45 protein-coding genes and 1 tRNA gene (2 of these 46 only partly in view) are annotated in these 57270 nt (G+C 70.1%); 22 read left to right on the top strand and 24 right to left on the bottom strand.

Going from position 1 to position 57270, the window contains the following annotated elements:
- On the top strand, window positions 1–373 hold the 3' portion of the coding sequence (locus ACQPZZ_RS38995) for a hypothetical protein (protein WP_432927446.1). The gene continues 77 nt to the left of window position 1, outside the view; only the last 373 of its 450 coding nucleotides appear in the window; its start codon lies beyond the left edge, outside the window; it ends in the stop codon at window positions 371–373.
- A 23-nt stretch (window positions 374–396) separates the two neighbouring features.
- On the opposite strand, the gene ACQPZZ_RS38990 is transcribed toward ACQPZZ_RS38995, so the two are convergent.
- The 3 genes from ACQPZZ_RS38990 to ACQPZZ_RS38980 are packed head-to-tail and all read right to left on the bottom strand — an operon-like array spanning window position 397 to window position 3538.
- Window positions 397–1293, bottom strand: coding sequence for a carbohydrate ABC transporter permease (locus ACQPZZ_RS38990; protein ID WP_432927444.1), 897 nt, complete (start codon window positions 1291–1293; stop codon window positions 397–399).
- Window positions 1294–1295: 2 nt separating this feature from the next.
- On the bottom strand, window positions 1296–2216 hold the full coding sequence (locus tag ACQPZZ_RS38985; RefSeq protein WP_363645542.1) for a carbohydrate ABC transporter permease: 921 nt from the start codon (window positions 2214–2216) through the stop codon (window positions 1296–1298).
- A gap of 2 nt (window positions 2217–2218) precedes the next feature.
- The gene (locus tag ACQPZZ_RS38980; protein WP_432927442.1) at window positions 2219–3538 is read right to left on the bottom strand and encodes an extracellular solute-binding protein; all 1320 of its coding nucleotides are present in this window, start codon (window positions 3536–3538) and stop codon (window positions 2219–2221) included.
- A 384-nt stretch (window positions 3539–3922) separates the two neighbouring features.
- On the opposite strand from ACQPZZ_RS38980, the gene ACQPZZ_RS38975 reads away from it, so the two are divergent.
- From ACQPZZ_RS38975 to ACQPZZ_RS38965, 3 genes are all read left to right on the top strand, one after another.
- On the top strand, window positions 3923–6358 hold the full coding sequence (locus ACQPZZ_RS38975; RefSeq protein WP_432927440.1) for a glycoside hydrolase family 3 N-terminal domain-containing protein: 2436 nt from the start codon (window positions 3923–3925) through the stop codon (window positions 6356–6358).
- Entirely contained in the window at window positions 6342–7367 is a 1026-nt protein-coding gene (locus ACQPZZ_RS38970) for a LacI family DNA-binding transcriptional regulator (RefSeq protein ID WP_363645536.1), read from the top strand. The genes ACQPZZ_RS38975 and ACQPZZ_RS38970 overlap by 17 nt, the downstream gene beginning before the upstream one ends.
- Window positions 7368–7481: 114 nt before the next feature.
- Window positions 7482–8462, top strand: coding sequence for an AraC family transcriptional regulator (locus ACQPZZ_RS38965; RefSeq protein WP_432927437.1), 981 nt, complete (start codon window positions 7482–7484; stop codon window positions 8460–8462).
- 14 nt (window positions 8463–8476) lie between these two features.
- On the opposite strand, the gene ACQPZZ_RS38960 is transcribed toward ACQPZZ_RS38965, so the two are convergent.
- From ACQPZZ_RS38960 to ACQPZZ_RS38950, 3 genes are all read right to left on the bottom strand, one after another.
- Window positions 8477–8917: an ATP-binding protein gene (locus tag ACQPZZ_RS38960; protein ID WP_432927435.1), complete on the bottom strand. Its 441-nt coding sequence runs from the start codon at window positions 8915–8917 to the stop codon at window positions 8477–8479.
- A gap of 159 nt (window positions 8918–9076) precedes the next feature.
- A complete protein-coding gene (locus ACQPZZ_RS38955) occupies window positions 9077–10330 on the bottom strand; it encodes a sensor histidine kinase (RefSeq protein WP_432927433.1) in 1254 nt (417 codons plus the stop codon).
- Complete coding sequence (locus ACQPZZ_RS38950; RefSeq protein ID WP_363645528.1) at window positions 10327–11001, bottom strand: response regulator transcription factor; 675 nt, start codon at window positions 10999–11001, stop codon at window positions 10327–10329. The genes ACQPZZ_RS38955 and ACQPZZ_RS38950 overlap by 4 nt, the downstream gene beginning before the upstream one ends.
- Window positions 11002–11131: 130 nt before the next feature.
- Here ACQPZZ_RS38950 and ACQPZZ_RS38945 point away from each other — a divergent pair, with 130 nt between their 5' ends.
- Window positions 11132–11512 (top strand): hypothetical protein, encoded by a 381-nt coding sequence (locus ACQPZZ_RS38945; protein WP_432927431.1) that lies wholly within the window; start codon window positions 11132–11134, stop codon window positions 11510–11512.
- Between the two features lie 412 nt (window positions 11513–11924).
- Here the strand turns inward: ACQPZZ_RS38945 and ACQPZZ_RS38940 are convergent, their stop codons facing one another.
- From ACQPZZ_RS38940 to ACQPZZ_RS38930, 3 genes are all read right to left on the bottom strand, one after another.
- Window positions 11925–12314: a MerR family transcriptional regulator gene (locus ACQPZZ_RS38940; protein WP_432927429.1), complete on the bottom strand. Its 390-nt coding sequence runs from the start codon at window positions 12312–12314 to the stop codon at window positions 11925–11927.
- Window positions 12315–12634: 320 nt separating this feature from the next.
- Window positions 12635–12862 (bottom strand): hypothetical protein, encoded by a 228-nt coding sequence (locus ACQPZZ_RS38935; RefSeq protein ID WP_363645522.1) that lies wholly within the window; start codon window positions 12860–12862, stop codon window positions 12635–12637.
- Between the two features lie 278 nt (window positions 12863–13140).
- Entirely contained in the window at window positions 13141–13617 is a 477-nt protein-coding gene (locus ACQPZZ_RS38930) for a MarR family winged helix-turn-helix transcriptional regulator (RefSeq protein ID WP_432927427.1), read from the bottom strand.
- A gap of 55 nt (window positions 13618–13672) precedes the next feature.
- Here ACQPZZ_RS38930 and ACQPZZ_RS38925 point away from each other — a divergent pair, with 55 nt between their 5' ends.
- A complete protein-coding gene (locus tag ACQPZZ_RS38925; RefSeq protein ID WP_363645518.1) occupies window positions 13673–14035 on the top strand; it encodes a VOC family protein in 363 nt (120 codons plus the stop codon).
- 179 nt (window positions 14036–14214) lie between these two features.
- On the opposite strand, the gene ACQPZZ_RS38920 is transcribed toward ACQPZZ_RS38925, so the two are convergent.
- From ACQPZZ_RS38920 to ACQPZZ_RS38895, 6 genes are all read right to left on the bottom strand, one after another.
- Window positions 14215–14811 (bottom strand): hypothetical protein, encoded by a 597-nt coding sequence (locus ACQPZZ_RS38920; protein WP_432927424.1) that lies wholly within the window; start codon window positions 14809–14811, stop codon window positions 14215–14217.
- Between the two features lie 164 nt (window positions 14812–14975).
- On the bottom strand, window positions 14976–16529 hold the full coding sequence (locus ACQPZZ_RS38915; protein ID WP_432927422.1) for a hypothetical protein: 1554 nt from the start codon (window positions 16527–16529) through the stop codon (window positions 14976–14978).
- The gene (locus tag ACQPZZ_RS38910) at window positions 16526–18043 is read right to left on the bottom strand and encodes a DUF4407 domain-containing protein (protein WP_432927420.1); all 1518 of its coding nucleotides are present in this window, start codon (window positions 18041–18043) and stop codon (window positions 16526–16528) included. Before ACQPZZ_RS38910 ends, ACQPZZ_RS38915 begins: the two co-directional genes overlap by 4 nt.
- A gap of 8 nt (window positions 18044–18051) precedes the next feature.
- A complete protein-coding gene (locus ACQPZZ_RS38905) occupies window positions 18052–19554 on the bottom strand; it encodes a hypothetical protein (RefSeq protein ID WP_432927418.1) in 1503 nt (500 codons plus the stop codon).
- On the bottom strand, window positions 19551–20450 hold the full coding sequence (locus ACQPZZ_RS38900) for a protein phosphatase 2C domain-containing protein (protein WP_432927416.1): 900 nt from the start codon (window positions 20448–20450) through the stop codon (window positions 19551–19553). The genes ACQPZZ_RS38905 and ACQPZZ_RS38900 overlap by 4 nt, the downstream gene beginning before the upstream one ends.
- 36 nt (window positions 20451–20486) lie before the next feature.
- Window positions 20487–21230: a vWA domain-containing protein gene (locus tag ACQPZZ_RS38895; RefSeq protein ID WP_432927414.1), complete on the bottom strand. Its 744-nt coding sequence runs from the start codon at window positions 21228–21230 to the stop codon at window positions 20487–20489.
- Between the two features lie 944 nt (window positions 21231–22174).
- Here ACQPZZ_RS38895 and ACQPZZ_RS38890 point away from each other — a divergent pair.
- Window positions 22175–24655 (top strand): SpoIIE family protein phosphatase, encoded by a 2481-nt coding sequence (locus ACQPZZ_RS38890; RefSeq protein ID WP_432927412.1) that lies wholly within the window; start codon window positions 22175–22177, stop codon window positions 24653–24655.
- 173 nt (window positions 24656–24828) lie between these two features.
- Here ACQPZZ_RS38890 and ACQPZZ_RS38885 read toward each other — a convergent pair whose 3' ends face one another.
- Both ACQPZZ_RS38885 and ACQPZZ_RS38880 read right to left on the bottom strand, forming a co-directional pair.
- Window positions 24829–26139, bottom strand: coding sequence for a hypothetical protein (locus ACQPZZ_RS38885; protein WP_432927410.1), 1311 nt, complete (start codon window positions 26137–26139; stop codon window positions 24829–24831).
- Between the two features lie 416 nt (window positions 26140–26555).
- Window positions 26556–27494 carry a TolB family protein gene (locus ACQPZZ_RS38880; protein ID WP_432927408.1) on the bottom strand — a complete coding sequence of 313 codons (939 nt, stop codon included), beginning with the start codon at window positions 27492–27494 and terminating at the stop codon, window positions 26556–26558.
- A 183-nt stretch (window positions 27495–27677) separates the two neighbouring features.
- On the opposite strand from ACQPZZ_RS38880, the gene ACQPZZ_RS38875 reads away from it, so the two are divergent.
- Window positions 27678–28826 (top strand): hypothetical protein, encoded by a 1149-nt coding sequence (locus ACQPZZ_RS38875; RefSeq protein ID WP_432927406.1) that lies wholly within the window; start codon window positions 27678–27680, stop codon window positions 28824–28826.
- Between the two features lie 144 nt (window positions 28827–28970).
- A complete protein-coding gene (locus ACQPZZ_RS38870) occupies window positions 28971–29327 on the top strand; it encodes a DUF2637 domain-containing protein (RefSeq protein ID WP_432927404.1) in 357 nt (118 codons plus the stop codon).
- A gap of 27 nt (window positions 29328–29354) precedes the next feature.
- Here ACQPZZ_RS38870 and ACQPZZ_RS38865 read toward each other — a convergent pair whose 3' ends face one another.
- Window positions 29355–30341, bottom strand: a complete 987-nt coding sequence (locus ACQPZZ_RS38865) for an NAD-dependent epimerase/dehydratase family protein (RefSeq protein ID WP_432927402.1) — start codon at window positions 30339–30341, stop codon at window positions 29355–29357.
- A 171-nt stretch (window positions 30342–30512) separates the two neighbouring features.
- Between ACQPZZ_RS38865 and ACQPZZ_RS38860 the strand changes: the two genes are divergently transcribed.
- Window positions 30513–30965 carry a MarR family winged helix-turn-helix transcriptional regulator gene (locus tag ACQPZZ_RS38860; protein WP_432927400.1) on the top strand — a complete coding sequence of 151 codons (453 nt, stop codon included), beginning with the start codon at window positions 30513–30515 and terminating at the stop codon, window positions 30963–30965.
- A gap of 512 nt (window positions 30966–31477) precedes the next feature.
- Here the strand turns inward: ACQPZZ_RS38860 and ACQPZZ_RS38855 are convergent.
- A tRNA-Leu gene (locus tag ACQPZZ_RS38855) sits at window positions 31478–31563 on the bottom strand.
- 211 nt (window positions 31564–31774) lie between these two features.
- Here ACQPZZ_RS38855 and ACQPZZ_RS38850 point away from each other — a divergent pair.
- From ACQPZZ_RS38850 to ACQPZZ_RS38840, 3 genes are all read left to right on the top strand, one after another.
- On the top strand, window positions 31775–33070 hold the full coding sequence (locus ACQPZZ_RS38850; protein ID WP_432927398.1) for a M20/M25/M40 family metallo-hydrolase: 1296 nt from the start codon (window positions 31775–31777) through the stop codon (window positions 33068–33070).
- Between the two features lie 109 nt (window positions 33071–33179).
- The gene (locus ACQPZZ_RS38845) at window positions 33180–33806 is read left to right on the top strand and encodes a hypothetical protein (RefSeq protein WP_432927396.1); all 627 of its coding nucleotides are present in this window, start codon (window positions 33180–33182) and stop codon (window positions 33804–33806) included.
- Window positions 33807–34011: 205 nt separating this feature from the next.
- Window positions 34012–36126 carry a chaplin family protein gene (locus ACQPZZ_RS38840; RefSeq protein ID WP_432927394.1) on the top strand — a complete coding sequence of 705 codons (2115 nt, stop codon included), beginning with the start codon at window positions 34012–34014 and terminating at the stop codon, window positions 36124–36126.
- A 361-nt stretch (window positions 36127–36487) separates the two neighbouring features.
- Here the strand turns inward: ACQPZZ_RS38840 and ACQPZZ_RS38835 are convergent, their stop codons facing one another.
- Complete coding sequence (locus tag ACQPZZ_RS38835; protein ID WP_211592314.1) at window positions 36488–36679, bottom strand: DUF5703 family protein; 192 nt, start codon at window positions 36677–36679, stop codon at window positions 36488–36490.
- Window positions 36680–36913: 234 nt separating this feature from the next.
- On the opposite strand from ACQPZZ_RS38835, the gene topA reads away from it, so the two are divergent.
- A complete protein-coding gene (gene topA, locus ACQPZZ_RS38830) occupies window positions 36914–39622 on the top strand; it encodes a type I DNA topoisomerase (RefSeq protein WP_432927391.1) in 2709 nt (902 codons plus the stop codon).
- Window positions 39623–39659: 37 nt separating this feature from the next.
- Here the strand turns inward: topA and ACQPZZ_RS38825 are convergent, their stop codons facing one another.
- Window positions 39660–40811 (bottom strand): cellulose binding domain-containing protein, encoded by a 1152-nt coding sequence (locus ACQPZZ_RS38825; protein WP_432927389.1) that lies wholly within the window; start codon window positions 40809–40811, stop codon window positions 39660–39662.
- Between the two features lie 259 nt (window positions 40812–41070).
- Here ACQPZZ_RS38825 and ACQPZZ_RS38820 point away from each other — a divergent pair, with 259 nt between their 5' ends.
- The 6 genes from ACQPZZ_RS38820 to ACQPZZ_RS38795 all read left to right on the top strand — a co-directional run bounded on the left by ACQPZZ_RS38820 (window position 41071) and on the right by ACQPZZ_RS38795 (window position 48990).
- Window positions 41071–42393: a metallophosphoesterase gene (locus ACQPZZ_RS38820; protein WP_432927387.1), complete on the top strand. Its 1323-nt coding sequence runs from the start codon at window positions 41071–41073 to the stop codon at window positions 42391–42393.
- 177 nt (window positions 42394–42570) lie between these two features.
- On the top strand, window positions 42571–44634 hold the full coding sequence (gene tmk / locus ACQPZZ_RS38815; RefSeq protein WP_432927385.1) for a dTMP kinase: 2064 nt from the start codon (window positions 42571–42573) through the stop codon (window positions 44632–44634).
- A gap of 6 nt (window positions 44635–44640) precedes the next feature.
- On the top strand, window positions 44641–45813 hold the full coding sequence (locus tag ACQPZZ_RS38810; protein WP_432927383.1) for a DNA polymerase III subunit delta': 1173 nt from the start codon (window positions 44641–44643) through the stop codon (window positions 45811–45813).
- Window positions 45814–45898: 85 nt separating this feature from the next.
- Window positions 45899–46411, top strand: coding sequence for a SigE family RNA polymerase sigma factor (locus ACQPZZ_RS38805; RefSeq protein WP_432927381.1), 513 nt, complete (start codon window positions 45899–45901; stop codon window positions 46409–46411).
- On the top strand, window positions 46408–47991 hold the full coding sequence (locus ACQPZZ_RS38800) for a hypothetical protein (protein ID WP_432927379.1): 1584 nt from the start codon (window positions 46408–46410) through the stop codon (window positions 47989–47991). The genes ACQPZZ_RS38805 and ACQPZZ_RS38800 overlap by 4 nt, the downstream gene beginning before the upstream one ends.
- Window positions 47992–48138: 147 nt before the next feature.
- Window positions 48139–48990 (top strand): PSP1 domain-containing protein, encoded by an 852-nt coding sequence (locus ACQPZZ_RS38795; RefSeq protein ID WP_363645618.1) that lies wholly within the window; start codon window positions 48139–48141, stop codon window positions 48988–48990.
- A gap of 46 nt (window positions 48991–49036) precedes the next feature.
- Here the strand turns inward: ACQPZZ_RS38795 and ACQPZZ_RS38790 are convergent, their stop codons facing one another.
- The gene (locus ACQPZZ_RS38790) at window positions 49037–50104 is read right to left on the bottom strand and encodes a hypothetical protein (RefSeq protein ID WP_432927377.1); all 1068 of its coding nucleotides are present in this window, start codon (window positions 50102–50104) and stop codon (window positions 49037–49039) included.
- A 111-nt stretch (window positions 50105–50215) separates the two neighbouring features.
- Here ACQPZZ_RS38790 and ACQPZZ_RS38785 point away from each other — a divergent pair, with 111 nt between their 5' ends.
- Window positions 50216–52384, top strand: a complete 2169-nt coding sequence (locus ACQPZZ_RS38785; protein WP_432927375.1) for a helicase-associated domain-containing protein — start codon at window positions 50216–50218, stop codon at window positions 52382–52384.
- A 178-nt stretch (window positions 52385–52562) separates the two neighbouring features.
- Here ACQPZZ_RS38785 and ACQPZZ_RS38780 read toward each other — a convergent pair whose 3' ends face one another.
- The gene (locus ACQPZZ_RS38780; RefSeq protein WP_432927373.1) at window positions 52563–54293 is read right to left on the bottom strand and encodes a family 43 glycosylhydrolase; all 1731 of its coding nucleotides are present in this window, start codon (window positions 54291–54293) and stop codon (window positions 52563–52565) included.
- A 594-nt stretch (window positions 54294–54887) separates the two neighbouring features.
- On the opposite strand from ACQPZZ_RS38780, the gene ACQPZZ_RS38775 reads away from it, so the two are divergent.
- On the top strand, window positions 54888–55832 hold the full coding sequence (locus tag ACQPZZ_RS38775; protein ID WP_432927371.1) for a Gfo/Idh/MocA family protein: 945 nt from the start codon (window positions 54888–54890) through the stop codon (window positions 55830–55832).
- A 14-nt stretch (window positions 55833–55846) separates the two neighbouring features.
- Here the strand turns inward: ACQPZZ_RS38775 and ACQPZZ_RS38770 are convergent, their stop codons facing one another.
- Window positions 55847–57270, bottom strand: the 3' portion of a protein-coding gene (locus ACQPZZ_RS38770) for an alpha/beta hydrolase (RefSeq protein ID WP_432927369.1). Its footprint extends 106 nt past the window's final position; the window shows 1424 of its 1530 coding nt (coding positions 107–1530); its start codon lies off the right edge, out of view — the gene reads right to left on this strand; the stop codon is at window positions 55847–55849.

The raw sequence follows: 57270 nt of genomic DNA, 5'->3' as shown, positions 1-57270 counted from the left end.
GCAGTGGTGCTTCGAGCACGCCTCATCCGACACTCTCGGCGGAGTGGCGAGCGCGGTGCGCCCGACGGAACTTCCTTGCCGGCAGCACCGCCGGGGGCACGGGCTCGATGTCGTCGTCACGGAGTCCACCTCGTTCGCCGCCGACCGGATCACCGCGATCGGCGAGGCCAAGAGCACCGAGGCGCCTGTCGACGTCCCTCAGTTGGAGCGCCTGGAACACCTGCGCGAACTGCTGCCCGGCGGCAAGATCGGCGCTTTGCCCAAGCTGCTCCTGTTCGCCCGATCCGGGTTCTCGCCCGCCCTTGTCCGCCTCAACGAAAGACGGCCCGATGTCGAGCTCGTCGACATGGGCCGTCTGTACGGCGCAGCGTGAGGCCGTTCCTTCTTGGTTCCGGCCTACTTGCCGAATCCGGCGGTCAGGCCGCTGAGCAGCTGACGGCGGCCGACCGCGTAAAGGATCAGCATCGGCAGGATGGTCAGCACGACGGAGGCCAGCACGGCGGGCACGTTCACGCCGTACGGCCCGCCCTGGAACGCCGCGAGCGCCAGCGGCAGGGTGCGCTTGTCGGGGCTCTGGGTGAGGATCAGCGGCAGCAGGAAGCCGTTCCAGACCTGCAGCGCGTTGTAGATCGACACCGTGACCACGGCCGGTCGCGTGAGCGGGAAGGCAAGACCCCACAGGGTCTTCCACTCGGTCGCGCCGTCGAGCCGCATCGACTCGAACAGCTCCTTCGGCACGTCCCTGATGAAGTTGGACAGCACCAGCACCGACAGCGGGATCGCGAAGGCGACCGACGGCACGACCAGTCCCGTCAGCGAGTCGTAGAGGTGCAGCTTGATGATCAGCAGGTAGACCGGGATGACCGTCGCCTGCAGCGGGATGGCCAGGCCCATGAGGAACAGCGAGTTCACTCCGCGCAGGAAGCGGTTGGCGCCGGCGCTCCGGACGATCGCGTACGCCGCCATGAACGAGAACAGCACCGACGGGATCACCGTGCCGATGGCGACGAGGATGCTGTTCAGGAAGTACAGCGGGAAGTCCATCTCGATCACGAGCCGGTAGTTGTCCAGCGTCGGATCGGTGGGCGGCGCCAGCGGGTTGGTGGCGTAGTAGTTGGACTGCGTCTTGAGGCTGGTGATCACGATCCAGTAGATCGGGACGATCACCACGGCCAGCCACAGCCAGCCCACCAGCCCGCCCAGCCAGTTGGGGCGCTGCCGGCTCTTCGCCGGCCGGCGTCCGTGCGCCCCGGACGCGGCGGTGCGCGCCCTCGAGGTGTGGGTCGCGGTCACGGTCAGGCCCCTTCCAACTGACTGGCGTTGGGGTCGCGGCCGCCCAGCCGGCGCAGCAGCAGCGCCAGGACGAGGCCCACGAGAACGAGGATGACACCGATCACGCAGGCCGCTCCCATGAGGTTGGCCTGGAAGCCGCGCTTGTACATGTCCAGCGCGAGCGCGCGGGTGGCGTCACCGGGACCGCCCTCGGTCAGCACGAAGATCAGGTCGAAGAAGGTCAGGGAGCCGACGACCATCAGAGTGGATGACGTGATGATGGTGTACTTGAGCTGGGGCAGCGTGATGCTGAAGAACATCCGGACCCGTCCCGCGCCGTCCAGCTCCGCGGCCTCGTAGAGCGACCGCGGGATCTGCCGCACACCGCCCTGGTAGAGCAGCGAGTGGAACGGGATGTACTGCCACGACACCACGAAGATCACGACGCCGAAGGCGAGGCCGGGCTCGCCGAGCCAGTCCTGGACGAGGAAGTCGAGGCCCAGCCCCGCGCCGAGCCCGAAGTTCGGGTCGAGCAGCGCCTTGAAGGTGATCGCGATGGCCGCCGAGCTGAGCAGCAGCGGGATGAAGTACAGCACCGCGAGCAGTTCCCGGTAGCGCTGGCGGCCCGCCAGGAACACGCCGATCAGGATGCTGGCCGGGGTCTGGAAGGCCCAGGAGAGCAGCATGATGAGGAACGTGATCCACAGCGCGTGGGGCAGGCCGGGGTCGGTGAGCACGGCCCGCCAGCTGTCGAGCCCGGTCAGCTGGATCTCGCCCAGCGTGTCCCAGGACGTGAAGCTGAGCAGCAGGACCCCGATCAGCGGGATCAGTGCGAAGGCCGTGAAGGCTATCAGGGCGGGCAGGGCCAGCCACGGCAGGACGCCGCCGCCGCGCGCCCTGGGCGCGACGGCGGACGACGTCCTTCGAGCGGAGATAGCAGACATGCTTACTTACCGATGACCGCGTTCATGTTCGTCGCGAACTCCTGCGGCGAGATCGACAGCTGGAACAGCTTGGCGATGTTGTCCAGCAGCTTCTCGGCCGCGGTGGGGCTGAGCGCCTGGTCCCACGACTGGGCGAACACCTTGGCGTTGCTGGCGACGCCGTAGACGAAGTTCAGGAACTCGGCGTCCTTGGAGCCGGCGAACAGCTTGTCGGAGCCCTTGACGATCGGCACACCACCGGTGCCGACCCACTGCTTCTGCTCCTCGTCGTCGAGCACACCGGTCGCGAAGAACTTCTTGGCGATCTCCTTCTGCTCGGGCGTCGCCTTGGAGGAGATCGACAGGTACTGGCCGGGGTTGCCGACCGTGTTGCTCGGGTCGCCCTTGCCGCCGTCGACCCCCGGGAAGTTCATCCAGCCGAGGTTGCCGCTGGAGACGATGTCGCCGCCCTGCTCCTGCTGGATGCCGTACGACCAGCTGCCGTGCAGCATCATCGCGGCCTTGCCGGTGTACAGCAGCGCCTGGTCGGCGTTGGAGTCGGCGGTGACCGATGAGAAGCCCCTGATGAAGGCGTTGGCCTTGATGAGCTCCTGCATCTTGGTCAGGGCCTCGATGGAGGCGGGGTTGTTCCAGGCGTCCTTCTCGCCGTCGAAGACGGCCTGGAACACCTCGGGGCCGCCGATGCGGTCGAAGAGGAACTCCAGCCACATCATGTTCGTCCAGCGCGACTGACCGGCCAGCGAGAAGGGCGCGATCCCCGCCGCGTTGAACTTCTTCACCAGGTCGAGGATGTCGCCGTACGACTGCGGCGGCTGCGCGCCGACCTTCTCGAAGACCTTCTTGTTGTAGAACAGCACGATCGGCTGGACGGTCTCGCACGGCATCGCGTAGATCTTGCCGTCGATCGTCGCGGCGCCGAAGGCGCCGGGGAACAGCCGGTCCTTCACGGCGGCGTTCTCGCCGAACCACGAGGTGAGGTCCTCGACCTGGCCGGCCTGCACGTAGCTGCGCAGACCGCCGCCGCCCCAGCCCCAGATGATGGTGGGTGCCTGGTTCGCGCCGATCGCCGTCTTGATCTTCGTCTTGTACGCGTCGTTCTGGATCGTGGTGATCGCGATCTGGCCGTTGGGGTTGGCCTTGTTGAACCGGTCGACGGCCGCGGTGCGGGGCGCCTCACCGGGAGGACCCTGGAGGAACCAGTAGGTGGCCTTGCCCCCGCCGCCGCCGTTACCCCCGGCGGCGCCGCCGCCGGAGCCTCCGCCCGACGGGGCCGGGCCGTCCGTGCCGCAGGCCGCTAAGGCCGCGCCGAGAGGAAGTCCCATGGAAAGACTGAGGAATGTGCGGCGGGATGATTTGCTGGACTCCACGCTGATCTCCGTACGTCGAACGCCGAGGCAGGCTGCGGCTTATTGATGACATTCGGACGCGGCGGGGGCGACGTGGATCGGCACCCCGGTGCCACTGTCCACTCCTTCTTTAGGTCAGCTCGCTCGAAACATTTCGACACAAGCCGCGTGGCACGCCAATCTAGATTTGCGGTACCCGACTGTCAAGAGCGCTCTCACGGTCTCCCCAGCCCAGCGTGAGGCGTGTGTAAAGTACCGACGAGCAGGCCTCTACCTGGTGATCTTGGTTTACTGGACGATCGACGCCCGAATCGCCGGCGGATGCCGAAATGTTTCGAAACTTTTTTGTGAGGAGAACAGATGACGGCCCCAGATCGGACGCACGCGGCGGACGGGACGTTCCGGGTGTGGCAGGACCCGGCACTCCCCGTGGCCGATCGGGTCGAGGCACTCCTCGCCGAGATGACCCTTGAGGAGAAGGTCGGCCAGCTCGGCAGCCGGTGGATCGGGAACGACATGCAGCCCGAGCAGGAGGTGGAGCCCGACGGCGCGCACAATGTCGCCCCGATGCAGGATGTTTTCGCGGCCTCCGGCACGGTGCCGATCGAGGAGGCCGCACGCCACGGCCTCGGCCATTTGACGCGGGTTTTCGGCAGCACTCCGGTGACCGTGGCCGAGGGCGCGGCGGAGGTGGTGCGGCTGCAGAGCGAGGTGGTGAAGCACTCCCGGCTCGGCATTCCCGCGCTGGTCCACGAGGAGTGCCTGACCGGTTTCACCACCTACGGCGCGACCGTCTACCCGGCCGCCATCGCCTGGGGTGCGACCTTCGACCCGGAGCTGGTGGAGCGGATGGCCGCCGCGATCGGCAGGGACATGCGCGCCGTGGGCGTCCACCAGGGCCTGTCGCCGGTGCTCGACGTGGTGCGTGACTACCGCTGGGGCCGGGTCGAGGAGACCATCGGCGAGGACCCGTACCTCGTCGCGACGCTCGGCGCGGCCTACGTGCGCGGCCTGGAGAACGCCGGGGTCATCGCCACGCTCAAGCACTTCGCCGGATACTCCGCCTCGCGTGCGGCCCGCAACCACGGCCCGGTCCCGATGGGGCGGCGCGAGCTGATGGACATGATCCTGCCGACGTTCGAGACCGCCGTCGCCGAGGGCGGCGCGCGGTCGGTCATGAACTCCTACTCCGACGTGGACGGCGTGCCCGCCGCCGCCGACCCGTGGCTGCTGACCGACCTGCTACGCGGCGAGTGGGGGTTCACCGGCACGGTGGTCTCGGACTACTGGGCGGTGCCGTTCCTCGCGACCATGCACCAGGTCGCGGCGGACGCCGAGGAGGCCGGGGTGCAGGCGCTGACCGCCGGCATCGACGTCGAACTCCCCGACACGCTCGGCTTCGGCCAGCACCTGGTCGAGCGGGTGCGGCGGGGCGAGATCCCCGAGGACCTGGTGGACCGGGCCGTGCGCCGCCTGCTCGCGCAGAAGGTGCAGCTCGGCCTGCTGGACCCGGACTGGACGCCGGAGAAGTCGGTGGCCGGCGCGGACAGCGTGCACCTCGACTCGCCCGCCAACCGAGCCCTGGCCAGGGAGCTGGCCGAGCGGTCGATCGTGCTGCTCGACGCCGGGACCGTGCTGCCGCTGCTCGGCGAGGGGCGTCCGGAGCCCCGCCGGGTGGCCGTGGTCGGGCCCTGCGCCGACGACCCGCGCTCGTTCATGGGCTGCTACGCCTTCCCCAACCACGTGCTGCCCCGTTACCCGAAGCTCGGGCTCGGGGTGGAGGCGCCCAGCCTGCTCGAGGCGCTGCGGGCCGAGCTGCCGGATGCCGAGATCGCCTACGAGCGGGGCTGCGACTGGCGGGACGACGACCGCTCCGGTTTCGCCGCCGCGCTCGCGGCCGCCCGCGAGTCGGACCTGTGCGTGGCCGTCGTCGGCGACCTGGCCGGGCTGTTCGGACAGGGCACCTCGGGCGAGGGCTGCGACGCCGACGACCTGCGCCTGCCCGGGGTCCAGGAGGATCTGCTGATCGAGCTGGCCGCCACCGGCACGCCGGTCGTGGTGGTGGTCGTGTCGGGGCGGCCGTACGCGCTGGGGCGGGTGAACGACCGGGCCGCCGCGCTCGTCCAGGCGTTCATGCCGGGCGAGGAGGGCGGTGCGGCCATCGCCGGCGTCCTGTCCGGCCGGGTGCAGCCCAGCGGGAAACTGCCGGTGCAGATCCCGCGGACCACGGGCGGGCAGCCGGGCACCTACCTGCAGCCGCCGCTCGGCGCCGACAGCCACGGCATCAGCAACCTCGACCCGACCCCGCTGTTCGCGTTCGGCTACGGCGCGTCCTACACCACCTTCGAGGTCGACGACCTGGAGATCAGCGACGCGGAGGTGCCCACCGACGGGGAGTTCACCGTGTCGGTGCGGGTGCGCAACACCGGCGGCCGGGCGGGCGAGGAGGTCGTCCAGCTCTACCTGCACGACGTGCTCGCCCAGGTGACCCGGCCGGTGCGGCAGCTCACCGGGTTCGCCCGGGTGCGGCTGGAGCCGGGCGAAAGCGCGCGGGCGTCGTTCGCCGTGCACGCGGACCGGACCGCCTTCACCGGTCGCGACCTGCGGCGGATCGTCGAGCCCGGAGACATCGACGTGCTCGTCGGCACCTCGGCGTCGGACCTGCCGTGCCGGGGCCGCGTACGGCTGACCGGCCCGCTGCGCCACGTCGGTCACGACCGGCGGCTGGTCACCCCCGTGGAGGTGCGACGGACGGCGGGCCCCGAGCAGGGAGGAACAGATGCCGCCCAGTCGTAGGCGGGCCACCCTGGCCACGGTCGCGGCCTCGGCGGGGGTGTCGGTCGCGACCGTGTCGAAGGTGCTCAACGGCCGCAGCGACGTCGCCCCGGAGACGCGTTCACTGGTGCTGTCGCTGCTGGAGGAGCACGACTACGTCGCGCCGCCGCAGCGCCGGAGCGAGGCGGCGCCCGACACGATCGAGGTTGAGTTCGACGCGGACCTCAACGCCTACTCGACCGAGATCGTCCAGGGCGCGGTGCAGGCCGGGGCCGACCTCGACGTGGCGGTCGTGGTCAGCATCCGGCGCAACGCCGACCGCACCGGAGGATGGGCCCGCGACCTGGTCACGGCCGGGCGGCGGGCGCTGGTCGCCGTCACCGGCGAGCTGTCCTCCGGGCAGCTCGCCGCCCTGGCCCGGGCGCGGCTGCCCCTGGTCGTGATCGACCCGTTGAACCTGCCGAGGGCCAGGGTGACCAGCGTCGGCTCGACGAACTTCGCCGGTGGCCTGGCCGCGACCGAGCACCTGCTCGCGCTCGGGCACCGGCGCGTCGCCTATCTCGGCGGCCCGGCCACCGCCGCCTGCAACCAGGCACGCCTGCACGGCTACCGCGCCGCCATGGAGGCCGCGCAGGTGCCCGTCCCGCCCGCGTACGTACGAACGGGCACCTTTCACTACCAGGACGGCATGGCGGGCGGGGCGGCCCTGCTCGACCTTCCCGAGCAGCCCACGGCGATCTTCGCGGGTTGTGACGACATCGCGCTCGGCGTGCTGGAGGCCGCCAGGGCGCGGGGGCTGCGCGTGCCCGAAGACCTCAGCATCGTGGGCTTCGACGACACCCAGATCGCCCGGATGGCCTCGCCGCCCCTGACCACGGTGCGCCAGCCGCTGCGGGAGATGGGCGCCGTCGCGGTGCGTACGGCGCTGCGTCTCGCGGCGGGGGAGCGGGTCGAGTCCCACCACGTCGAACTCGCCACGGAACTCGTGGTGCGCGGATCGTCCGCCCCCGTCCCGGACACCGGCCGGTAGACGCGCCGACGGCTCCCGCGGCGCCGTGTTCCGTCGGGACAGACCCGCGCATAAGCTTGTTGCGCGCCCGCTACCTGCGGAAACGGGGGGTCTGCCGGCCCGGGGGAGGCGAAAATGGCCGAACGATCGCTACCGCTCGCCGCTTACCGGCGGCTGCACACACACGACGTCGACGAGGCCCGGACGACGGTCGGGAACGCCCTCGGCGTTCACGGGCTGCGCCCGGTGAATCCGAAGATCACGCTCGACGCCCGCATGAACGGGATCACGTTCGACGGGATCGGGCTGTACTCGCTCGGCTACGGCACGGAAGTGCTCATCACACCGCAGCCGTTGGATCGCTACCTGCTCGTCGAGATCCCGCTCGCCGGAGCGGCGGAGGTGTCCCACGGCCGTGAACGGATCGTGTCGACGCCCGAGCTCGCCTCCGTGCTGTCGCTGACGCGGCCCATGACCATGCGATGGGCTCCCGGGCACATGCAACTGATCACCCGCTTCGACCGCGCCGCGCTCGAAGCACACCTCGGCAAGCTCATAGGACGCACGCCGCGCAGACCGCTCACCTTCTCCCTGGGCATGGACCTGACCCGGCCGGCCGCCCGATCCTGGCTGGCGGTCGTCGATCTGCTCAGACGGGAGGCGGAGACCGGCGGCGCCATGCTGGAGCAGCCCGTCGCGCTCAGGCAGCTGGAGGGGCTGCTCATGACGCAGTTGCTGCTGGCCCAGCCCAGCAACTACAGCGAGGCCCTGTCGGAGGGGCAGCCCCGCGCCGCGCCGACGGTGGTGGAGCGGGCCGTGGACCTGATCGAGGCGCGCGCGGCGGAACCGCTCACCGTGGAAGAGATCGCCGGGGCCGTGGGCGTCGGCGTGCGGGCGCTTCAGGAGGGGTTCCGGCGTCGTCTGGAGACGACGCCCATGAACTATCTGCGGGAGGTCCGCCTCGATCGCGTGCGGGCCGAACTGGCGGCCGGCAACCCGTGCACCACCACGGTCACCGACGCGGCCTATCGGTGGGGATTCGTCCACCTGGGGCGGTTCGCCAACGCGTATCGCCGCCGCTTCGGCGAGTCCCCATCGGAGACGCTGCGCCGCTGAGCGCCCGCGTACGCTCAGCGGGCGGGCAGGTCCGCCCACCACGTGGTGGTGCCGGAGGAGCGGCTCACGCTGCCGTGCCGGATGGCGAGGGCGTCGACGACGACGGCGCCGCGCCCGCTCTCGTCCGGACACGGGGTGGTTCCCGGCCACACCGGTGCCGCTCCGCCGTCGGTGACCTCGACCCGGATGGCCCGGCCATCGCCGTCGGCGTGGATGAAGAGGCGAAACTCGGCCGGCGGCATGGCGTGGAGGACGGCGTTGGTGACCATCTCCGAGATCACCAGCAGGGCGTCCTCCGCGGCGGCCCCGGGAGTTCCCCAGGCCGCCAGCACCCGGAGCGCACGCCGCCGCACGCCGCTGACCTCCTGAGGAGAGTGCGGCACCGGACACGTGTATACGGAAGAGACCGCCTCGGTCGCGGAGACGTCGGCGCGGTCCACGGTCTGCGAGTTCATCGTGTCGTGCTCCTTGATCACCAGCGGGCGGAGACCGCCCCGACGCTCCGCATACGGCGCGTCATACGGTCGGAAAGAGCGTCACTTATCGCAGACTAGGCAGGTCATGCGAAGGCCCGCTATCCCCAAGGCGCGGGCGGGTATCCGCATAGCGAACCATTACCCGGCCGCCGTGTCCCCGGGCGGCAGGTCGGCCCGCAGGCGGGCGCCAGGTCCCGCTGCGCCGGCGACGACAAGCGTGCCGTCGTGGGCGCGGGCGATGTCCCTCGCGATGGCCAGGCCGAGTCCGGACCCGCCCGCGTCGCGTGCCCGCGCCTCGTCGAGCCGGGTGAACCTGTCGAACACCGACTCGTGGTGCTCGACCGGGATGCCCGGCCCGTCGTCGCACACCTCAACCGTCCCGGGGGGTGCCACGCGCACGGTCACCGTCGTCTCGGCGTGCCGTACGGCGTTGTCGACCAGGTTGGCGACCAGCCTGGCCAGATGTGACCGGGATCCCCGCACGACCACGTCGGTGGCGACGTCGAGCCGGATCGTGACGCCGTCACGCCGGGGGCGCAGCGCTTCCTCCGTCGCCACCTGACCCAGGTCGACCTCCTCCATACGCAGGGGTTCGCCGGCGTCAAGCCGCGCGAGCAGGAGCAGGTCGGCGGCGAGCCCCTGGATCCGTTCCACATCGGTCAGCGCCTCGCGGACCAGCCTCGGGGCCTCACGCCGTCCCAGTTCGAGGCGGGTACGGAGGGTCGCGAGCGGGCTGCGAAGCTCGTGCGCGGCGTCGGCGACGAATTGCCGGTGCTTGGAGACCGCGCGCTCCAATCGGTCGAGCGTGGCGTTCATGGTCTGCGCCAGCCGGGTGACCTCGTCTCCCGACGCCGACACGGGCACCCGCTCATGCAGATCGCTCGCGGTGATCCGCGCGAACGTCGTCCGGATCGCCGACACGGGCGCGAGAGCCCGCCCGACCAGCAGCCACGTCAGCACGGCGACCAGCAGCACCAGCACCGGTGTGCCGACCAACAGCAGGGGACGAAGGGCATGCAGGGCGTCGCGCACCGGCTCAAGGGAGGAGCGCGCCCGTACGGTGACCTTCCCGCCCGAGGTCGTCACCGTCCGCTCGACGGTGGCGTACCCCTCGCCCCAGCTCTGCTCCGGGTGCGTGCTGACACGCACGTCCGGGTCTATCGCGACATCCCCTGCCGGGCCGGTCGTGACGAGGGTCGTGGCGCCGTTCTCGTTGGTCGTGATGAGCGCCTGCACGGCCGTCTCCGCCCGCCGCGCGGCCTCCTGGCCGGCGCTCGACTCCAAGCTGCTCTTCAACGTTCCCATGAGTACGGCGACCGCGACCGCGAGCGCGGAAGCGACCGTCACGGTCGCGACCACCGTCGCCCGAACCCGTACCGACCAGCGCCTCATGACACCCCGTCCAGCCGGTAGCCGGCCCCGCGCACGGTCACCAGCGACGACCGGCCGAACGGCGCATCGATCTTACGGCGCAGTGCGCTGATGTAGACCTCGACGATGCTCGGATCGCCGTCGTAGGCGAAATCCCAGGCCTGCTGAAGAAGCTCGGTCTTGCTCACCACCTCGCCCGCCCGCCGGGCAAGCGCGTGCAGCACGGCGAACTCCTTCGGCGTGAGCGCGATCTCGTCATCCCCCCGGCGGCAGCGCAACCCCGCCGACTCGATCACCAGGTCGCCCACGCGCAGCGTCACCGGCCGCTCGCGCCCGCCCCGCCGTACCAGGGCCCGGAGCCGGGCCAGCAGCACCACATACGAGAAGGGCTTCGACAGGAAGTCGTCGGCCCCGGTGTCCAGCGCCTCGGCCTCGTCGTACTCGCCGTCCTTCGCGGTGAGCATCATGATCGGCGTCCAGTCGCCGATGTCGCGCAGGCGGCGGCAGACGGAATACCCGTTGAGCAGTGGCAGCATGACGTCGAGCACGATCACGTCGTACGAGTTCTCGGTGGCCATCCACAGGCCGTCGCGCCCGTTGTGGGCGACGTCGACCGCGAAGCCCTCCTCGCCCAGCCCGCTCCGCAGCAGTTCGGCGAGCCGCTCCTCATCATCCACCAGCAGTAAACGCATGCCCCACAGCCTGAACGAACCCACCTGAAGCCAACCTTAAGATCAATTCAGGTGGCTTCAGCCCTGCTTCAGGCACTTCCGGCGAGCCTTTCAGCAGCAATCAGCTGCAACCGCATGGAAGGAATTTCTCATGAAGCGCTCGCGCATCATACTCGCCGGCGTCCTCGCCCTGGGACTGGCCGGCACGATCACGGCGGCCGCCAACGCGAAGGGGACCGAACCGGCGACCTTCACCGTCACGGCCGGGACGTGCCCCGGCCAGGACGCGAACGTCGGCACCGTACGGGTGGAGGCAGGAAAGGTCTACCTCGACGGCAAGTTGGTCGACTCGGTGCCGAGCGACGGCAAGCTGAAGGTGCCCGTGAAGGACGGCGAGATCTCCGTTGGCACTACCGAGGCCCTGTCGCGGACGCCCGACGCCGCGACCGGCGGCCAGGTGATCCGTGACACCGGGGACGACAAGGGCGAGACCGAGACCTGTGCCGTCGAGAAGGGCTCCTCCAAGAAGTAAGCGGGCCAGTCAGGCCGAGCCGCGTCCGGCCGGGCCATGGGACGCGGGCCGAGCCGCGTCCGGTCGGTCATGGGACGCGGCTCGGCCACGGCACTCCCGCGACCCGCGACCACCGCGGCGAGCCGTCACCGTGCCGTCACCGTGCCGGCACCGTGCCGGGCTGCTCGGCTACCGGACGCTCGGTCACGCGGCGCTGTGCATGGTCGCGCTGAGCCGCAACGACTGAGCCGCAACGACTGGGCCGCAACGACTGGGCCGCAACGACTGGGCCGCAACGACTGGGCCGCCGCCCGGCGCCACGCGGACCAGACGGCGGAACACTCGACGAGCGGCCGGCTCAGTCACGCGCGGCAGGGCTGAGACGGCACTTGGGACGGACTTATGCCCGGCGAGGGCACGCCGGCCGCGGGGATCAGCGGGCGGACGGGGCGTTCAGGCGCCGGCGGCGGAGCTGCTCGGCGAACTCCCGCGCCATCGCGAGCTGCTCGCGCAGTCTGTCGGCGCGTTCGGCCACCGCCCTCTCGAACAGGTGCAGCCGGGCGAGCAGGCCGGGGTCCTCGTCGCCGCGGGTGAGCCGATCGGTGATCTCCAGCAGGTCGCGCATCTCCTCCAGCGTGAACCCCAGCGGCTTCATCCGCTTGATCAACGCCAGCCGCTGCACGTTCTCCTCGTTGTAGAGCCGGAAACCCCCCTGGGTGCGGGCGGGCACGACCAGGCCGACCTCCTCGTAGTGCCGGATGGTGCGCAGAGACAGCCCGATCCGCTCGGCGACCTCGCCGATCTGCACCAGACCTTCAGGCATCGCTCCGCTCACCTTTCCCACCCCGTGGCCGCTCGTGTGCGGGTACCGTCGCCACTCATGGCCTGCCTAACGCAAGGGTAGGGTTTCGCAGAACAGGTCCCCGAACTTCCCGGTGACGATACCTCTCGAGGGGGAGTCCGCGCGGCCGGCTCCCACCGCGACGGCGCGCCCGGCGAGGGGGGAAGGGCCAGGCGGGCCGTTGCGGTGGCGTTGACGCCTGCGATGGGCGAGCACGCGGCGAAGCGGAGTCCCACCGCAAGCGGGGCAGACTCTACTCTCACGGAAGGTTAGAGAGCAATAACGAAGGTGGGCACTCCCGGTCAGTAGGTGCTGGGTCCCGGCTTCTCGACGTTCCAGGTCACCGTGCCGTCCGATTGGACGCACCGCCGGCGGACCCGGGTGACCAGTTGCGTCGGCAGCTGAAGCGCCGCCACCCACGATCCGTTCCTGCTCCGCTCGAAACAGACGTTGTCGCCGTTGACGACGACGCGGTCGGCGGTGAGGGTGCGTTGGAACCCGCTGTACATCCTGATGCGGTAGACGGACATCGTCCTCCCTCTCCACGTGTGGTCTCCGGCGCCGTCGGGCCACGCCGGAGGAGGCTCCGCGCGGGCCGGCGGCTCCGGGAGCGGCTGGGCCGCCCCGGATCCCTGGTCTCCCGGTTGATCCCGCGAGGGGCGCGGGGGACGTCGCGGGACGGCTGCGCGTCGGCAGGGTCGGCCACGTGACCGGCATCACCCTACTGTGACGTCACAGTAGACGAACCCGAGGGTGGCGCCGCAGTGACAGGCGCACTCCTCGAAACCGGCCCCGGCGGCGGGATGACCTAACGCCTCCGGTGGACCGCGTCCGGCGACGGGCGGTCTTCCAGGGCGCCGGTCATCCGCTCCAGGTGGCCCAGCAGGAGCTCGGCCTGCTCCGCGTCGAGGTGACCGGTCATCCGCCGTTCGATCTCGAGCACGTCGCCGCGGGCGGCGGCGAGCCGCGCCCTGCCCTGCGCCGTCAGAGTGGTGGGCAGGGCCCTGCCCTGCGGCGCGGACGCCGGCCGCTCGACCAGCCCGGCGTCCTCCAGGTTGCGGAGCAGCACGTTCATCGACTGCCGGGTGACGAAGGCACCCCTGGCCAGTTCGGCGTTGGACAGCCCCGGCCGCTGGTCGAGCAGTTCCAGGCAGACGTACTGCGGAGTGGTCAGGTCGTGGCGGCGCAGCGTGGCGTCCATGGTCGAGCGCAACGCCGCCTGAACCCGCTTCAGCTGGTAGCCCACCAGGCGGCCGAGGTCCGCGCCGTCGCTCTCTTGCGTCATGTCAACATTCTGACATAGGGTCCCCCATGTCAATGTTCTGACATCGGAGGTAGTCGTGACCGTGACCGGAGTGGATTTCGTGGCGCTGCAGGTGCGCGACCTGGAGGCCGCGGCCGCGTTCTACGAGAAGCGCCTGGGGCTCCGGCGGGACCCCGCCGGGCCGCCGCACGCCGTGGTGTTCGCCACCGCCCCCATACCGTTCGCGGTGCGCGAGCCGCTGCCCGGCGTCGACCTGGAGGCGGCTCCGCGTCCGGGCCTGGGAGTGGCGCTGTGGTTCAGAGCGGACGACGCCCAGCGTCTCCACGACGAGCTCGCCGCGGCGGGGGTGCCGATCCTGTCCGCGCCGGTCGACGGGCCGTTCGGCCGGACGTTCTCCTTCAGCGACCCCGACGGGTACGTGATCACCGTCCACGGCTGAGAACCGGGGGCCGCGCGGGACGTGACGGGCGAACCGTCCGCCGCCGTCCCGCGCGGGCCCCGTGCGCACTCTCGACATTGCGATTACCCCGCAAATCCGATCCCATGCACGGTCGGCCGGACATGCCGGTGCCCACCTCCAGGGGGCTGGAGATGGGCACCGGAGCGGTGGGGCCGGGGTTACTTGAGGATCGGGAGGCGGCGGACCAGGGGGGTGGCGGCCCACCGCGTGCCGAGTCCGAGGGGGTTGCCGGCGCCGGCCAGGGCCAGACCCGTCAGGACGATGGCGTAGACGATGTGCTCGTCCATGAAGGGGTTGGTGGCCAGCGGCAGTTCGGCGGCCCACATCATCAGCAGGAGCAGCCCGCCGGTGGTGGCGGCGAGACGCATGCCGATGCCGAGGACGAGCGCGGTGCCGATGCCGGCCAGACCGGTCATGAACAGCCAGTCGACCCAGGGCTGTCCGGCGAGGGCGTTGAACAGGCCGCCGAAGGTGTGGTCGGCGGTGCCCTTCAGGAAGCCGGTGGTCGGGCTGCCGCCGTTGATCCAGGCCTTGGCCGCGGGAGTGGCGAAGCCCCAGCCGAAGGTCTTGTCGAGGAAGGCCCACAGGAACATCCAGCCGATGGCGATGCGGGCGGCGGCCCAGGCGTAGCGGGCCGGGCCGGTGCCGGCGGCGGGGACCGCCTCGCCGTGCGCGCGGGGGGCGGGAACGGTGACGGGGGCCGCGGCCTCGGTGAGGCGGTGGTTGCTCCGGTTACGTCCTTCGATGATGGCCATGACCGGCCCCTTTCAACGTCTTCTCTCTCGCGACATCTCAAGGGAACCGCGAGCACCGGCCGTGCCGCAGGAGCCGTACGGCACGGCGAGATCGTTCGGAAGTCCCGCGATACGTGGGACTTTCGGCCCGGTGCTGGTCGTCGTCCGCCGGTGGGCGGCGGTGCTCAGGGTGACTCGGTCTGCTCCTTCACCGACCCCGCGCCGGCGTCGACGCGGAGATAGGTGGCCACTTCGTCGGCGATGCCGTCGTGATCGGTGAGGACACGTACGCCGTCCACGGCGAATTCCGGGGACAGCAGGGCCGACGACTCGAGAGGTGTGATCCAGATGACCGAGGCGGTGCCGACCAGCTCCAGGTACTCCTGCATCGTGACCACGTCCCCCATGGGAACGTCCGCGGCGAAGACGACCACGGCGGGGCGTACCGCGGGAGGCGGAGAACCGCCGATCGTCGCCAGGTCCCCGCTTATCTGCGCCTTCAACTTCACCAGTAGTTCGATGAAGTCGAAGCGTGAGGCCGATCGCCTGATGTCGCGCCTCGACAACTCACCGGGAGGGCGAGGAGCTCTTTCCGCCGGCTCATCCAGACTCGTCACCACTCGGATCCGATAGGCGGCTCCCGGAATCGCGGCGATTCTCTTGTCGATCTCCTGAATCAGTGAGCGCCCGCGACGCCAGGCGTCCGAGTCGTCCACCGTGACGCCTTCGGCGATCGCCAGATAGACGAGAGCGACCGCCCCATCCGCCTCGTACGGCGCCGGGGCCGTGGCGACCGGCAACGGATCCGCCGGAGCGGCCGGGGGCCTGCGCAGCAGGCGGCCGGCGAGTCGCCGCAGCGCGGTGACCGCACTGACCGGAGCCGCCGGTCGAAGGCGGGCGGCGATGACCGGCTCTGACGGAGCACCCGCGCTCCCGGCAGGCGGCATCGGATGCGCGGACGGCACCACAGCCGCCGATGAGAGGGCGGGGACGATGCTCTCGGACGACGGCCGGTTTCCGGGGAGCGGCTGATCCGCGGCCGGCTCGTTCGCGACGCCGGCCGCGGGTTCCAGGTCCAGCACGACATCGTCGGCCTCCACCTCCCCGTCCTCCGGCGAGGAGGTGCGGGCGCGCCGGATGAAGTCGAGATCGTCACCGGTGAGACCGGACACGTGGGTGGTGGCGAAGTGGTGAAGAAGATCCTCGGCGTACCTTTTCAGGTCGTCCACCATGCCGCGCTGGGTCCAGCGACCGGCCTCGGGGACCACGATGTCCACGCTGCCGGCCGCCGGCGGCGCCACCTCGTCGCGGCCCCCGGCGGATTCCATCCCGGTCTGCGTGTCCCCGATGTGCCTGTCGTCCTTGGCGGCGAAACCACGACACCGCAGCGGCAGCGCCGCCATCGTCCGATCAGCGCGGCATGCGTCGAGCAGCCGTTCCACGGTCGCGGCGGAGCCGTCGACGACCAGCAGACCGAAGTAGTTCTCGCTCGCACCGCCCGCAGGTCGCGTGATCTCGTTCACGATCCGTTCCACCGCGGCCGCGGGGACGCCGTCGCCGGGAGGCCGGTGTCCGAGGTCCACGAGACGTAGCTCGATGAAATCGCCGATCACCGGTGACATCAGCAACCGGGTCGCCGCGTCCTTCGTCACTCTCTCGAGGGTGCTCGCCAGATCGGCGTAGCTCGCGACGACCAGCAGGCACCCTTGCGAATCCGACTCCTCGGGCAGGGATCTCACAAATCGTCCCCGTCCGGCAGGAAGAACGGTGAGGTCACCTGGACGGTGGGGGGCCGGACGCCGTTGACGGGAGGCATCGTGAAGCCGCCGTCACCCGGGGCGGAGGTGGTTCCGTGCGAGGGCGGCGGCGTCCCGTCGCCGTCCGAGTGCGTCTTCGCCAGCCGGGAGCGCACCTGTTCGCTCCACTCCTGCAGTGCGATGTCGAGGATCTTCGTCATCTCCGCGGCGACGTGCGCGTTGGCGCGCTTGCCGAGATCCGCCTCCCGTCTCCGCATGTCGGCCTCGATCTCGCCCCTGACCCGCTCCTTGCCTTCCGCGACCTCGACTCTGACCCGCGACCTGCCTTCCTCGATCCGCCGGGCTTCGACGCGCCGGGTTTTCGCCTCGTCGATCTGCGCGTCTCCGCGGAACTTCACAAACGCTTCGTAGGGGGACATCGGGCCCATGTTGATCAGGATCTTCACGGTGACGGGAAGTAATTCGATCATGAAGAAAAGGAAGAACACGGCAAGGTGTGCGAGCGAGAGGGAGAGGTCCCGCTCGCCGAGCTCGAAGAGAGCCCGAACCTGCGCGGGAAGTCCGTCGTCGTTCCCGTTCAGCGTGGTACCCCGGGCCGCCGATGCCTGGAGGGAGGCCTCCATCTCCCTGTACTGCGCCTGGAGTCCGGGAAGCTCCGCCCGGGCGTCGTCCTGGGCCTTCCGAAGGGCCTCCGCCTGCTGGTCCGCGACTCCCTTCTCCGCGGTGCTCGCGGCGGCCCGCGCGGCCTTCAACTCCGTGCGGACGGACCTGACCGCGCTCACGGCCTGCCGGTACTCCCGCTCCTTGGTCGCCGCCAGCGGACCGGGTCCCGCCTTGTCGGAGGCCTTCCTGCACTTCTCGCCGGCACCGTAGAGCTCGCACTTCCAGGCTTCCAGGGCCACATTCGCCTTCTCCTCGCCGGTCTCGAGCCGGCGCTGGAGCTCGCTCACCTTGGCCTGGGCCGTCTGCAGCTGCGGGCTGGTGAACTGCCTCGACAGCTTGCCGGCCAGGATCTCCTGATCCTCCTGGATCTTCTGACGGAGTTTGTTGGCCCGGTCCTGCTCCGCGCTGTTGGCCTGCAGCAGTTTCATGCGGGCCGACGTCTCCTGCTGCGTCGTGTAGATCTGGACGTTGATGTCGCTGGCGAACACGCGCAGGACGAGGGGCGTGGAGATCACGACAGCGAGCACCATGGCCATGCCCAGCCGGGGCAACGCCATGAGAAGCACGCGCTTGCGATCCCGGATCGACCCCATGCTCAGCACGAGCAGTCGATCCAGGTTGAGGATGACGAACCCCCACAGCAGCCCGAAGACCACAGCCCAAAGCCAGTCCACCTTCAGGCCGTCGTGGAGTGCGAAGGCCATCGACACCACGGCGAGCCCTGCCGTGGTCAGCAGGACGAGCGCCATCTGGGTGAACCTGGACCGCTCGGTGGGAACGTGCCGCAGGGCCTCTTTTTCCCCGCCTCCGAGCCAGGCGAGGAATTCGCTCATCCGCTCCATCACGATTGGGCACCTTCCGAACTGTCCGCTGTGGCCTTCTCGATGAACGTACGGTGAAGCACCGCAGCCATGTCACTTGCCGCGTCCGTCACGGACGCCCTCACGACGCCGGTCGCCTCGCTCACGACCGCGCTGATCCGGGGGGCCGGCATCAGGGCCGGTTCGACCGGAAGCATGCTGTGGACGAAATCGAAAACGTGGAGCGAAGGCAATTCGACGGCGCCGAATCCCGCCGCGATCCGTGGGCGCCCCGGCAACACGGCCGCCAGCGAAGGCGGCTGGAACGTCTCCATGGACGGGACGTGTGCCGTGGGCAGCCGATGCAGGCTCAGATCGAACGCCGGCAACTCGTAGAGCGTCAACTCGCCGAGGTCCATCGTCACGGAGGCGCAGTCGTTGCGCGCTTCCAGCGTCACCCGGCCGGACCTGGCGGGCCGGAAGACGCAGCCGTCGGGGTGCTGGGCCGCGTCCAGCGTGATCGGCGCCTCACTTCCCGTTCTGATCTCTATCGTCGTCGCGTTGGTGATCCGCCACTCGACGCGCACGTCCATGCCCCGTACACGGTAGGGCGTCGCGACGCGGGCATGGACGATGCCGGGGGGCGAGGTCCTGCTCGCCACGACTCCCCTGAGGTAGAGGTACAGCTCCTTGGACGTGGGCCGAGTGCTCCGGTCCGCGGACAGGGCCCGGGTCAGCAGGTCCGTTCCCTCGCTGTCGAGCTCACCGGACAGACGGCTGACCGCCCGGGTGGAGGGTGCGCCCTTGCCCGGAGTCAGGCACCGCAGGATCGCCAGCCCCAGTTTGTACACGTCCGTGACGTCGTCCTGCAGCTCCTGCTGTCTGCGCTGCCCCGGCGGGGGGCTGATCGGGCACTCGGGGGGATCCCAGAAGAAGGTGGACGCCTGTTCGCGGCTCGTGTCCGTCAGTGCGGCGGCGCCGTCACAGTCGAGCACCTTCAATCTCGGCGGACCCAGCGCGAAGGCCATGTTCCTGAAACTGCAGTCGCCGTAGACCCATCCGTGCTTGTGCAGCCGCCCGAAGAAGTAGGCCAGTTGTGCGAGCAGCACCAGCCGTTCGGTGAACTCGATGTCGCGGATGTCGACCTGAGCCGCGGCGCGCTGTGCGGCGGTCGAGATGACCCACGAGAACTCCCTGGGAGCCGTCGTCATCTGCCCGGAGTCGTCGAGTTGCCGGCAGAAGAAGTCCTCAGGAAGAAGGACCATCAGCACCCCGCAGACGTCCCCGGCCGCATCTGCCACCAGGGCCTTCGGCCATGCGGCGAACCTGTCCAGATCACGCTGCTCGGAGGGGCTCAGGTTGTCGCGGAACCCGACCGTGGTGCGCGCGGACCTGGCCTGCGCGGCGTGCTCCCTGATGAACTTCTTGTACGCGAGCGGCGCCGCATCCCCGGGCAGCGTGTATTCCTCAACCCGGTGGACCTCGGCGAACGCGCCCTTCGCCAGGAAGGTCAGACGTCCCAGATCGGCTTCGGGCACGATCATGCGGGGTCGCCCGCGCCCACCTCGTCGGGCCAGATGCCCACGACGGTGCGGTCGTCCACATGTGACTTGCGGGCGAAGGCCGCCTGCGCCGCGAAGGTGAACGGATCCGGCGGCCGTTCCCACCAGTGCGCCAGCGTCGCCCGCACGTCGTCACACCACTTCAACGGGTTGGCGATGCCGTCCGACATCACGAACAAGGCTCCCGCGGGCACGCGGAAGTTCTGGAAGGCGCACGCGCCGTCAGCCGTCGGCATGGGTCTGACGGCGGTCGAATGGAAGTCGTCGTCGTCTCCTTCGGCGGTTCCGGTGATCGCCGTCCAGCGTCCGTCGTCCCCCAGGTGCCAGAGCGAGGAGTCGCCGACCCAGGCCACCTCGCCGATCCACTCCTCCGCCGTACGGTGAACGGCCACGGCCACGGCCGTCGTCGCCATGCCGAGACGGGCGGCTTCGCGGGCGTCGCCTCGCGGCGGTTCGCCGGCGAACGCACGCAGTTCCTCGTTCACGGCCGGGAAGGCGTCCGGCCACGCCGCCCCCGATGCGCCCAACTCGGCGAGCCGGCGGCTCACCAGCACGGCGGCCTCGTCGGATCGCCCCAGAGAGCCCACGCCGTCGCAGACGACCGCGACCGCGCGTGCGGGCGTGTCCGGCGCGGGGTGGTGCCGCGCGATCGCGAAGGCGTCCTGCCGCGGCTGCTCGTTCGCCCGGTGCAGCAGTCCTCTCATCGTGACCGCCCGGACGACCATTCCGGGCAGCGAGGCGGCACTGAACTCGACGTCCGACTGCCCGACGCGGACACCGGGAGGACCGGCCGGCAACTCCGTGCCGGCACGGCCGGGGTCGCCGATGGCGAAGGGCGAAGCGGCGACACGCGGATCGCCCACCTGGATCGATGTCATACAGGCCGACCTTCTGTGCAAGTCACTGGTGGCGGATCAGATGTAGTCGTCGTCGTATTCGGAGTCGCCCTGAACGATGCCCGAGCCCGCCGCGGGAGACTGCTGTATCAGGGTCGGCTGACCGGCCCCGGCCGAGAGGCCGGACGAGATGACGGTGTTCATGATGATGTCCAGGATTCCGGCGAGCGCCTGCTCGATACCGGTGTTCCTGGCGTGGTACCACTTCCCCCTGTCCCGTGGGTACGCGAGCTTCCTCAGAACGTCCTCGGGAGCGTCCCGGAAACCGAACGGGACGAAGATGGGGTGGGATTTCATCCCGGTCCCGGTCGTCTTGTCATAGGTCAGTGTGCTGGTGAAGGTCCGCTGCCAGTGGTTGTCCAGGGGCTGGCCGTCGGTGAGGAAGAAGGCGCAGGGGCGGTAGATCTTGTACCCCTGCCGCTTGAGGTCCTCGCGATCGTCCTCGATCACCCGTGCCAGTTCCTGGAACGCGCAGCTGTAGTTCGTGCCGCCCTCGATCGTGAGCGTGGGAACCGATGTCTCGCTCATCTGCGAGAGCGGCATGACCACTTTCGCCGTGTCCGAGAACGACATGATGCAGATCTGCGCCACGTCGTCGACGACGGGCTGCCTGACGATCGCGCGGCGCAGCCGCTCGACGCCCTCGTTGAGGGCCGCCATGTCGTCGTACATCGAACCGGAGACATCGCAGATCAGATAGAAGGGCATGACCAGTTGGCCGGCTTCCACGCCTCTGCGTTCCGATATCCGCTCGTCGTTCATTTCAGCTCCCTGATCCTGAGACTGCCCGGAGCTCCGTCGCCGTTTCCTGTCTCGGCTCCGGACATGCACGAGTTGGACGTATCGGGTCCTTTTTCGGAGGACCTCAATTTGGTCACGAATGAGTATCTCAATCATGAGCACCGTGGGTCACGTCCGTTGTGGAGGGGTGCAGGGAGAGCGCGGCAGGTCGCAGCTACATAAGCGTCGAAGTATTTCTCGCTATGTCCAGATATGCACTAATCGTGGAGGTACGGCACTTTTCTGCTCGTCACATGCGAGTGCTCTGGGGGTGTCACCTCGGCGCCGCGGACGCGACCCCGGCACGCAATTGCCCGCATTTCTTCCTCCGAGAACTGTTTCGTATCTCGGGGACGTTCCGGCGCGGCCGACCACACCGCTTACCAGATGAGAGAGCCCGCGCAGATCTTGTGACTCGGCGCGGGACGTCGACGCAGGCGCCGGCGGTGCGGGCGAAGCCGCCGAACGCGGCGTGCGCCGACGCCATGCTCATCGCGTGCATCTGACGCTGCCCGAGGGCGACGGTGGTCCACGCCTCGCCCGAGGCGCTCAGCCGCTGCCAGCGCCGCGCGGCCGTCACCGGATCGGCGCCGATGGCCGTCGGTTCTGCGGCACCCGGCGGCCCCGCGCCCCGGCCGGTGGCGGCCGGTGAGCGGACCCCGTCGTCGATCCCGCCCGCCTGCTGGACCGCCGGGTCGCCGAGCCGGCGCTCGGCTGAGGTGGCGCATCAGGAAGACCGTGCGGCGCGTCGCCTTTTCCAGCGAGGAACCGCTCCGTTCCCGGAGCGAAGGAGTCACCGTCGTAAGATGACGAAATAGACGATATTCCTGCTGGTCAAGAGGCATGCCATGCGGGTAAGTGGTTCGCGGCCTACGCGATGGGCTGGGGGGAAGGGCGGACTGACCCGGCGCACGATCATGGTGAGTGTGCTGCTCCTGGGCCTCGTCAGCGGCGCCTTCGCGTTCCTCCTGCCGGCGATCGGGGGTCTTCGTGAGGCGGTGGAGCTCACGAACCACTCCAGACATGTGCTGACGACCGCGAACCACCTCCAGAGGCTCGTCATCGACCTCGAGACCGGTCAGCGCGGGTTCGTCATCGCCGGGGAGGAGCGCTTCCTGCAACCATGGAGACAGGCCCGTGCCGCCATCCCCGGGCAGGCGGCCACCTTCGAGCGTCTCGCGACCGCGCGCAGCGCCGCGCAGGGAGAGCGGGCGCGCCGGATCAACCAATCCATCGAGGCCTACATCCGTGACTATTCGATTCCGGTCGTGGAGGCCGCGCGGCGAGACCCGGCGTCCGTCCGCACCGTGGCGGTGACGGAAGACGGAAAGCGCCGCGTCGACGCGATCAGGGACCAGTTCCAGCGCTTCGTGAGTTTTGAGGATCAACTTCTCGCGTCGCGGCAGCAACGTGCCGCCGAAGCCGCTGTCCGGGCCACCGCGGCGGCGTCGGTCGGTGTAGCGGGATCGATCCTGCTCATCATTGTCTTCGACACCTATCTGATCCGGTCGATCGTCCGGCCGGTCCGTAAAGCGGCCGCCGTCGCGTCCCGGCTGGCCGGCGGGGACCTCACGGCGCGCATGCCCGAAACCGGTGCGGGTGAGATCGGCGAGCTCGAAGTCGCGTTCAACAGCATGGGACGCTCGCTGGAGGAGAGCCGCAGGCTGACAGAGAAGGCGCACGGGCGCCTCAAACTGCTGTACGACGCCAGCACGGCCGTCGGCACCACCCTCGACGTGAAGCGGACGGCGGAAGAACTGGTGCAGGTGGTGGTCCCCGAGTTCGCCGACTTCGTCACGGTCGACCTGGTAGTGGCCGTCATGCGATGCGATGACCACCAGCCGGACGAGGGCGAGACGCTGTGCCGGGTGGCGATCGGAGGCGTCGGGAACACCGCGTCGTTCCACCCGCCCGGCGCGCTGGTCACCTGGGCCCCGTCCACGCCTCAGGCCCGCAGTTTCGACGACGGCCTCGCCGTGATCGAGCCCGATCTGGGGGCTTCCACCGCGTGGCGGTCCGGGGACCCGGAAGAGGCCGCGCGGATCCTGGACCACGGCATCCATTCCCTGATCACGACTCCGCTACGTGCCCGGGGGAGGCGGATGGGCGTGGTCAGCTTCTGGCGCTCGCGTCTGCCCGGGCCATTCGACGAGGAGGACCTGTCCTACGCGGTGGAGCTGGCCGCCAAGGCCGGCGTCGTCATCGACAACGCCCGCCGTTACACCCACGAGCGCAATACCGCGCTCGCCCTGCAGCGCAGTCTGCTGCCCCAGCGGCTGCCCGTGCAGGCGGCGGTGGAGATCGCCTCCCGTTATCTGCCGGCGGGCGCACAGGCCGGGGTGGGCGGCGACTGGTTCGACGTGATCCCGCTGTCCGGCTGCCGGGTCGCCCTCGTCGTCGGGGACGTCGTCGGCCACGGCATCCACGCCGCCGCCACCATGGGCCGGCTGCGCACCGCCGTACGCACGCTGGCCGACGTCGACCTGCCACCCGACGAGCTCCTCACGCACCTGGACGACCTGGTCATCCACCTCACCGGCGACGAACAGCCCGGCACGGCGGAAGGCGACACGGCCGCGTCCGCCGAGCTGGGCGCCACGTGCCTGTACGCCGTCTACGACCCCGTCTCACGCTGCTGCACCACAGCCACCGCCGGTCACCCACTGCCCGTTCTGGTCACTCCCGAGGGCACCACGGAACTGGTGAGCGGGCCGGTCGGTCCTCCTCTCGGCATCGGCGGCCTGCCCTTCGAAACCACCGAGCTGTGCCTGACCGAGGGCACCGTCATCGCCCTGTTCACCGACGGCCTGATCGAAGCCCGCCACCGGGACATCGACCAGGGCCTCGCGGAGCTGCGCCACGCCCTGGCACTGCCGACGGCATCACTCGAAGACACCTGCGACACCGTGACCCGCGCCCTGCTCGACGGCCGCGCGGCTGACGACGCGGCCCTTCTCCTCGCGCGCACCGAAGCCCTTTCCCCGGACCAGATCGCCACGTGGGACGTTCCCGCCGACCCGGCCCTGGTCTCGCACACCCGGAAGCTCGCCATCGAGCAGCTCCTCGTATGGGGACTGGATGAAATGGAGTTCGTCACCGGGCTCGTGGTGAGCGAGCTGGTCACCAACGCCATGCGCCACGGGACCGGCCCCATTCAGCTGCGACTGATCCGCAACCGCACACTGATCTGCGAGGTCTCGGACGGCAGCAACACCGCGCCGCATCTGCGCCGGGCCCGCGTCTTCGACGAGGGAGGCCGCGGACTGCTGCTGGTCGCACAGATGACGCAGGGCTGGGGCACGAGGCAGACGACACGCGGCAAGACCATCTGGTGCGAACAGGCCCTGCCTCCCCCTGCGCCGAACTCGGACGGGGCATCCGGCGACGAAGTCTTCAGGGCGGCATGAGACGCGCGGGCGCACCCCTACGGCTGACCTGCCACCCGGGAAAGCAAAAGCGAGGGCCGAGGTGGTGGGGTTGCTCGAAGATCGCGCCGTGGGCGGCAGCCCGACTCGGCACCAACTCGGTGGGCAGGTGGCCGGCGGTGGCCCAGCCGTGTCGGGTTGCGCGCGGCGCCCGGTCAGGCAGTGACCGCAGGGAACACCACGAGCGATCCGTCCCTGCTTCGTTCGATTTCGATCGCGACGTCAGCCTGGTGGGTTCCCACGTTGAGGCCATCGCCCAGGGCGCGAAGGCGATATACGGCTTTGAGCAGGTCGTCGACCTCGCGCTGCGTGAACATGATGCTTAGGAAACCGCCATCACGCTTCAATTCGAGAGTCGACAGTCGAAGAAGGAGGGAGTTGATGCCTGATTCCAACTCGTCGACGCGACGCTCGTCGTCGTGCAACGATGCGGCAAAGCTCTTGAACGGATTGTCCGTGCCCGCCAGTTGCGCGTGTTCAACCGCCTGAAGCACGAGCACTCGGCGTTTGAGGGCGATGGCGAGTCGTGCCAGCTCCACGTGCGCCCGGAATGCTCCGCCTTCCTCGTTGACGCCCGGGAATGATTTCGTCAACACATCAAGCTCGACAGGACCGTCGGGCAGCTTGGCCAGCGCATCTTGCCACTTCATGAGCCGACGCTTGGCCCGTTCGATCGCCGTGCTGATCGCGTACGACGAGGTGTCCAGCCCTAGCGACAGGCCGATTCTGCCCTGGTCGAGGAGAATCGACGTCGCCTTGTCGATCGCGTCACGACAACCGTCCAGCTCGCTGCGTTCGTTCTCGAGGTTGTCTTCGTGTAACTGCTCCAGGAGGTCGGTGATCCGCTCGATCGCTTCCTGCCGCTGGTGATCGGCGTAGGCGCTGACGCCGACCGCGACGGCCATCAGCACGAGTGGCGCGGCCACGGTAAACGCTCCGGCGGTGGCCGCAGCCACACCGGCCGTGCCGGCCGAGCCGGTCGCGGCACCCGCAACAGCGGCCTTACCAGCAACGGGAACAAATCTCGCCTGATTCGTGATGCGGCCGGCGGAGTTGACCAGCGCGCTGTGAACACCTCCGGCAGATGCCTTCATGGGCTGGACGAGCCCCTTACCGACCTGTGCGGCTACCTTGGCCGGCACCACCATCCGGTAGAGCACCTCACCGGTAGTGGCGACGTTCAGCGTCGGAGGCGCTGACTTCGCTGTCTGAGCCACGAGGTGCGACAACTGCTGAGCGAGAGGACTGGCTGCATGGAGCGAAATTCCGCCGTTCCGATCGCGCCTGGTCGACATCGGATGCGCTTCCAACGTGGCGATGGGGGAATCCGCAAGCGTTGCCAGGACTGTTCGCAGTTCTGCGAGCCGGGCCGGTGTCATGCCCTCATCGCCCAGCACGTCCGGCACGCTCAAGGCCTCTGTAGCGAGTGTCCATACTGGCAGGGATACCTCATCACCAGTGGTCACGCCTCGTCCCCTCTCCGAACTGAAACACACCATAGCCTTTCAGTCGTAGGCGTGGATGGCTCAGCAATTGACCGAGCGCCGTGAAGCTGTCCGCTCTCCCGGTATTGCTAGCTGAATGTCCTGGTCATTCTTTGATGCGGCGTGTCGAGCCGCGGCGTTGCCATCGCTCAGGCCTTCGCCCGTAGCCCCCGCTGGGGCCGCCTGGTCAAGAAGGCCGGCCTCGCCGACGTGCTCAACCTGCCGAGCTTCCACGTCGGCGGAGTCAGGCTCTACAACGCCCTCACTCTGGTCGTACGCGACGAGCGGATCGAGCATGTCTTCTACCATGTCTTCCCGCCCGACCAGCACTCTCGGCCGGTGCTTCGCCGGCTGAACGACACTCGCCGACCCGCTCGTTCCCGGGGCAGGCGGCAGGGTCATCTCACGATCTGGAGCAGGGCCTGGTTGCGCGCCTTGGCCGGCTCGGCGAGCCGCTGCAGTTCCCGGCCGGCCGAGTCGAGCACGACCAGGGTGTTGTGCGTGCGGCCGCGGACGCGGACTACCAGACGGCCGTCGGGGAGGTAGAACGCGCCCATCTTCGTCCCCTTGACCGGGATGGGAACCCGCCTGCCCGTGGCGGTGTCGACGATCGTCGGGGTGGACCCGATCGGCCAGACGTAGTCGCCTTCCGGGTCATTCACCGAAAACGTGTGTACGACGACCTTCCTGGCGTCCGGCGACAGGCTGTGCACGTGGTTCGCGTACCTGATGCCCTTGACCCGGACCGACCGCCCGGTCTTGACATCGAAAATGAAGACGCCGTCGCCGGCCGCCCCCGCGAGGTGGCGCCCGTCGGCGGACCAGGCGAGGTGGCAGGCGCCAAGCGGTGCGCCGGCCTTGCGTACGCCCGTGCCGTCCGCGTTCATGACCATGAGAGGTGTCCCGGTCTCGGCGTTGACGTGCTTGCCGAAGAAGGCGACCCGGGCGGAGTCCGGGGACCAGACCGGGGTGAAGCAGGGGAAGTTGGCTGCGACTCCCTCGGCCACGACCTTTGACGCGCTCCCGTCGCCGATATGGAGCCTGCCCTTCGGCAGGCGGTCCAGGGTGACCCAGGCGAGCTTCGTGCCGTCGGGCGAGGCGGCGACCTGGAAGGTGAGATCCGGCGCGCTGCCGAGCTTGATGAACCCCTTGCCCGGTTCGTAGCGGCTGATCGGATAGCCCTTGCCGTAGCTCAGGTAGACGGCGACACCCGCGAGCGGCTTCGGCGCCGCGCTCACGGACCTGGTGGCCGTCGTGGTGCCGGCGGCGGCCGCGGAGGGGAGGACGGCGAGGCCGGCGATCGCGGTGACGGCCAGACCGAGTGCGGTGCGCTTCATGGCGAACTCCTGGGTGCGCTGCTTCCCGGCGTGATCGGCGCCGGGCTTGATCGCGCCCAGTGAAAGGCCGACCGCTTGCATGTCCCTGAATTCGTGAGATCGGCGGTAACCGCCGATCAAGGGGACTGCAAGGGGTTCGTCTCAGACTGCGTCTGTCCCACCGCAGACGAAAGGACCCCTGCCATGGACATCCCTCGCGCCTCGGCCCGCGTCACGCTCGCCGTCGCCATCTCGGTCGTGACCGTCCCGGTGGCCGGCTTGACGATCGGGGCCGGCACCGCGCAGGCGGCCCCAGCGCAGTGGCGGGTCGTCAAGGGCGCGACCCTCGGGCCGAACGGCAGTGCCCTGATCGACGTGACGGCGACCGGCCCGCGGGACGCCTGGGCCGTCGGGTACGGCTGCGGGCGGGAGAAGGCCGAGAGCTGCCCCGCCATCGCACGGTGGAACGGCACCCAGTGGAAGAGCGCGACCATGCCCGCCTACCGGCTGCCGGCGGGGTACGACTCGGATCTGAACCATTTCACCGCCGTCAGCGCGGCTTCCGCCCACGACGTCTGGGCGGTCGGCAATGGACTGAACGTACGGGTCGGGCACTGGAACGGCAGGAGCTGGAGCATGTACCGGCCGTTCGGAAAGGACGGGAGTAAGAGCCTGTCCGACGTCGGGATCGGCCGGGGGCGGGTGTGGTTCACCGGAAGTCTCAACGAGATCGGTGACCGTGCGGTCGTCCTGAGCTGGAGCGGCAGCGCCGGATTCACCAGGGAGTACACCCACGAGGGCTCGCTCGCCGCGCTGTCGGCCCGTCCCGGTACGGGTGAGATCTGGGCGGTGGGCTCGCAGAAGACCGGGCCGCTGGTCGTGCGGGGGACCGAGCGGGGCGGCCGGGTCCGCTGGGAGGAGAGCCGGACCCCGGCGATTCCCGAGGGGCAGCTCAACCAGGTGCGGGCGATCGGCGCCAACGACGTCTGGGCGGTCGGTCAGATCGGCAACCCCTACGACTGGAGTGACTTCAAGCCGCTCGTGCTGCACTTCGACGGCAAGTCGTGGAGCCAGGTGCCCCTTCCGGTGGCGAAGGGCCGCATCACCGGCCTCACCGCCGACGCCTCCGGAAACATCTGGATGAGCGGCGTCGACCCCTCCCACCCGAAGCAGGTCCTCTTCATGCGGTATGTGCAGGGCGCCTGGACCACGTCGTACGGCCCCAAGCTGGGGCTTCCGGTGCGGCACGCGACGATCAGCGGGATCCCGGGTTCGAGCGGCATGTGGGCGGTCGGCCGAATAGCGGGCGACAGCGAGGACTCGGAGAAGGACTTCATCCTCCGGTACGGCTGAGCCGCCCCGCGGGTCCCGATCAAGGCCGGTGAATCTCCTGCGGTCGATCCCCCGAAAGGATGTCGAGAATCGGGCGGCGTGCCTCCCTCCATCGGACCCGGAGCGCCTCACTGCCGCGGAGCAGGTGGCTCTCTGTGTCGCGCGATGGGTCTCCGCATCCGGCGTACGACGATCGCGGGTGTCGCGCTACTGGCGCTGATCGCGGCGGTCGTGTCGTTCAGGCACATGCACGAGCTCTGCCTGCGGCACGGTGAGGATCGCTTGGCGGCGGTGCTCATCCCGCTCGCCGTCGACGGCACCATCGTCGTCGCTTCGATGTCGATCCTCCTGGCCGACCGGTACGGCTCCCGCGGCCTTCTGGCCTGGAGTCTGCTCGTGGTCGGGAGCCTCGCCAGCCTCGGCGCGAACGGTCGCCGTCGCCGAGCCCAGCCTGATCGGCCGCATCATCGCCGCCTTGCCTTCGCTGGCCTTGATCGGGAGCTACGAGCTCCACCACGGTGAAGGCGGGGAGACCGCGAGGTCGTCACCTCACGAGAAGCGCATCTCCGCCAGGCCCTTCTCCAGCGTCACGTCAGGCGAGTAGCCCAGCTCCTTCCTCGCGGTGGTGATGTCGTAGGAACGGTCACGCCCGGTGAAGCTCACGAGCCAGTTCGTCAGCGGCGGCGCCGACTTCCGGCGAAGCAGGCGTGCCGTGCGGTCCATCATCGCCGCCAAGGGCGCCGCCATCGCCAGGGGGACGCTGCGGCTCTTGGACAGATCCACGCCGCGGGTCGCCAGCAGGGGAGTGAGGAAGTCCCGGATGGGCATCGGCGTGCCGTCCGTCACGTAGTAGACCCCCTTGTGGCGGCCCCGCGTGAGCGCGAGGATCGCGGCACCGGCCAGGTTCTCGACGTGCACGAAGTCGACGATGTGCTTGCCGTTGTCGATCCAGGCGAACCGTTCGGCCTCGGCGACCTCGACCATCTCGTTGATCGTCGTCATGCCGCGGCCCCAGATGAACGGCGGGCGCAGCACCACCAGCTCGGTTTTCCCGCTGCGGGCGTTCAGGAGTGCGCGCTCGGTGGCCAGCTTGACGCGGCTGTAGGCGATGTTCGGCCGGCCTTCCGGTGTCGACTCGTCGACGACGGGGCGGCGTTGGCTGCCCGTGGAGACGGACGCGGCGCTGATGAGCACGAAGCGTCGCACCCCGGCCGCGACGCTCGCGGCGTGCAGGGCGACCGTCGGCACGTGATTGGCCTGTTCGAAGAGCGAGTCGGGCCCCCAGAACTCCATCTGGGCCGCGACGTGCACGACCGCGTCGACCTCGCGCAGCTTGGCGAGCCACGTCGGCGCGGGGGAGCCGGCCCGGCTGAGCTCGGCGAGATCGCCGGGGACGGGATCGGCTCCGGCGGCGCGTACCCGCTGGATGCTCGAGCCCGATCTGGCCAGTGCCATGACCTCATGTCCTTCGGCGACGAGGCGATGGACGAGGGTTCCGCCGACGAATCCGCTGCCGCCGGTGATGAAGATCTTCATTCTTCGACTCCTGGTGATTGAGAACGCGCTCTTCGTGCAAGCCCGGGTTCCGCTGTCGCTCGGCACGCAACCGGCCGCTCCGCGTAGATACATTGACGCCAAATGGTTTGATATCAATGCATTGACGTCAATGTAACCTTGTACGATGGGTGCGTCAAGTGGGAGGTGGGCATGCCACACGCGAACCAGGGCCTGACCGCGGCACAGGTCGCCGACGAGTTCAGCCGTACGGCGAAGGTTCTCGTACGTCACTTCAACGAGCGTCTGGGCGAGCACGGGGTGTCGACGCCGCGGTCCCGATTAGTGGTGGAGGTGGCGCGTTCGCAGCCTGTCCGGCTGACCGAACTCGCTCTCGCGGTCGGCATCGCCCAGGGGACCGCCTCCACCCTGGTCGACGCGCTCGTCCGCGACGGCCTGCTCGAACGCCAGGCCAGTGCGGGCGACCGCCGGTCCGTACTCCTCCGAGTAACGGAGCAGGGGGCCGCCCTGGCCCAGGACTGGACGACCAGCTATGAACTGGCGGCCCAAGAGCTGTTCAGACCCCTCACTCCCGAGCAACTGTCGACGCTGGTCGACATCCTGCGGATTCTCGGCGCGGATGAGGCGCCGGCCGCCGGCGACTGAAGAAGGCCGGCACATTGATTGCCGGAGCGTCGCCCGCCACTGATGACCTGCGATCGGGAACCCGCAGGTTGTCCACGGCCTCCCTTGAAGCGGACGCGGGTCGCGAAGGACTGTTCGCCGCAGGGTCGGCCTGATCGGGAAACGGGGCGGCAGGATCCGGGACGGGACGTCGGCGTCGAGTTGCCGGACTTCCCGGCCGAGCTGTCGCCGGAGGTGGGATGGGCGCTGCTTCGGCTCGTGCTGGAGATGAGCCGCCCGCCGTGCGACGACCCTATGCCGCTCCGGTCGTCCGGAGGATCTTCCGCTGCACCTTCCCGCGCGAGTACGCGATCGGCAACAAGCTGGAACACCTCCGCAACGTCTACCCGCGCGAGGACAGAGCCATCAGCGAGGCCCCGGTCGATCTCAAGACGCCGGTCCACCGGCGCCTCGGTCTGCGGCTGACCTATCACCCCGGAAAAGCGAAAGTGAGGGCCGAGATGATTCTCAGCCCTCACATGATGAGAGGTTTGTGTCCGAGGGGGGACTTGAACCCCCATGCCCATCACTGGGCACTAGCACCTCAAGCTAGCGCGTCTGCCTATTCCGCCACCCGGACGTGGTGCCTCACGCAGGATCGTCATCCCGCGTCGGCGGATACAGGTTAGCACTCTCTCCGCTTTGCTTCATACCGGGAACCGGCCGGGCACGGATCGGCGGAACCCGGGGGTGAACGTCACGCCTGTACGGCGGCAGGATGGAGGCGCGAGCCGTACGACGTGAAAGGCGGGCCGGGCTCTAGGACGGGCCCGCCGGCAGGAGGAGGCGCAATGACCCCACGCTACGGGGAGGACGAGGTCGCCGAGCTGTGCCGCGACCTGATCCGCATCGACTCGGTCAACGCGGGGGACAACGCGGGGCCCGGGGAACGCGAGGCCGCGGAGTACGTGGCCGGAAAGCTGTCGGAGGTCGGCCTGGAGCCGCGAATCCTCGAGTCCGACCCCGGCCGGGCGAACGTGGTCGCCCGGGTCGAGGGCACCGACCCGAGCAGGGACGCCCTGGTCCTCCACGGCCATCTGGACGTCGTGCCGTTCGACGCCGCCGACTGGACCCACCACCCGCTGAGCGGCGAGATCGCCGACGACTGCGTCTGGGGCCGAGGGGCGGTCGACATGAAGGACATGGACGCGATGATCCTCGCCGTCGTGCGGCGGCGGCTGAGCGAGGGGCGCAGGCCGCCCAGGGACGTCGTCCTCGTCTTCACCGCCGACGAGGAGGCCGGGGGGCACTACGGCGCCCAGTGGCTGGCCGAGCGGCATCCCGAGGTCTTCGAGGGCTGCACCGAGGCCATCGGCGAGGTCGGCGGCTTCAGCGTGACCACCGACAAGGGCCGGCTGTACCTGATCGAGGCCGCGGAGAAGGGCATCGCCTGGATGCGCCTGACCGCCAAGGGCAGAGCCGGCCACGGGTCGATGCTCAACGACGACAACGCCGTGACCGAGCTGGCCGAGGCGGTCGGCCGGCTCGGGCGCCACAAGTGGCCGGTGCGGCTCACGCCCACCGTGCAGGCGTTCTTCGAGGAGGTCTTCGGCACGGAGGTCAAGGCGGAGGACGCGGAGGCGGCGGTGGCCACCCTCGGGCCGCTCGCCCGGATGATCGGCGCCACTCTCCGCAACACGACCAACCCGACCATGCTCCAGGCCGGTTACAAGGCGAACGTCATCCCCCAGGTGGCGACCGCGCACGTGGACGGCAGGTTCCTTCCCGGCTACGAGGACGAGTTCTTCCAGACCGTCGACGAGCTGCTCGGGCCGAACGTGAGCCGGGAGTTCGTCTATCACGACGTGGCGGTCGAGACTCCCTTCAAGGGCTCGCTGGTCAAGGCGATGGCGGACGCCCTGCACGAGGAGGACCCGGGCTCGCGGGCCGTGCCGTACACGCTCAGCGGCGGCACCGACCTCAAGGCGTTCAGCCGTCTCGGCATCAGCGGATACGGCTTCGCGCCGCTGCGGCTTCCCGAAGGTTTGGACTTCTCCGGGATGTTCCATGGCATCGACGAGCGAGTTCCGGTTGATTCGCTCCGGTTTGGCGTCCGGGTCCTTGACCGTTTCCTCGAATACTGCTGAGAAAGCCCTTGCGATCACCTTCCGTGCCGCTACAGTGACTGTCCGTTGGGGTTGGTTCCGCACCGGGTGAACCCAGCGGACGGTGGATCCAGCGGTTTGGGGAGGTCGCGTGACGCGCACGTCGCAGGAGCAGTGGAGGGCCGACAGGCCCTCCGCCGTTCACGGCGTGCGCGTCGCGTCTCCCGGCACCGCGGAGCGGGGCCGGATGGCGCGGTTCGCGGTCGGCTCCCGTCCGGTTCGCCTGCTGGTCATCGGCGGGCTGATCGCCGCCGGATGGCTGCTCGGTGTGGTCTTCGGAGTCTTCGGCGCGGCGTCGTCCGCGGCCGGGGCCGCACCCTCACATGACGTCGCCGGGTCGGTTCTCCTCGACCGTCTCACCGGTCCGGACCTCGGTCTGCCGCCCCTGCCGGGCGAGGCCGAGCCCCATGGGGAGAGTGCCGACGGTTTCCCCACGGCGACGAACGACGTCTCGGTGAACGCCGAGGCGATGGCGGGGCGCACGGTCGACGGGCTCACCAGCCAGTCGAAGCCGCTGCTCCCGCCGCCCTCCACTGCGGACCACGCGCCCGCGAACCAGGGCCTGATCCCGCAGTCGAGTGGTGGAAACCCCCTGTTCGGGGAAATCGCGCGGGTTGTGTACCAACCGCGCTTCACCACGCTGCCCGCCCCACTGGCGGCGGTTGTTCCCCCGGTGGTCCGCACAGCGGCGGACGACCCGTCTTTCTCTCCCGACTGATCCCGCCTTTCGCGCCGGTTCCCGTCGTACGGCGACCGGTGCCACCGCCTGCCCTCGCTCGTGGTGCCCGAGCGGCAGGCTCCCGCGGGTGACGCGGAATCTTCCATCCTCGTGACCGTCCAGGGCTCCGCTGTGCTCGAAAAGCCTGGACCTGTGTCGCGAGCTGTCAGGTAACCCCCTAGAAGAACCACTAGGAGCATTCATCATGCGAACGTGGGCGAAGGGCTCGGCCTCCGCGGCATTTCTGGCCGCCGGCGTCATGGCTCTTGGCAACGGTGCGGCTTTCGCCGACACCGACGGCAGCCATTCGGTGCTCGGCGGCAACCAGGTCGACATCCCGGTGACCCTGCCGATCGACATCAGCGGCAACGCGGTGGCGGTCGCCGGCGACTCCCGGGCCTCCTCCCTGGGCGGCGCGGCCGTGCAGGGCGCGGGCGTGGACGCCGGGCAGAACAAGACCTCCGGCGCGGGCAGCATCCTCGGCGGCAACCAGGTGGTCGCCCCGATCAACGCCCCGATCAACGCCTGCGGCAACGCGGTGTCGGTCATCGGCCGGTCCGACGCGAGCTGCCGGGGCGGCGCGGAGGTCAAGGGCTCGGGACGGCGCCAAGGCGCGGGCGGCAACCGCACCAGCGGCGTGCACAGCATCGGGGGCGGCAACCAGGTGGTCGCACCGATCACCGCACCGATCAACCTGTGCGGCAACTCGATCGCCGTGTTCGGCGACGCCACCGCGGGGTGCCGTGGCGGTGCCTTCGTCGGCGGCGGTCGTGACGGCGTCCGTGCGGGCGGCAACCGTACCAGCGGCCGCTCCTCGATCCTGGGCGGCAACCAGGTGGTCGCCCCGATCAACGCCCCGATCAACGTCTGCGGAAACTCCGTCGCGGTCGTCGGCAAGGCGTTCTCGGGCTGCCACGGCGGTTCGTCCGTGGGCGGCTCCGGAGGCCACGGCGGCCACGGCGGCCATGGAGGCCACGGCCACGGGGGTCATGGAGGCCACGGCGGGTACGGCGGCCACCACGGAGGCGGCAACTGGCACCGTCCCGGCTCGAGCGGCCACGACAACGACGGCCGCTACTCGGTGGGCAGCGGCACCCAGGTGGTGACGCCGATCGTCACGCCGGCCGACGTGTGCGGCAACGGCTCGGGCAGCTGCACGGGCGGGTCCACGCCCGGTCACGGCGGTCACGGTGGCTGGGGCCACGGCGGTCACGGTGGTTACGGTCACGGCGGTCACGGGCACGGCGGCTGGTCCGGTGGCGGCGCGGGGGGCAACCGCACCAGCGGGGTGCACAGCGTCGGCGGCGGCAACCAGGTGGTCGCGCCGATCACCGTGCCGATCAACGTGTGCGGCAACGCCATCGCGGTCGTGGGTCACGCCTTCGCGGGCTGCCGCGGCGGTGCGACCGTGATCGGCGGCTGGAGCAGGCACGGTGGCGGCTGGGGCGCCGGTGGGAACGTCACGTCGGGCCGCGGCTCGATCCTGGGCGGCAACCAGGTGGTCGCCCCGATCACGGCGCCGATCAACGTCTGCGGCAACGCGGTGAGCGTCATCGGCCGGTCCCACGCGGGCTGCCGCGGCGGCGCCTCGGTCCTCGGCGGCGGTGTCGGCGCGGGCGGCAACATCACCTCGGGCAAGCACGGCATCCTCGCGGGCAACCAGATCGTCGCGCCCATCACGGCGCCGATCAACGTCTGCGGCAACTCGGTAGCCGTGCTCGGCGACGCCGCCGCGGGGTGCCTGGGCGGCGCCCAGGTGGGCGGCTGGAAGCGCCACGGCTACTGGGCGCACGCGGAGCACAAGGCCGCTCGTGGCGGGGTCATGCCCGCGATGCCGGGCGCGTCGGTGCTTTCCGGCAAGCAGACGGTGCAGCCGATGAGCGCCGCCGCCGCTCCCTCCGCTCCGGTCGTCGGCGACCTGCCGAACATGCTCGGTCTGCCGGAGACGCCGAGCCTGCCCGGCACCCCCGCGGCGAAGGGCACAAAGGGCGGCAGCACCCCCGCCGCCGTCTCCAAGGCGACCGGCACCGTCGACGACGCCACCCGCACGCTGCCTGCCAAGCAGACGCTGGAGGACGCGACCTCCTCGCTGCCCGTCGCCGGCACGGCGCGCGACCTCCCGGCCGGCGACCTCGGCAAGACCACCGACGTGCTGCCGCTGGGCAAGCTGAGCGGCCTCAAGCTGATGAGCGCCGAGCAGCCCGTCGGCCTGACCGGGATGAACCCGGCCTCGTTCCTCGCTCTGGCCCTCGGCGCCATGTTCGCCGCTTCGGCGAGCCTGTTCGCCGTCACCCGCCGCTTCCGGTTCGGCCGCAAGTAGCCGTACGGCCGCGTGTGACGGCACGGGAACGCCTCCGGCGGCGACGGCCGTACGGAGGTGACCCGGCGGCGCGCGGCTGACGGAGGCGAGGGATATCACTCGCCCGCGCGAGGGAGTGTCTGCGACACGACCCAGGGCCTGCGGCGGCGATCCGGCCGTTCGCGGTGTCGCCCGGCGCGGGCGACCAGAACGCCCCCCCACCGCCAGTGGAGGGAGGCACGAATGCTTTGCCCGTTCCGGGGGCGCGGCCCGGGGCGGGCAAAGCCCTTTTGCCCGGTAGTGTTACGAGCGACGCTCGGAACGCCGACGGCATCGGGGACGGGCAAAGCCCTTTTGACCGTGGCGCCCGCGTCCCGGTGGCTCACATGGTCCGGGCGGCCCGTATGATCTTCCGACGCAGCCGGACGCGCCTGCTGCCGTCGGGATAAAGGCGTAGCCGCTCCAGTTCCCAGTCTCCGTGCTCAGCATGCTCCGTGAGCATCTGCCTCGCCACCTCTCGTGGGGTGTCACGAGGGAGATACAGGTCCAGGTAGGAGTAGTCGAGCACAGCCATTGGTCTCCAGGGCGTGCTAGGGAACTCGTTGGGCTCTATTCTGCGTCTCCGTGGATAACAGCGCCAGGCGGGTTACATTCCCGGACATAACCGGGTAGCCCGAGGGGGAGGAACGTCCGGCGGCAGGTACCTTCAAAGCGGCGCCTCGTCGGCGCCCGAAGGGGGTAACGGCCCCCGGCCCGGACGACGAGGGTGTCACATGAGCCGGGAGAGCAAAGCCCGGCAGCACGGGGAATGACAGCGGACAGCGAGGTAGGAAGCAGCGTGCCAGCCAACAACGGCAACGCCGGCGGAACCCGCCTGGTGATCGTGGAATCGCCCGCGAAGGCGAAGACGATCGCCGGGTACCTCGGGCGCGGCTACATCGTCGAGTCGAGCATCGGTCACATCCGTGATCTTCCGGAGAAGGCCGATGACATCCCGGAGAAGTACAAGAACGAGGCCTGGGCCCGTCTCGGGGTGAACGTCGACCACGAGTTCGAGCCGCTCTATGTTGTGAACCCGGACAAGAAGTCACAGGTGTCCAAGCTCAAGCAGCTTCTCAAGGAAGCCGACGAGCTCTACCTCGCCACCGACGAGGACCGGGAGGGCGAGGCCATCGCCTGGCACCTGCGCGAGGTGCTCAAGCCCAAGATCCCGGTGCACCGCATGGTGTTCCACGAGATCACCCCGCACGCGATCAGGGACGCGGTCTCCAACCCCCGTCAGCTCAACCTCCGCCTCGTCGACGCCCAGGAGACCCGGCGCATCCTCGACCGTCTGTACGGCTACGAGGTCAGCCCGGTCCTGTGGAAGAAGGTCAAGCCGCGCTTGTCCGCCGGCCGTGTCCAGTCGGTCGCCACCAGGCTGGTGGTCGAGCGCGAGCGGGAGCGGATGGCGTTCACCGCCGCCAACTACTGGGACCTGCAGGCGCTGTTCGACACCGGCCGGGCCGGCGACGACCCGCGGACGTTCTCCGCCACGCTGACCGGTGTGGACGGCAAGCGCGTGGCCCAGGGCCGCGACTTCGCCTCCACCGGCAGGCTGAAGGGCTCCGACGTCCTCCACCTCGACGAGGCCGCCGCGACGGCCCTCGCCGCCCGGCTCGAAGGCGTGTCCTACGCGGTGCGCTCGGTCGAGCGCAAGCCGTACACGCGCAAGCCGTACGCGCCGTTCCGGACGACCACCCTGCAGCAGGAGGCGAGCCGCAAGCTCGGCTTCTCCGCCAAGTACACGATGCAGGTGGCCCAGCGGCTGTACGAGAACGGCTACATCACCTACATGCGTACCGACAGCATCACGCTGTCGGAGACCGCCGTCGCCGCCGCCCGCAACCAGGCGGTCAAGCTGTACGGCTCGGCGTACGTGCCGGACAAGCCGCGTGCCTACACCAGCAAGGTGAAGAACGCCCAGGAGGCGCACGAGGCGATCCGGCCGTCCGGCGAGGAGTTCCGCACGCCCGGCGAGACCGGCCTGTCCGGGGACATGTTCCGGCTGTACGAGCTGATCTGGCAGCGCACGGTCGCCTCCCAGATGAAGGACGCCGTCGGCGAGTCGGTGTCGGTCAAGGTCGGCGGCACGTCCAGTGCCCAGGAGGCCGTCGAGTTCAGCGCCACGGGCCGGACGATCACCTTCCACGGCTTCCTCAAGGCGTACGTGGAGGGTGCGGACGACCCCTCGACCGACCGGGACGACTCGGAGAAGCGCCTGCCCACGCTGGCCGAGGGCGACCGGCTCACGGCGGCCGAGCTGACCGCGCTCGGGCACTCGACCAAGCCGCCCGCGCGGTACACCGAGGCGTCGCTGGTCAAGGAGCTGGAGGACCGGGAGATCGGGCGGCCGTCGACGTACGCGTCGATCATCGGAACGATCCTCGACCGGGGCTACGTGTTCAAGAAGGGCACCGCCCTGGTGCCGTCCTTCCTCGCGTTCGCCGTGGTCAACCTGCTCGAACAGCACTTCGGCAACCTGGTCGACTACGACTTCACGGCCGAGATGGAGAAGGTCCTCGACGACATCGCCAACGACCGCGCCGAGCGGGTGCCCGAGCTGCGCCGGTTCTACTTCGGCGGCGGGGACGGCGACGAGGGCCTGAAGGAGATGGTCACCGACCTCGGCGAGATCGACGCCAAGGAGATCAGCTCGTTCCCGATCAGGGGGACGGACATCGTGATCAGGGTCGGCCGCTACGGGCCGTACCTCGACCGTGACGGCGCCCGGGTGAACATCCCCGAGGACATGGCGCCCGACGAGCTGACCGCCGAGAAGGCCGAGGAGCTGTTCTCGCGCCCGAGCGGCGACCGCGAGCTGGGCGTCGACCCGGCGACCGGCCGGAGGATCGTGGCCAAGGACGGCCGGTACGGCCCGTACGTCACGGAGATCCTGCCCGAGGAGCCGGCGCCGGCCGACGGCAAGAAGCGAACCAAGAAGGTGGACGCCCCCAAGCCGCGCACCAGCTCGTTGTTCAAGTCGATGGACCTCGACACGATCACGCTGGAGCAGGCGCTGAAGCTGTTGCAGCTGCCCAGGGTGGTCGGCGAGCTCGACGGCGAGGAGGTGACCGCGCAGAACGGCAAGTTCGGGCCCTACATCAAGAAGGGCACCGACTCGCGGTCGCTGACCTCGGAGGAGGACCTGCTCACGATCACGATCGAGCAGGCCAAGGAGCTGTTCGCCCAGCCCAAGGCCCGCGGACGCGGCCGTGCCGCCGCCGCGCCGCCGCTGCGCGAGCTGGGCGAGGACCCGAACTCCAAGAAGCCGGTTGTCGTGAAGGAGGGCCGCTTCGGCCCGTACGTCACCGACGGCGAGACCAACGCGTCCCTGCGCAAGGGCGACACGGTCGAGGACATCACGCTGGAGCGGGCGGCGGAGCTGCTGGCCGAGCGGCGGGAGCGGGCGCCCGCGCCCAAGCGCGCCACCACCCGGACCAGGGCCACCACGAAGAAGCCCGCCGCGAAGTCGTGATCCACAGCGCCGGCCGCCGCCCGGCGCTGTGCGCGGGTCAGGCTTTGGCGCAGGTCGCGCCGTTGAGCGTGAAAGCGCTCGGCGGGTCGGAGACGCCGGTGTGGGAGGCGTTGAAGCCGATGCGCGCGGACGCGCCGGGTGCGAGGGTGGCGTTCCAGGGCAGGCTGGCGGCCGTGACCCCGATCCCCGGCGCCTGGCTCCAGACGGCCGACCAGCCCTGGATGATGCGCTCGCCCGCCGACGGGAAGGCGAACCGCAGCGTCCAGCCCGAGATCGGCGTGGTGCCCGTGTTCGTGACCACCAGGCTGGCCGTGAGGCCCGTGCTCCACGCCGACTGGCTGTAGTCGACCTCACAGGTGACAGTGGGGGTCACCGAGGGGCTCACCGCGGGACTGGGTGACGGGCTGTACGTGGGGAACCCCTGCTGGGCCACAGTGGTGAACGGGTCGGACGGCAGGCTGAGGTTGCCGGCCGCGTCCCTGGCGACCACCACGTAGGTGTACTTGTGGCCCGTCACCAGGTTGCCCTCCATGAAGTAGGGGGAGGACGTGGCGCCGGCCCGCACCCAGCCGGTCTCGGTCAGCCGGAAGACGACGTAACCGGTCACGCCGACGTTGTCGGTCGACGCCTGCCAGCAGAACCCCGTGCCGGGGAAGTCGGCCACGCAGCCGTCGTGCAGCCCGGTGGGTTTGCTGGGCGAGGTGGTGTCTCCGGTGACCGGGCTCGGGCTGACCACCATGCCGGTCACCGCCTGCGCGTTGATCAGCGCCGTCGGCGGGCTGGTGTGGCCGTCGGCGTCCTTGGCCACGATGTAGAAGGTGTAGGTCCGGCCGTACCCCAGGCCGCCCATCACGACGGTGGTGCCGGTGGTCGACGTCGTCTTGACGAAGCCGTCGGCCGTGAGCCGGTAGACCTCGTAGCCGGTGACGCCGGCGTCGTCGGTGGACGGGCTCCAGCACAGGCCGACGTATCCCTCGGTGGTGCCGGCCGGCACCGGCGGCGGGCACAGCCGCACGTTCGGGGGCGTGGTCGGCACGGCCGGATCGCCGTTCGGCGACGGGCTCACACTGGTCCGCGGGGTGGGGGAGGGCGTGGCGTCCACCGCCGCAGCGGGCGTGCCGTGCAGCGCGATCGCCGCGACGGCCATCCCTCCTGCGGCCATCCACGCCAGGTGCCGGGGGCTTCTCATGTGTCACCTCGTGTCGTCCGGCCCCCGGAGATCTGCCGGAGGCATCGTCTCCAGGACGCTTCCGCCGCGATCGTCCGCCCGTTCCGCGCGGTGGGCAAAGATCACCGGCGGTCGCACGGCATGAGGCCGACTCGACGGTGAAAATTTCAGCGGGCGTCGACCCTTCTCGTCGTCGCGCCCGGGAACGTGGCGGTCGGCGTGGGCTCGTAGCATCGTCGTCAGCCGGCCCTTGATCGCCAGCCGGTCGAGGGGAGTTCTGGTGGGATTCGCAGGCATGATCCTGACGGCCGTGGTCGTGGTTCACCTGTATCTGTGGTGGCGGCTGGTCAGGGCGTCGACGGCGCCGGGGGCGCGTTCGCGCCGGGTGCTGACGTGGGTGCTCGTGGCTTTGGCCGCTCTGATGGTGGTGACCTTCGCCGGGAGCCGGCTCGGCCTCGGCATGGACGTCGAGCGCGCGGTGGCCTGGCCCGGCTACCTCTGGCTGGCCCTGATGTTCTACCTGTTCGTGTTCGGGCTGGTCATGGAGGTGCCCCGGGCGATCGCGATGTTCCTCCTGTCCAGGCGCCGCCGTACGGCGGGTCCCGCGACCCCCGGCGAGCAGGCCGAGGGGGAGGCCTCGCCGGCGGACGAGGTGGTCCTCGCCGGCGCGCCGGCCCAGGGAGGCTCCCCCTCGCGCGGCGCGGCCACGACCGGCAGGCCGGCGCCGCAAGGGACCGCGGCGGACGCGCCGGCCATCGACCGGCGGCTGTTCATCTCCCGTACGGCCTCCGCCGTCGTGGCCGCGGGAGCGCTCGCTACCGTGGGCTACGGCGTGAGCCGCGCCCTCGGCGATCCGGTGATCGAGCGGGTGCCCATCCGCCTGCCCCGGCTCGACCCCCGGATGAGCGGGCTGCGCATCGCGGTCGTCAGCGACATCCACCTCGGCCCGCTGACCGGCCGGGGCCACACCGAGCGGATCGTCCGGATGATCAACGGCCTGGAGGCCGACGCGGTGACGATCGTGGGCGACCTGGTCGACGGCACGGTCGCCGAGCTCGGTCGTCTCGCCACGCCGCTGAAGTCCCTCGAATCCCGTTACGGCGCGTATTTCGTGACCGGCAACCACGAGTACTACACGGCCAAGGGCCCCCAGGAATGGATCGAGGAGCTGCGTTCGCTCGGCGTCCGGCCGCTGCGCAACGAGCGGGCCGAGATCCGGCACGCGGGGGCCGTACTGGACCTCGCGGGCGTCAACGACCTGAACGGCACGCCGTCGGGCGACGGCCCGGACCTCGACAAGGCGCTCGGGGGCCGCGACGCGAACCGGCCCGTCGTGCTCATGGCCCACCAGCCCGTCCAGGTGACGCAGGCCGCCGCCCACGGCGTCGATCTCCAGCTGTCCGGGCACACCCACGGCGGGCAGATGGCGCCGTTCAACCTGCTCGTGCCGCTGCAGCAGCCCGTGGTGGCGGGGCTGGCGAGCGTACCGCGCAGGGGCGGCGGCGACACCCAGGTCTACGTGACGCGGGGCGCGGGTTTCTGGGGACCGCCGGTCCGGGTGGGCGCGCCGCCCGAGATCACCCTCATCGAGCTGCGCGCCTGACGCCGCCCGCCATCCCCGGCCCGGCCGTTTCGCGCAGGGAGCCGGAATCGGGCAGATCATTGGCGCCATCTCGACAGCGAGGACGGAGCGGACGTAATACCCTCAGGCGACGGGCAGGCCCGAGCGGCCGGCTCGTCCGTCTCCCAGCCCAGCGAACACCCTGGATACGCTGACATCATGAGCATCCCTGCCCGGGCCGCCGCGCGACGCAAGCAGCCGCACGTGCTGGCGAACGCGCCGTTCCGCAGGCTGTGGACGGCGATGGCGACGTGCAGCCTCGGCGACTGGCTCAACATCATCGCGCTGACCGCCCTGGCCGGTAACCTCACCGCGGGGTCCGGCTTCCAGGCGCAGAGCCTGGCCATCGGCGGCGTCTTCATCGCCAAGATGCTGCCCGCGATCCTGCTCGGCCCGCTCGCGGGAGCCGTGGCCGACCGGTTCGACCGCAGGCTGACCATGGTCGTCGCCGATCTCGCCAGGTTCGCGGTGGTGCTGTCGATCCCGCTGGTCGGCGTCTATCAGTGGGTGATCGTCGCGACGTTCCTGGTCGAGTGCGTGAACCTCTTCTGGGTGCCCGCCAAGGACGCGACCGTGCCCAACCTCGTGCCCAAGGAGCGGCTCGAGGAGGCCAACCAGCTCAACCTTCTCGTCACGTACGGCACCGCCCCCGTGGCCGCCGCGCTGTTCGCGATCGTGTCGGGCGTGGTCACGACGATCTCGGCGGCCATCCCCTCGTTCACCGTCGCGGCCACCAGCGTGGCGCTGTACGCCAACGCCCTGGCCTACCTCGCCTCCGCCGTGATGGTCTTCACGCTGCGGGCCATCCCGAAGAACCACGTCAAGCACGTGTCCGCGCCGTCGGTGCTCCGGCAGATCACCGAGGGCTGGCGGTTCGTGGGCGGCGACCGGATCGTGCGCGGCCTGATCATCGGAATGCTCGGCGCGTTCGCCGCCGGAGGCGCGGTCATCGGGGTCGCCAAGGCGTACGTGCAGGCCCTGGGCGGCGGCGACGCGGGCTACGGCGCGGTGTTCTGCGCCGTCTTCCTCGGCATGGCGTTCGGCATGTTCTTCGGCCTGCGGCTGCTGAAGGGCCTGTCCCGGCGGCGGCTGTTCGGCCTGTCGATCATGCTCGCGGGGCTGACGCTGGCCGCCGTCGCGCTCATCCAGAACCTCGTGGTCGTGGTCGTGCTGACCGTGGTGCTGGGCGCCTGCGCCGGCATCGCCTGGATCATCGGCTACACCGTGATCGGCCTGGAGGTGGAGGACGGGCTGCGCGGCCGCACGTTCTCCTTCCTGCAGTCGCTGGCCCGGGTGGTGCTGCTGCTGGTCGTGGCGGTGGCCTCCACGCTGGCGGCGCTGTTCGGCGCGCACGCCCTGCGGATCGCCGGGCTCAGCTACCGCTTCGACGGCACCAATCTCGTGCTGCTCCTGGGCGCGCTGCTGGCGATCGCGGTCGGGGTGGTGGCGCTGCGGCACATGGACGACCGGCCGGGAGTTCCCATCGCGGTCGACCTGCTGAACGCCCTGCGCGGGCGGCGGGTCGTCCCGCAGGAGGCGGACCCCGGGCGCGGGCTGTTCATCGCCTTCGAGGGCGGCGAGGGCTCGGGCAAGACGACCCAGTCGCGGCTGCTCGCGATCTGGCTGCGCGACCAGGGCTACGACGTGGTGCAGACCCGCGAGCCGGGCTCGACCAAGGTCGGCATGCGGTTGCGGGCGATCCTGCTCGACGCGGCCCACCAGGGCCTGTCCCCGCGTGCCGAGGCGATGTTGTACGCGGCGGATCGGGCCGAGCACGTGGAGAAGGTCATCAGGCCCGCCCTGCACCGGGGTTCGACGGTGGTCTGCGACAGATATGTGGACTCGTCGCTGGCCTACCAGGGCGCCGGGCGGTCGCTCGACCAGGAGGACGTCGCGAGGATCAACAAGTGGGCGACGGGCGGGCTCGTCCCCGACCTGACCGTGCTCATCGACGTGCCCCCTTCGGTCGGGCTCCAGCGGATGGCCTCACCGGCCGACCGCATCGAGGCCGAGCCGCTGGAGTTCCACGAACGGGTGCGCCGGGAGTTCAGGGCTCTGGCGGCGGCCGACCCCGAGCGGTACCTCGTGGTGGACGGCACGCTGGACCAGCGTGAGGTGACGCGCCTGATCCAGGACCGGGTGCGGGAGATCCTGCCCGACCCGGTGCCGCAGGAGGCCGAGGAGGCCACAGGCACGATGCCCGCCATCCGTGACTTCGGATAACCGCACATGACCGTTTTCGGGGATCTGATCGGGCAGGACCGGCCGATCGACGTGATGCGGCGGGCGGCGGCGGCCGCCGCGGAGGCCGTCGCCGGGGGCCGCGGCGCGGGCATGACCCACGCCTGGCTGTTCACCGGGCCGGCCCTGCGGTCCGCGGCCGCCACGGCGTTCGCGGCCTCGCTGCTGTGCCGCGACCAGGGCTGCGGCCACTGCGACGACTGCCACCAGGTCGAGGTGGGCTCCCACCCGGACGTCACGTTCGTACGGCCCGAGGGTCTGTCGTACAGCGTGCGGCAGACGCGCGAACTCGTGCTCAAGGCGGCGGGGGCGCCCACCCTCGGCCGCTGGCGGATCGTGCTGTTCGAGGACGCCGACCGGGTGACGGAGGCGGCGGCCAACGCGCTGCTCAAGGCCATCGAGGAGCCGCCGCCGCGGACCGTGTGGCTGCTGTGCGCGCCCTCCCCGGACGACATGATCATCACGATCCGCTCGCGCTGCCGGGTCGTGACGCTGGGCACGCCCTCCACCGAGGCGGTCGCGAACGTGCTGGTCACCCGCGACGGGGTGCCCCACGACGTGGCCCTGGACGCCGCGCGGGCGGCCCAGGGAGACATCGGCCGGGCCCGGCGGCTCGCGCTGGACGAGGAGGTGCGGCGCCGGCGCGACGACGTGCTGTCGATCCCCCGGTCGCTGACCGGCGTGGCGGAGTGCATCACCGCCGCCGAGCGGCTGGTGAAGACCTCCACCGAGGACGCCGACGCGGCCACGACCGCCCTCAACGAGACCGAGACCGCCGAACTGCGCAAGGTCTACGGCGAGGGCTCGTCCGGCAAGGGGCTCAACAGGGGCCTCGTGCGGGGCGGCGCGGGGGCGCTCAAGGAACTTGAGACCATGCAGAAGTCGCGGGCGACCCGCATCAAGCGCGACTCCCTCGACCTCGCGCTGCTCGAACTGGTGGCGTTCTATCGCGACGTGCTGGCCGTGCAGTTCGGCGCCCCGGTCGAGCTGGCCAACGAGGACCGCAGGCACGAGGTGGAGGCCGTGGCGCGGGCGTCCACGCCCGAGCAGACGCTCCGCCGTACGGACGCGATCATGAAGTGCCGGGAGCGGCTGGCGGCCAACGTGAACCCGCAGATCGCGGTCGAGGCCATGACCCTCGCTCTCCGATCTCCCGCGTAGGCAGCGAGCAACCCCGGCGGGCGTACGGCGTCTCTGGTACATGAAGGCCGAAACGCTCGATCTCGATGAGCAACCCGGGGGGCCCGTGAGCGTCCCGCCCCTGTCGGCGGGCGCCGACGACACGATCAGCGGGCTCTACGCCGAGCACGCCCTCGGCCTCACCCGGCTGGCCCTGATCATGGTCGGCGACCGGGAGAGCGCCGAAGACGTGGTGCAGGAGGCGTTCCTCGGCCTGCACCGGCGGTTCGACGGCCTGCGTGACCGGGACAAGGCGCTCGTCTACGTGCGCGCCGCGGTGCTGAACAACGCCCGCTCCGTGCTGCGCAGGCGGCGGCTGCCGTCCTGGTTCGCCGGCACGTACGACCCGCCCGTCTGGTCGGCCGAGTCGGCCGCGCTCCTCGGCGCGGAGCGGCGGGAGGTCTTGGAGGCACTCCACCGCCTGCCCCGGCGCCAGCGGGAGGCCCTGGTCCTGCGCTACTACGCCGAGCTGTCCGAAGAGGAGACGGCCCGGGTCATGAAGATCAGCCGGGGCACCGTCAAGTCCACCACCTCCCGGGCGCTCGACGCGCTCGGCCGCCTCCTGGGAGAGACCCGATGAACGACGACGTCATCCGCCGGTTGCAGGATGCCGCCCACGCGGTGGGGGAGACGGTCGAGGCCGTCCCGCCGTTCAACCCGGCCGTCGCCCCGGCCCGCCGTACGCCTGCCGCTTCCTGGCGGGCGAACGCCTGGTTGCTTCCCGTCGCGGCGGCGGCCGCCGTGACGGTCGCGGTCGCGGGTGGGGCGGCCGTCGCCCGCCACGGCGGCGGGACGACGGACACGGCCGCCGGCTCGACGGCGGGCCCCGCCGCCGAGCCGTCCTTCCTCGTGGAGGTCCGCTCCGGGGACATGGCGGTCAGGAGCGTCGCCGACGGCCACGTGACGGCCACGGTGCCGGGGCCGGAGGGCGAGCGGTTCACCCGGGTGCAGGCCACCCGGGACAACCGGCTCTTCTACGCCGTGACCGAGCAAGGCGGGTGCCGGTCCCGCTTCTACCGGTTCCGTCTCGGTGACAGCGGAGAGGTCGGCTCCATCGGCGCGCTCCCGTTCACGCCGCCGGAGGGCACCGCCGTCACCTCGCTCGCGGTGAACGGGGACGGCTCCACGCTGGCCTACGGGCTGTCTTCCTGTACGCCGAGCGAGGCAGGCGCCTCCCTGGTCGTCACGGACACGGCGACCGGCGACAGCCGCACCTGGACGTCCGCACGTGCATGGACCGTCCGGGACGTCTCGATGAGTGAGGACGGGCGCACCCTCGCGTTCCGCCGGGCCGGTATGGCCCGGGTCGTTTCGATGAAGGCCACACCGGAGGCCAAGCCGGACGAGGCGACCACCGCGCCGTCCGCGTCACGGGAGCCGCTGCTCGAGGAACCGGCGCCGCGGGATTCGGAAGTCACGGCGAAGCCGGACAGGCCCGCCGCGACCGTGGAACCACCGGGGGAGGAGGCCACCGCCAGGAAGAAGCCTCGGGTGAAGCCGCACGAGCCGGGGACACCGTTCCCGATCGTGCAGGCTCCGGAGGCGGCGCCCACACCGCGAGAACGGGCGGTGCCGTCCGAGCCCTCGGCTCCGCCGCTGCCCAAGGGGTGGACGTGTGTGTTGCCGGGTGGGGCGGCGGAGCGCCCGGCCACGGGCACGACACACGGCGCGACGGAGGACGCCTGGGAATGCTCGGCCTCCCGCACGGTGTGGGTGCTCGACACCGGCACCCCCGGCAGCCTCGACGACGTGCGGACGATCACGCTCGGGGAATCGTCCGTCGCGACGATGGGCGGGGTCTACGACATCGCCCTCACCCCCGACGGAGGACGCGTCCTGGCCGCGGTGAGTTGGGGCGAGCCGGCGCGGACGCAGGGTGGGACAGCGCTTGCGGGAGCCGTCCACGAGGTCGTGGCGTACGACGTCGGCACCGGCCGGTTCGTGCGGACCCTCTATCGCCGTGAGGACGGACGGCCTCCCTTCGAGCATCTCGACCTGGACGGCACCGGGCGGTTCGTGCTCGTGGTCGGGCCGGACGAGACGGGACAGGTGACGGAATCCGGCTACCACGCGTTGTTCAGGGACGGTGGCGGCTCGTTCAAGGACGGTGGCGGCTTGTTCAGGGACGGTGGCGGCGTCGCGCGGCCGGCGGCCTGGTAGGCGGCCCGCAGGCGGCGTCCTCCGGCGGGCCGGGTCTCCCGGTCCGCCGGAGGTTGTCCACAGGCGATGATTGCCGGTGCCGTACGGCACGTATGGTGGGTTCGGACGTGTTAGCCGTACGGGATCGAGGAGGGCCGACGCTTGGGCATGATGATGGCCGTGAGCTTCACCCGCTACGGACGGCTCTACTATCTCGATCCGGGCGGCCACTCTCCCAAGGTGGGCGACAAGGTCCTCGTGCCGACCGACTCCGGGCCCGAGGTCGCCGAGTGCGTGTGGGCGCCGCAGTACGTGAGTGAGGACGTCGAGGGCCTGCCCGTCTGCCAGGGCATCGCGGCCGAGGAGCACCTGGCCCGCGACGAGACCAACCGCCGCCGCAGGGCGGAGGCCCGCAGCGTGTCCAAGCGCCTGATCAAGCGGCACGAGCTGCCGATGAAGGTGGTCGGCGTCGACTACCTGGACGCCGACAACGTCTACACCGTGTACTTCTCCGCGCCCCATCGGGTCGACTTCCGCGCGCTCGTGCGCGACCTGGCCCGCAATCTGCGGGCCCGCGTCGAGCTGCGGCAGATCGGCCCGCGTGACGAGGCCCGGCTCCAGGGCGGCATCGGCCCCTGCGGACGCGACCTGTGCTGCGCGACGTTCCTCAAGGACTTCGAGCCGGTCTCCGTGCGGATGGCCAAGGACCAGGACCTTCCGGTCAACCCGCTGAGGATCGCGGGCGCCTGTGGCCGGCTGATGTGCTGCCTGAAGTACGAGCACCCGCTCTATCAGGAGTTCCGGGCGTCGGCGCCGCGCACGGGCCTCGCGGTGGACACCCCCCAGGGCCCGGGCACGGTGGTGGGGCACAACGTGCCGTCCGACTCGGTCATCGTCCGCCTGAACGAGGGCGGCCGCCGTTGCGCCTGCTCCAAGGCCAGCGTCTGCGCCCCCCGCAAACAGCACGACGCGATGTACGGCGACACGCAGACGGTGGCCGTGAGCGATCCGGAGGGGTAGACGCGGTTTCGCTCATGCGTGCCGGCAGATAGAGGTTCGTTCCGGATCAACTCTGGATTCCGCTTATCTTCGCGAATGCGGCGGTGCCGGAATAACCTATGAGGAATCCGACCAGTAGACCGCCCCAGAAATCCTCGACCGTGACGAATGATTGGGCCTCGGACTTTCGGGCGGCGAATATTATTCCTGCGCCGCTCAGAATTATCGCCAGCAGGAGGCTGCCGATACAGGCGCCTAGATTGTCGGCGAGGAGAGCGTCAATGGTTTTCGCTTCTTGAAGGGATCGGCCGATGCTTCCTGCCGTGCCTCCCAGCACTCCGCCCAGTATCACACTCCACAGTGCCGTCTTTATGGGAACCGTGACCGCGACGGTGTTCGAGTAGATCCGCTCGTCCGATGCCGCGCGGAGTGCCTCCGGCTCCTGGTCGGGTGCGCCGAGGCAGTAGATCACAGTTAGTTGCAGACGATACCTGGCCGGTGTGAAAAAAGGGCTTCGGTTGCTTCCGAGTCGGATTGTCCATACGTCTGTGCATCCTGGTTCCAACGCGGCGCCGTGAGGTAGGGACCCGGTCAGGGGGACTCGATCGTCTCCCAATACTTTGACGTTGGACAGGTGAACATCCGATCCTTGATTCGCCGAGAGATGGATGCTTCGGCTGGTCGTGTCTGTCAGATATATTCTTGATCCTTTGTGGGCCGATATTGTGAGGACGCCGTCGGTGCGTGCTATCCGAGACAGGTCTCTGTTGTTTTCTGCTGTCAGCTTCGCGATCAAATCAGACAGCTTGCCGTGTCGATCGGTCTCTGGATCCTCAAGGTCGTCGAGCCTTTCTCGTAGTTTCGCGATCTCGGCTTCCCGCTCGCCGACCCTTTGCGTTAGAGCGGCCACCTCTCTGGCCTTCGCGTCCGCCTGCGATCCGTCCGTCGCCGGCCGCCAACTCAGCTGGGTGGGCAGGCTCAGTTCCACGGAGCGGATCCAGACACGAGAAGGAAAAGGGTTCTTCACGTGTAGGTATAAGGTGAATTCCGTTCCTGAATACACCTCGGGGACCGACAGGTCGACGGACAGGTCCAGCAGCCCATATTGCGGAGAAGCGTCAGCCGGGGTGCTCATGGCAACCGATATAGCAGATTCTGCTTCGCTCAGTGCGGCATTCGGCGGCACGCATCGGGGCCCGAACCGCGACCGGTCCGGCCGCCGGATGCGGCGTAATACGCTGCGGTGGTGAGCACCCGGCGACGCCTGGCGACGTGGCTGAAGACGAAGTCGCCGGAGGGCCGGCGGCTGATCCTCGCCCGGGCCGGCTTCGCCTCCGACGAGGACATACCCCCGCAGGACCTCGCCCGGCTGCTGCTTCAGCCGCGCGCGGCGCTTTCGCTGGCGCGGCTCTGCACGCTTCCCCAGCACCAGGCGCTGGCGGCCGTCGCGTGGCTGGCGGCGCGGCGGCACGGCCCGCTGCTCAACCTCTGGCACGACGGAGACCCGGCCACAAGAGCCGTGCCCCGTGCCGACGTGCTCAACCTGCTGGCCGGGAGCGATGACGCCCTGCGGGCGCACGCCGCGGCCGTTCTGGACACGCTCGCCGACCTGGCGTTGGTGCTTCCGCCGCACGGCGACCAGGTGATCGTGTCCACGGGCGTCCACGCGCACCTCGCCGAGGAGGCGGGGCTCGGCCGCCCGGCGGCCGAGCTCATCGGGCTCCACTTCAACGCTCCCGAGGTGCACGCGATCGCCGAGGCATTGGGGTTCCCCAAGGCCGGAGCGCGGGAGGCCGCGGAGCGGAACGTGCTCGGCCTGCTCACCGATCCCGAGCGCGTGCGGGCCCTGCTCGCGCAGGCCCCCGCGGACGCCCGGGAGTGGCTGCTCGACATCATCGGGCACGGATCGCGGATGCTCACCCACGCCTATCAGGTTCGTGTCGGTTTCTACCAGCACACGCCGAAGTACGCCTTCCGCCCCGGCGGTTCCGGCGACCCGAACACCGACTGGCTGGCCGCGCGCGGACTCCTCCTGCCCGCCGGGCCGCACGACATGGCGGAGGTGCCGATCGAGGTCGCCGTGGCCGCCCTCGGCGAGCTGCGCGTCCCGTTCGAGCCGGAGCCGCCGCGGCCCCCGGTCGGCCTACCCTTGGCCGCCGGGGCCGAGGGTTCCGCCCAGGCCGCGGCCGCCACGGCGCTGTCCCAGATCGAACGTGTGCTCGCCGCGTGCGCCGAGCAGCCTCCCGTCCTGCGCAGGTCCGGCGGTCTCGCGGTTCGCGACACCAGGCGGACAGCCAAATCGGCCGGTGCGCCCGAGGACGTCACCCGGCTATGGCTCGATCTGTGCGTGCAGGCCGGGCTGCTCGGCCTGCACGCCGAGCCGGTGCCGCGGCCCAAGGGCCATCGCGGCAAGCTGCCGGATCCGGTCGTGAGCCTGCTGCCCACGACGGAGTACGACGACTGGCTGAAGCGGTCTCCCGTGGAGCGGCTGACCAGGATCATCGCCACCTGGACGACCATTCCGGCGGTCTACACCCACTGGCCGGAGGAGGCCGGGACGCCCGTCGCTCTCACCGAACCGAGTGATCCGAACGCGGTCAGCATCAGGTATGCCGTGCTCGAGGCACTCGCCGCGGTGCCCGCCGGCAAGGGCGTCTCCGCCGCCGGCCTGCCGTACGTGACGGAGCGGGCGGCCTGGCACCGCCCGCACCAGTTCGCCGAGTCGGGAGCGGACGACGATCTCGTCGGCGCCGTCGTGCGTGAGGCCGAGATGCTCGGCCTGGTCGCCGGGGGCGCCCTCACCGGCGTCGGCCGTGTCGCTCGCGATCTGCTGCTCACCGGTGAGGCGTGGACGTCGCCGCGGCCCGCGCTGGCCGACGCCCTGGCAGCCATGCTCCCGCCCGCGCGGGCCACCGCCTTCTTCCAGACCGACCTCACGGCCGTGGTCCGTGGGATGCCCGGCCCCGAGCTCGCCGAGTTGCTCGACGGCGTCGCCGACCGCGAGTCGGAGGGGCACGCCGTGGTCTGGCGCTTCACCGCTTCGACCGTACGCCGTGCCTTCGACGGGGGGCACGAGGCCGGCGCACTGCTGGAACGGCTGGCAGAGGTGGCCGAGGCGCCCCTGCCGCAGCCGTTGGAGTACATGATCAAGGACACCGCCCGTACGCACGGGCGCGTCCGGGTGGTGCGTTCCGGGTGCTGCATCCGTTGCGACGACGAAGCACTCGTGGAGGAACTCGCCCGCTCTCAGGCGCTGCGCGCGCTGGGCCTGCGCAAGATCGCCTCGACTGTGCTGATCAGTGCGGCGGGCGAGGAGGAGACCCTGACCCGGCTGCGCGCCGCCGGTTACACCCCGGCACTGGAGTCCGAGACCGGCGCGACGATCATCGAGCGAGCCGCTCGCCGGCGCGTGTGACGGGGGTTGCCGAGGCGGGCGTCCCCCGTCTCAACCGCGGAATGTGCGTGGCGTGCGCGCATCGGGCCGTCTCCGGGGGCAGGCGGTGGCGGCGAACCCACGTCGTCGTGCGGCGACCGGCGCTCGCTCGGCTTCGTGGATTCGCCGCTCGTCCGTCAGCGGCACTCCGCCGCCGGTGTCACGGACTCGTGCAGGTGAGGGACGGCGTCGACGGCGAGCCGCCGGCGGTGAAGCCGAACGTCGTCGAGGCGGAGGCCCCCAGCGAGCCGTTGTAGGAGGCGTTGCTCACCGACACCGTGGAGCCGGTGGTGCTCAGCGTGCCGTTCCAGACCTGGGTGATGGTCTGGCCGCTGCTCAGGTTCCACTTGACGGTCCAGCCGTTGATCGGCGAGCTGCCGGCCGTCACCGTGACCTCGCCCTGGTAGCCGCCGCCCCACGAGTTGGTGGTGCGGTAGCTCGCGCTGCAGGCGCCGCCACCCGGCGACGGCGAAGCCGGGGGCGTCGGGGACGGTGAGGTCGGGGGCGTGGGCGACGGTGACGTGGGGGGCGTGGGCGACGGCGAGGTCGGCGGCGTCGGCGAGGGCGAGGTCGTCGTCCCCCCGTCGAACTGCCACCAGTTCATGTTCAACAGGTAGCCGCTGCCGCCGGTGAACCTGAGGTACAGGTCGTGGGTGCCGGTCGCGCCGGTCACCGGGCAGGAGACGGTCGTCCAGGCCTGCCAGCCGCCGGTGCCCGGGACGTCGCACGTCCCCATGAGCGTGCCGGTGGCGCCGTCCCGGCGCACCTCGATCTTTCCGCCGCTGGATCCCGAGGCGACCCTCGCGGTGAAGGTCTTCGCGCCGGTGCCGAAGCCGACGCCCTTGATCTTGATGTAGTCGCCGTTCTCGATGAAGCCGACGTTCATGCCGCCCTCGCTGGACGGCTCGGTCTCGACGCCGGACTCCCAGGCGATGGTCTCGGCCTCCTGCCGGACGTAGGGGTTCAAGGTGCCGATCTGGGGCGCCCCCGTCGAGGTCATGGTGATCGTCGGGATCGTGCCGTCGGCGTTGTAGGTGAACTTCTCCACGGCGACCGAACGGGTGTAACCGCCACCGCCCGGCAACGCGCCGTTGTGGTAGAAGAAGTACGACCCGCCGTTGAAGTCGATGATCCCCGGGTGGTTGGTGAAGCTGCCGCCCTGCGTGGGCATGATCGTTCCCCGGTAGGTCCACGGCCCGGTCGGGCTGGAGGAGGTCGAGTACGCGATGAACTCCGAGCAGCACTTGGCCGCGAACACCATGTAGTACAGGCTGCCCCGCTTGTAGAACCAGGGGCCCTCTTCGAACAGGGTCGGCCGGTTGGCGTCCCCGGTGCGGGTGCCGAACCCGGCGGTGGTGAGGTTGACCTTGGTCGGGCTGCCGGAGTAGGAGGTCATGTCGGCGTTCAGCTTGACGTACCACAGGTTCGGGTTGCCCCAGTAGAGATAGGCCTGCCCGTTGTCGTCCACGTAGACGGTGGGGTCGATCTCGCCGTTCTCGACCAGCGGACGCCCGATGGCGTCCTTGAAGGGACCGGTGGGGCTGTCGGAGACGGCCACGCCGATGGCCATCCTGCCGGTCGACCGGTTGGTGGTGGGCACGTACCAGTAGAACTTGCCGTTCCGGTAGACGGCCTGGCCCGCCCACGCGTCGGATTTCGCCCAGCTGAAGCTGGAGACGCTCAACGGGGAGCCGTGGTCGGTCCAGTTCACCATGTCGGCCGACGACCAGACCCGCCAGTCCTTCATCGTGAAGTACGTCGAGCCGTCTTCGTCGTGCCCCGTGTAGAGGTAGACCCGGCCGTTGTAGACGAGCGGGGCGGGGTCCGCGGTGTAGATGGTCTGGATTATCGGATTGTCCGCCCTGGCCGCGGTGGCCGGGAGCAACGCCATGACACAAAGCAGGCCCACGATCCAGGCGACTGTGCGCCTGGACAGTGAAAGCGTGTATCTCACATGCGCCTCCTGAAACGCTGGTGGTGCGCGTCCTGACCGTGGGCAGGGCTCCAACCGTTCGCGTTCCTCGCGCTGCGACGTGAGCGTGTGACCTGAGCGCGCGACGTGAGCGCTGACAACTCGAAAGTTAATGTGAGCGCTAACAATTACCGGATGAGGGACCCTGCCATGCGGCGGAGCCAACCTCATCGGCGGAAGAGGGTCAAGGTGGCGGGCCTGCTCCCGTCCGGCGATCACCACCGGTCACCTGTGCTGAACTGCGCCCGCGGCCCCGCCGAGGAGGCCGCCGATCCTTGCCGGGACATGAAAATTTCACCACTGGCGGGAGTTAACGTACGGGCACGTGGTCGAACCGACCGAAGGGGCCGGCGTCGAAGGTCACGCTCGTGACGCCCGGCGGCGGCGCCGGCACGTAGAAGAAGCCGCGGTTGCCCGTGCCCGGCTCGACGATGCCCGAAAAAGGAGTTGAGGACAGCTCTGTACTCCCCTGTACGGTTGGGGACGCGTTGGAGCGCGAGGAGGACGCCCTTCATGGACGATCGGATCAGGGTCGGGTTCGTCGGGCTGGGGATCACCTCCCGCAGCCATTTCGCGGTGCTCGAACAGCGGCCCGAGGTCGCCTTGGAGTTCGCCGTCGATCCCAAGGTCACGGAGCCGCCCGCGTTCCGCGGCACCACGCCCCCGCACTACCGCGACCTCGCGGAGGCGCTGGACGCGCACCGGGCGGACCTGATCGTGATCGCCACTCCGACGCAGACCCATGAGGAGCTGGCGGCACAGGCGCTGACCGCGTCCTCGGCGAAAGTGCTGGTCGAGAAGCCGCTCGTACACGACCTCGCCGCGCTCACCCGGCTCCGCGCGCTGGACGGCGAGGTCGATGTCCGCGGCCGGGTGTTCACCGCGCACCACTTCGCGTTCGCGCCCGAGGTCCGCTGGGCGGCCGAGCAGATCGCGGCACATCCCGAGTGGGGTCCGATCACCCGGGTCACCTCGGCCTTCTACGACCCGTACGTCCTGCGGGGCGAGCAGGCGTTCGCGTCATACGTGTCGAGCTGGATGGACTCGGGGGTGAACCAGCTCAGCATGCTCGCCCGCTTCGTCGAGCCGGTGGCGCTGACCTCGCTCAGCGAGATGGACGGCGGCGCGAGCGCCTGGGCCACCTGTGAGTACCGCTCCCGCGGCAGGATCGGGCTGGCCTCGCTCCGGTCGAGCTGGCTCACGGGCGAGAGCAGCAAGGGGACGACCTTCACCCTTGGCGAGACCGATGTGGAGGTGGTCGTCGACCACACCGCCAACACCGGCTTCGCCGCACGGACGGGAACCCTGCTCGCGGCGTACGGCCACGACGGCCGCACGCCCAGGAAGACGGCGCGCCACAGGCCGTTGTACGAGAGCCTGCTGTCCGGCGCGCCCGATCCCGTGCTCGGCTTCGACACGACTGTGACGATCACCGAGCTACATCATTCGAGGCCTTGAAGGGCGCGGTCCTGTCAGCCCGTCTTCGGGCAGATGGTGCCGTTCTTGGGAGTGCGCAGCGCGAGCAGGTAGTCGTCGACCGCGTTGTCCACACAGGAGGAGCCGCTGCGGTAGGCCGTGTGCCCGTCGCCGTCGTATCCCAGGAGCACGCCCGAGGTCAGCTCCTTGGCGAGCCCCTGAGCCCACTCGTACGGCGTCGCGGGGTCGCGCAGGGTGCCGACGACGAGGATCGGCGGCGCGCCGGCGGCCTTGAGCGGCTTGTCGGTGCCGACGGACTTCGCGGGCCAATAAGCACAGGGCAGCGAACCCCACATCACGAACGACCCGAAGTGCGGCGCCGCCTTGGCGGCCTCGCCCGCGGCCCGCCGGTATGCGCCCAGCGCCTTGGGGAACGGGTGGTCCACGCAGTTGACGGCCATGTTCGCCTCGGTCTGGTTCGAGTACGAGCCGTCGGACCGCCGGTCGACCAGCAGGTCGGCCATCCGGAGCAGGTCCGTCCCGTCGCCCTGGTTGATCGCCTTGCCCAGGGCCTCACGCAGCCGGGGCCAGGCCGCGCGCTCGTACAACGGGGTGGCGATGCCGATCACCGTCCACGCCTCGTTGACCACGCGGCCGTCGCCGAGGTCGTTCTTCAGCGGCTGCCGGTCGGCCTTCGTCAGCAGGTCGCTGATCTCCCGCATCGCGCCGTCCACCGTACGGCTCTTGAAGGGGCAGGAGCCGTTGAGGAAGCAGTCCTCGACGAAGGCCTTCAGCGCCACCTCGAAGCCCTTCGCCTGCACCTCGTTGGACTTCAGCGACGGCACGGCCGGGTCCACCGCGCCGTCGAGCACGAGTGCCCGCACGCGCGTGGGGAACAGATCGGCGTACATCGCGCCGAGGTAGGTGCCGTACGACTTACCGAGGTAGGTGAGCCCGGGATCGCCGAGGACGCCGCGCAGGACGTCCATGTCCCTGGCCGCGTCGGCCGTGCCGACGTGGGGGAGCAGACGGGCCGACTTGGCCCCGCAGCTGTCGGCGAACTGCTTGGACACCTTGTCGAGTGTCGTGACCTCCTCCGGCGTGTCCGGGCTCGTGTCCGTCCCGATGTACGCGTCGAGCTGGGAGGCCGTCATGCACGTGACGGGGGTTGACTCGCCCACGCCGCGCGGGTCGAAGCCCACGATGTCGTACTGCGCGCGCACCTTGTCGCTGACCACGGACCGGGCCGCCCGGGCGTACTGGATGCCCGAACCCCCCGGCCCGCCGGGGTTGATGAGCAGGGAGCCGGCGCGCTTGCCGGTGGCCGGCAGGCGGATCACGCCGAGCTCGATGCGCTCGCCGGAGGGCTTCTGGTAGTCGAGGGGGACCTGAATTTTGGCGCACTGGAAGCCGTCGCCGCAGCCCCGCCAGGCGGGCCGCTGGGCGTAGAACGGGCGCAGTTCGGCCGTGGGGGCCTCGA

The sequence above is a fragment of the Microbispora sp. CA-135349 genome (genome assembly GCF_050947365.1).
Lineage (GTDB): Bacteria > Actinomycetota > Actinomycetes > Streptosporangiales > Streptosporangiaceae > Microbispora.
The sequence above is the reverse complement of the archived record's forward strand: the minus strand, read 5'-3'. Positions and strand labels throughout refer to the sequence as shown.

What these genes read in the sequence shown, in the direction of transcription:
- ACQPZZ_RS38985 (WP_363645542.1), bottom strand. Translation starts at nt 2,216, where the DNA reads ATGTCTGCTATCTCCGCTCGAAGGACGTCGTCCGCCGTCGCGCCCAGG.
- ACQPZZ_RS38980 (WP_432927442.1), bottom strand. Translation starts at nt 3,538, where the DNA reads ATGGGACTTCCTCTCGGCGCGGCCTTAGCGGCCTGCGGCACGGACGGC.
- ACQPZZ_RS38975 (WP_432927440.1), top strand. Translation starts at nt 3,923, where the DNA reads ATGACGGCCCCAGATCGGACGCACGCGGCGGACGGGACGTTCCGGGTG.
- ACQPZZ_RS38970 (WP_363645536.1), top strand. Translation starts at nt 6,342, where the DNA reads ATGCCGCCCAGTCGTAGGCGGGCCACCCTGGCCACGGTCGCGGCCTCG.
- ACQPZZ_RS38965 (WP_432927437.1), top strand. Translation starts at nt 7,482, where the DNA reads ATGGCCGAACGATCGCTACCGCTCGCCGCTTACCGGCGGCTGCACACA.
- ACQPZZ_RS38960 (WP_432927435.1), bottom strand. Translation starts at nt 8,917, where the DNA reads ATGAACTCGCAGACCGTGGACCGCGCCGACGTCTCCGCGACCGAGGCG.
- ACQPZZ_RS38955 (WP_432927433.1), bottom strand. Translation starts at nt 10,330, where the DNA reads ATGAGGCGCTGGTCGGTACGGGTTCGGGCGACGGTGGTCGCGACCGTG.
- ACQPZZ_RS38950 (WP_363645528.1), bottom strand. Translation starts at nt 11,001, where the DNA reads ATGCGTTTACTGCTGGTGGATGATGAGGAGCGGCTCGCCGAACTGCTG.
- ACQPZZ_RS38945 (WP_432927431.1), top strand. Translation starts at nt 11,132, where the DNA reads ATGAAGCGCTCGCGCATCATACTCGCCGGCGTCCTCGCCCTGGGACTG.
- ACQPZZ_RS38940 (WP_432927429.1), bottom strand. Translation starts at nt 12,314, where the DNA reads ATGCCTGAAGGTCTGGTGCAGATCGGCGAGGTCGCCGAGCGGATCGGG.
- ACQPZZ_RS38935 (WP_363645522.1), bottom strand. Translation starts at nt 12,862, where the DNA reads ATGTCCGTCTACCGCATCAGGATGTACAGCGGGTTCCAACGCACCCTC.
- ACQPZZ_RS38930 (WP_432927427.1), bottom strand. Translation starts at nt 13,617, where the DNA reads ATGACGCAAGAGAGCGACGGCGCGGACCTCGGCCGCCTGGTGGGCTAC.
- ACQPZZ_RS38920 (WP_432927424.1), bottom strand. Translation starts at nt 14,811, where the DNA reads ATGGCCATCATCGAAGGACGTAACCGGAGCAACCACCGCCTCACCGAG.
- ACQPZZ_RS38910 (WP_432927420.1), bottom strand. Translation starts at nt 18,043, where the DNA reads ATGAGCGAATTCCTCGCCTGGCTCGGAGGCGGGGAAAAAGAGGCCCTG.
- ACQPZZ_RS38905 (WP_432927418.1), bottom strand. Translation starts at nt 19,554, where the DNA reads ATGATCGTGCCCGAAGCCGATCTGGGACGTCTGACCTTCCTGGCGAAG.
- ACQPZZ_RS38900 (WP_432927416.1), bottom strand. Translation starts at nt 20,450, where the DNA reads ATGACATCGATCCAGGTGGGCGATCCGCGTGTCGCCGCTTCGCCCTTC.
- ACQPZZ_RS38895 (WP_432927414.1), bottom strand. Translation starts at nt 21,230, where the DNA reads ATGAACGACGAGCGGATATCGGAACGCAGAGGCGTGGAAGCCGGCCAA.
- ACQPZZ_RS38880 (WP_432927408.1), bottom strand. Translation starts at nt 27,494, where the DNA reads ATGAAGCGCACCGCACTCGGTCTGGCCGTCACCGCGATCGCCGGCCTC.
- ACQPZZ_RS38875 (WP_432927406.1), top strand. Translation starts at nt 27,678, where the DNA reads ATGGACATCCCTCGCGCCTCGGCCCGCGTCACGCTCGCCGTCGCCATC.
- ACQPZZ_RS38870 (WP_432927404.1), top strand. Translation starts at nt 28,971, where the DNA reads ATGGGTCTCCGCATCCGGCGTACGACGATCGCGGGTGTCGCGCTACTG.
- ACQPZZ_RS38865 (WP_432927402.1), bottom strand. Translation starts at nt 30,341, where the DNA reads ATGAAGATCTTCATCACCGGCGGCAGCGGATTCGTCGGCGGAACCCTC.
- ACQPZZ_RS38860 (WP_432927400.1), top strand. Translation starts at nt 30,513, where the DNA reads ATGCCACACGCGAACCAGGGCCTGACCGCGGCACAGGTCGCCGACGAG.
- ACQPZZ_RS38850 (WP_432927398.1), top strand. Translation starts at nt 31,775, where the DNA reads ATGACCCCACGCTACGGGGAGGACGAGGTCGCCGAGCTGTGCCGCGAC.
- ACQPZZ_RS38840 (WP_432927394.1), top strand. Translation starts at nt 34,012, where the DNA reads ATGCGAACGTGGGCGAAGGGCTCGGCCTCCGCGGCATTTCTGGCCGCC.
- ACQPZZ_RS38835 (WP_211592314.1), bottom strand. Translation starts at nt 36,679, where the DNA reads ATGGCTGTGCTCGACTACTCCTACCTGGACCTGTATCTCCCTCGTGAC.
- topA (WP_432927391.1), top strand. Translation starts at nt 36,914, where the DNA reads ATGACAGCGGACAGCGAGGTAGGAAGCAGCGTGCCAGCCAACAACGGC.
- ACQPZZ_RS38825 (WP_432927389.1), bottom strand. Translation starts at nt 40,811, where the DNA reads ATGAGAAGCCCCCGGCACCTGGCGTGGATGGCCGCAGGAGGGATGGCC.
- tmk (WP_432927385.1), top strand. Translation starts at nt 42,571, where the DNA reads ATGAGCATCCCTGCCCGGGCCGCCGCGCGACGCAAGCAGCCGCACGTG.
- ACQPZZ_RS38810 (WP_432927383.1), top strand. Translation starts at nt 44,641, where the DNA reads ATGACCGTTTTCGGGGATCTGATCGGGCAGGACCGGCCGATCGACGTG.
- ACQPZZ_RS38800 (WP_432927379.1), top strand. Translation starts at nt 46,408, where the DNA reads ATGAACGACGACGTCATCCGCCGGTTGCAGGATGCCGCCCACGCGGTG.
- ACQPZZ_RS38795 (WP_363645618.1), top strand. Translation starts at nt 48,139, where the DNA reads ATGATGATGGCCGTGAGCTTCACCCGCTACGGACGGCTCTACTATCTC.
- ACQPZZ_RS38790 (WP_432927377.1), bottom strand. Translation starts at nt 50,104, where the DNA reads ATGAGCACCCCGGCTGACGCTTCTCCGCAATATGGGCTGCTGGACCTG.
- ACQPZZ_RS38780 (WP_432927373.1), bottom strand. Translation starts at nt 54,293, where the DNA reads ATGGCGTTGCTCCCGGCCACCGCGGCCAGGGCGGACAATCCGATAATC.
- ACQPZZ_RS38775 (WP_432927371.1), top strand. Translation starts at nt 54,888, where the DNA reads ATGGACGATCGGATCAGGGTCGGGTTCGTCGGGCTGGGGATCACCTCC.